We start from the raw sequence: 46,113 nt of genomic DNA, 5'->3' as shown, positions 1-46,113 counted from the left end.
AATCACCACCCCCCCCCCACGCCTCCCACTCACCCACTCATGCCGCCCCTTGTTCTTTTTCGATAACCCCAACCCCCATTACTCAACCCCCCCTCCGCCCCCCCCCCCCCCCCCCCCCCCCCCCCCCCGGACTGGTCGGTCATCGCACCGGTCCGAAAGTCGTGGTCGATTTTCGGCAAGCCCGGTGCGAAGATTTGGCGCCGGAGCGTGGCAATGCGTCCGCATGGACGTATGTCGCTCTGGCCGAAGCGGGGCGCCGATGCTGCGATACATCTTACGGCGGCTTCTGACCGCCATTCCGACGCTGTTCGTCATCGTGACCATGGCGTTCTTCCTGATACGCGTCGCACCGGGCGGCCCCTTCAATCAGGAGCGGGGCCTCAGTCCCGAGATCAGGGCCAATCTGGAAGCACAGTTCGGCCTCGACGATCCGCTCTGGCTGCAATATGCCCACTATCTCGGCAATCTCCTGCGCGGCAATTTCGGGCCGAGCTACAATTTGCCTGACTTCACCGTCACCGAACTGTTTGCCAAGGGGCTGCCGATATCGGTCCAGCTCGGCACCTCGGCGCTGATCCTGGCGCTGCTGCTTGGTTCGGTGCTCGGCACCATCGCCGCGCTCAACCAGAACAAGCTTGGCGACTATACGGTGATTGCGCTGGCGACCGCCGGCAGCACTATCCCCACCTTCGTCATCGCTCCTGTGATTCAGCTGGTGTTCGGATTGACCTGGAAGCTGTTGCCGATCGGCGGCTGGGGTGATGGCGCATTGATCAACAAGATCGGCCCGGTGCTGACGCTGGCCTTGCCGCAGATCGCCATCGTTGCCCGCCTGATGCGCGGGTCGATGATCGAGAGCTTGCGTTCGCATCATATCCGAACGGCGCGTGCGCTCGGCCTCTCCGACTGGTCGGTGGTGGTCAAGCACGCGCTGCGCGGCGCCATCCTGCCGATCGTTTCCTTCACCGGTCCGGCAGCCGCGGCGCTGCTCACCGGTTCGGTCATCGTCGAGACCATCTTCTCCATTCCCGGTGTCGGCCGCTATTTCGTCGATGCCGCGCTCAACCGCGACTACACGCTGGTGATGGGGACCGTGGTGGTGATCGCGCTCTTCACCATCGTCTTCAACCTGATCGTCGACGTCATGTACGCGGTCGTCGACCCGAGGGTACGCTATGACTGAGGGTACGCTATGACTGACATCACAGCCGCCGCCGCTCCGCCGGCCGTCGTCGGCCGCTCGCTCTGGGGCGACGCATGGGCGCGCCTCAAAGCCAACCGCGCCGCCATGTTCAGCCTCTATTACCTGGCCTTTATTGGCGTCATCAGCATCTTCGGCCCCTGGTTCGTGCCGCATCAGTACACCACCATCTATGCCGACTATGTGCGCACGCCGCCAAGCTTTTCAGCCTATCCGAAGCCCGACATGATCGAGACGGCGCTCAAGGATGCCATCAAGCGCATGCGCGTCGACATCAAGGAGTGGAAACTGGACGGCAGTCGCGTCACCGTCACCGTCACCTCGACCAAACCGATCGACGACCGCAACATCCGCTATCTCGACCGCTCCGATGCCTTCGACGATACCAAGATAGAGAGCAAATCGGCCGACGGGCTCGAATTGACTATGACTGCGTCGGTCAAACAGCAGTACTTCCTGTTCGGCACCGACAACACCGGTCGCGATCTTCTCTCGCGAACGCTGATGGCAGGGCGCATCTCGCTGGCCATCGGCCTGCTTGCCGGCATTGTCGCCGTGGTCATCGGCGTCCTCTACGGGGCGGCGGCAGGCTTTTCCGGCGGCAAGATCGACGAGGTGATGATGCGCATCGTCGACGTGCTCTATTCCTTGCCCTTCATTTTCTTCGTCATCATGCTGGTGGTGTTCTTCGGCCGCAACTTCGTGCTGATGTTCCTGGCGGTGGGAGCGGTGCTGTGGCTCGACATGGCGCGCATCGTGCGCGGCCAGGCGCTGTCGATCCGGCGGCAGGAGTATGTCCAGGCGGCCGAAGCCATGGGCGTCGGCCAGCGCGGCATACTGCTGCGCCATGTCATCCCCAATCTGCTCGGACCAGTGGTGATCTACATGACGCTGCTGGTGCCGCAGGTCATCATCCTGGAAAGCTTCCTGTCCTTCCTCGGCCTTGGCGTGCAGGAGCCGATGACCAGCTGGGGCGTGCTCATCTCGGTCGGCGCCAAGAACATCGGCACCGCCAACTGGCTGCTTTTGTTCCCCGCCTTCTTCCTCGTGTCGACGCTGTTTGCGCTGAACTTCGTCGGCGACGGCCTGCGCGACGCGCTCGATCCAAGAGACCGATGAAGATGGGACGGATAAAGATGGGGACCGATAAGATGGGGACCGTTGCGATGGAAGCGCCCGAAACGATCCTCAGCGTCAAGGACCTTCGCGTCCGCTTCCGCACGCTCGACGGCGCGGTCGAAGCGGTCAAGGGCATCAACATCCACGTCAAGGCAGGTGAAACCGTTGCCGTGGTCGGCGAATCCGGATCCGGCAAGAGCCAGACCATGATGGCGGCGATGAGCCTGCTGGCGTCCAATGGCGAGGCGACGGGTCACGTCGACTATCGCGGCCGCAATCTTCTGACCATGACCAAGAGCGACCTCAACAAGGTGCGCGGCGCCAAGATCAGCATGATCTTCCAGGAGCCGATGACCTCGCTCGATCCGCTCTATTCGATCGGCAACCAGCTGATCGAACCGATCCGCAAGCACCGCGGGCTGAACGCAGCCGAGGCACGGAACGAGGCGCTCAAGCTGCTCAGGCTGGTGCATATCCCCGATCCCGAGCGGCGGATGAAATCCTATCCGCACGAAATGTCGGGCGGCCAGCGCCAGCGCGTCATGATCGCCATGGCATTGGCCAACGACCCCGACATCCTGATCGCCGACGAGCCGACGACGGCGCTCGACGTCACCATCCAGGCGCAGATCCTGGTGCTGCTCGCCGAATTGCAGCGCAAGCTCGGCATGGCCATCGTCTTTATCACCCACGATCTCGGCATCGTCCGGCGCTTTGCCGACCGCGTCTATGTCATGCGCTATGGCGAGGTGGTCGAGGAAGGCGAGGCGGAAGCACTTTTCGCCAACCCGCAGCATGCCTATACCAAAATGCTGCTGGCGGCCGAACCGACCGGCACCAAGGCGGCGCCGCCGCCCAGCGCTCCGGTGCTGCTGGAGGGCCGCAATGTCGAAGTGACCTTCAAGATCGGCGGCGGCTTCCTTGCCGGCGAACCGCTGCTGCTACGCGCCGTCGATCACATTTCGATCCGGCTGAAGCGCAACCAGACCATCGGTATCGTCGGCGAGTCCGGTTCGGGAAAATCGACGCTCGGCCGCGCACTTCTGCGCCTGTTGCCCAGCGACGGTGTCATCCGCTTCGGCGACCGCGACATCTCCACCGCCGACCGCCAGGCGATGCGGCCGCTGCGACGTGAGATGCAACTCGTCTTCCAGGATCCGTTCGGCTCGCTGTCGCCGCGCATGACCGTCGGCCAGATCATCACCGAAGGGCTTCTGGTGCATGAGCCGAACCTGTCAGGCAAGCAACGCGATCAGCGCGCCGTCGAGGCCTTGCTCGAGGTCGGACTCGATCCCAACGCACGCAACCGCTACCCGCACGAATTCTCCGGCGGCCAGCGCCAGCGCATCGCCATCGCGCGTGCCGTGATCCTGAAGCCCAAACTGGTGGTGCTGGACGAGCCGACTTCGGCGCTCGACCGCTCGGTGCAGAGGCAGATCGTCGAATTGCTGCGCAAGCTGCAGGCCGACCACGAACTGTCCTACCTCTTCATCAGCCACGATCTCTCCGTGGTGCGCGCCATGGCCGACTACATCATCGTCATGAGGCAGGGCAAGATCGTCGAGGAAGGGCCGACGGAAGAGATCTTCAGCAACCCGAAGGCGGCCTACACGCAGACGCTGATGGCTGCGGCGATCGATGTGACCCGGTTCCGGTTGAGTGCTTGAGATAGTAGCGTGAGGTTAATCAACAGGGCAGGGCCGAATCGCTCAGCCCGCTGACCTGGGGCATCGGCTGGTCCTCGTGGCGACAATGGCTGCCTCGCGCTCTTTCAGCCGTTCGATCCTGGCCGTCTCGCGGTTGGCGACGGCGCTCTTGACGCGTGCCCCGCCGAGCAGCCAGTTCGGCACGCTGGTGTTGGTGACCTTGCCGCGGGTGATGGCGGTCTGCGAGATTTCGCGCGCGGTATCGCCCACCGCATTATTGAGCTCGGCGCATGTCATGCGGTCGTATTTCGCCGGGTTGACCGCGCTGCCCAGCGATGAGCAGCCTGCCATCAGGAAAAGAACAAGCATCGCTGACAGCCGGCCTGCGCTTGAAATCAACAAATTCATCTTCCGCAAACCTCGTTCCGGCCGCTGTCTCGGCGGCATTCCTATTATCGAGGTAGCGCGGAAGGTTGTCGCGTCAAAACACCATGCTGACAGCGACGCCGACGCGGCCGGTTTGCATCAAGCTATCTTGTGGGTCGGGAGAAACAAATACCTAAGTATCTGTTTTTTCTGGTCGGAGTGGCAGGATTTGAACCTGCGACCCCCTCGTCCCGAACGAGGTGCGCTACCAGGCTGCGCTACACTCCGTGACCAGACCGCGGGCTTATAGCCGCCGCATACCGTTCCTGCAAGCGGCAATGGCAGCGCTTCTGTCGCATTTCGTTGGCTTTCGTTGGGCATTGCCGCAAAGCTTGGCTTTCCCTCCCGGGATAAACCCGGCTTAAAGCCTTGTGTGCTAAGTCGCAGCCTCGATAGATCGTGTTTTCGCCATCTGGAGCTTTGCTGCCTTGCCCCTGAAAATCGTAGGCGACGCCCGGCCCAACAGCTTCGAACTCGAAACCGAAGCGCTGATCAAGGCGTCCGGCTTTCGCGAATACGACGCGCGCTGGTGGTTCGGCCACGCCGGCTCCGCGCAGCCGCCGGAGCTGAACCTGATCGGCGTGCAGGCGCTCGGCATGGGGCTTGGCACCTTGATTCGCCGCCTTGGCGCTGGGCCCGACATCGTCACCGGCCATGATTTCCGTTCCTATTCGCTTGGCATCAAGCTGGCGCTGGTGTCCGGCCTGATGGCCGCCGGCGCCAGGGTTAGGGATATCGGCCTGGCGCTCTCGCCAATGGCCTATTTCGCCCAGTTCGCACTCGACGCGGCGTCCGTCGCCATGGTCACGGCGTCACACAACGAGAATGGCTGGACCGGGGTCAAGATGGGCGCGGCGCGGCCGCTGACCTTCGGGCCGGAGGAAATGAGCGCGCTGAAACGGATCGTGCTTTCAGGCGATTTCGACCTTGCCGGCGGCGGCTCCTACGATTTCGTCTCCGGGTTCCGCGAGACCTATCTCGACGACCTGACCAGGGACAAGCGCATCGCGCGCAAGTTGAGGGTTGTGGCCGCCTGCGGCAACGGCACCGCCGGCGCCTTTGCGCCGCAGGCGCTGGAGCGCATCGGCTGCGAGGTGATCCCCCTCGATGTCGAGCTCGACCACACTTTTCCGCGCTATAACCCCAACCCTGAGGACATGCAGATGCTGCATGCCATCAGGGACAAGGTGCTGGAAACCGGCGCCGATGTCGGGCTGGGCTTCGACGGCGACGGCGACCGTTGCGGCGTGGTCGACAATGAGGGCAACGAGATCTTCGCCGACAAGGTCGGCGTCATGCTCGCGCGGGACATATCAACCCAATATCCCGGCTCGACCTTCGTCGTCGACGTCAAGTCGACCGGCCTGTTCAACACCGACAGAGTCCTGCGCGCCAATGGCGCGGTCACCGATTACTGGAAGACCGGCCATTCCTACATCAAGCGCCGCGTCGCCGAGCTTGGCGCCGTCGCCGGCTTCGAGAAGTCGGGCCATTTCTTCTTCAATCCGCCGATCGGCCGCGGCTATGATGACGGTCTCATCACGGCAATAGCCATTTGTGAGATGCTCGTCCGCAACCCCACAAGTTCGATGGCCGATCTCTATCGCGCGCTGCCGCTGACCTTCGGCACGCCGACCATGTCGCCGCATTGCGCCGATGACGTGAAATACGGCGTGGTCGATCGGGTGGTGGCGGACTTCCAGGCGATGCAGCGCGCCGGCAAGGCTTTTGCCGGCCAGAAGATCGCCGAGCTGATCACCGTCAACGGCGTGCGCATCGTGGCCGAAGATGGCACCTGGGGCCTGGTACGGGCGTCGTCGAACAAGCCGGAGCTTGTCGTGGTTGTCGAAAGCCCGGTATCGTCCGACCGCCGCCGGCAGATGTTCGAGGCGGTCGACGCCGTGCTGCGCCGCAGCCCCGAAGTCGGCGCTTACAACCAGACGTTCTGATTGGACCTTTCATGACCGAGCGCATCGTCAGTTTTGTCATGAGCGGCGGTGTCGGTTCGCGGCTGTGGCCGCTGTCGCGCGAGGACAACCCGAAACAGTTCCACGATCTTTCCGGCGACGGCTCGATGCTGGCCAAGACACTGCGCCGGCTGACGGCGCGGCCGGAGGGCGAAACGCCGATCTTCCTGATCGCCGCCGAGCGCCATGCCGAGCGCGTGCATGCCGACCTTGCCGGCCTCGACCTCGCCGGCGGTGGCCCGCTGTTCGAGCCGACCGGGCGCAACACGGCTGCCGCCGTGGCGCTGGCCGCGTTGCGCACATTGTCGGAGTTCGGCGACAGCCTGGTTCTGGTGGTTCCGTCCGACCACGAAATCGCCACCCCCAGGCAGTTCTGGCAGAGCGTCCAGGCTGGCAGCCAGGCAGCCCTTTCCGGCCGTCTGGTGGTGTTCGGCATCAAGCCGACGCAGCCCGAGACCGGCTATGGGTATATCGAAGTCGCAGCCGAAAGCGGCGGCGTCTTCGACGTGTCGCGCTTCGTCGAAAAGCCCGACCTCGCTACTGCGCAGAGCTATCTCAGTGCGGGCACCTTCTACTGGAACACCGGCATTTTCCTGTTTCGCGCCGGCGCCATGCGCGACGCATTTGCGGCCTTCCAGCCCGACATCTGGCAGGCCACCGAAGCGGCCTACAAGGCAGCGACTTCGGATCTGTCCGGCCTCTATATGCCGCTCGACCTCTACGCCGCCATCCCTTCGAACTCGATCGACTACGCGATCATGGAACGGGCCAAGGACATCGCCATGGTGCCGGCCGGCTTCCGCTGGAACGACCTCGGCTCCTGGCAGTCGCTGCTCGATGTCGGCCCTGCTGATGCCAATGGCAATGTCGTCGTCGGCGATGTCGTCGCCATCGATTGCGAGAACTCCTACATCAGAAGCGACGGCCGGCTTTTGTCGGCGATCGGCATGAAGGACGTCGCGATCGTCTCGACGGCGGATGCCACCTTCGTCGCGCCGGTCAGCCACAGCCAGCACGTCAAGAAGATCGTCGAGCAGCTGGAGAAATCGGGACGGCTGGAAACCAGGTTTACGCCGGCACACGACCGCGTCATCGAGAGCGGCGCCTGGCGTCGGCGCGTGCATCACTGGCTGTTCGAGGAGACCTTGCCGCTGTGGTCGACTTCAGGCGTCGATGAGCGTCATGGCGGCTTCCACGAGGCGCTCGGCTTCGACGGCGAGGCGCTGCTGAAGCCCAAGCGCATGCGCACGACGGCGAGGCAAGTCTACGCCTTCGCCGTTGCCAAGGCCCGCGGCTGGGACGGTCCAGCCGATCGCCTGATCTCCCATGGCATCGCCTTCATGGCCGGGAAGGGCCGCACGGACCGGGGCGGCTGGGTGCGCACGCTCAATGTCGACGGCTCCGTCGCCGACCCAACCGAGGATGCCTACGACCATTCCTGCGTGCTGCTGGCGCTGGCGCATGCGCATATGTGCGGCGATCCGGATGCGCTGCGGCTGGGCCAGGAGACCTTCGTGTTCCTCGACGCGCATCTCGAGGACAGCCGCATGACCGGCTTTCTCGAGACATCCGATGGCGAGGGCGAGCGGCGCTCCAACCCGCATATGCATCTGCTCGAGGCCTTCCTCGCCTGGTATGAGGCGACCGGCGACCGCACCTATCTGCGCCGCGCCGCGCGCATCATCGACCTTTTCCGCAGTCATTTCTTCGATGCCGAGAGCTGGACGCTGGGCGAATATTTCGACGCCGGGTGGAAGCCGGCCGCCGGCGAGAAGGGCACATGGACCGAGCCCGGCCATCATTTCGAATGGGCCTCGCTGCTCACCGATTTTGTCGCCCGCAGCGGCCAGGGCGAGTTGAGCAATTTTGCCCGCAAGCTCTACGCCTCGGCCATCGCCAACGGCCTCAACCGCGCCACCGGCCTTGCCTACGGCGCGGTCTCCAGACAGGGCCTGCCGCTCGACCTTGTGTCGCGGAGCTGGCCACAGGCCGAAGCGATCAAGGCGGCGATTGCGCTGGATGGCTCGGGTGGTCCCGACCTCAAGCCGGAAATCGAGGCGCGCGTCGGCCGCCTGTTCCGCTGGCACATCGATCCGGCCCCGCTCGGCCTGTGGATTGACCGCATCGACGAACGCGGCCGCTCCTTGGCATCGGACGTGCCGGCCAGCATCTTCTATCATCTGGTCTGCGCGCTGACGCAGTATCTGGACGGCACGGCGCAGAAGGGGTGAGGTTGTTGAGAGGCCGGTGCGAGGCACCCCCCTCTGCCCTACCGGGCCAGGGGGGTGCCTCGCGCCAACCCCTCAATACGGGCTCGCTACATCCCCGGTCTCGACATACACCGCCTTCAGCTGCGAATAGAGCGCTAAAGCCGCCAGCGAGTTCTCGCGCCCGATGCCGGATTGCTTCACCCCGCCAAACGGAATTTCCACCGGCGTCAGATTGTAGGCGTTTATCCAGCAGGTGCCGGCCTGCAGTTCGGCGATCACCCTATGAGCGCGCTGCAGGTCGCGGGTGAAGACGCCGGCGGCGAGGCCGAATTCGGTGTCGTTGGCGCGGTCGATCACCTCGTCCTCGCCGTCGAACTTCAGCACGCTCATCACCGGCCCGAAAATCTCCTCGCGCGCAATGCGCATCTTATCGGTGACACCGGTGAACACGGTTGGTTCTACAAAGAAGCCGCCATCGAACCCTTGCAGCGACGGCACGTTGCCACCGCAGGCGAGCGTTGCTCCATCCTGCCTGCCGGCCGCGATGTAGGAAACGACCTTCTCCTGCTGCGCCTTGTTGACCAGCGGCCCCATCTGCGTCTCAGGATCGAGCGGATCGCCGATGCGGATCTTTTTCGTCCGCTCGACCAGCCGGTCGACGAAGCGGTCATGGATGCCGCTTTGTACGAAAACACGCGTGCCGTTGGAGCAGATCTGCCCGCTCGAATAGAAATTGCCGAGCATGGCGCCGCCGATGGCGTTTTCGAGATCGGCATCGTCGAACACGATCAGCGGCGACTTGCCGCCGAGTTCCATCGTCGCATGCTTCATCTTCGAACCGGCGAGCGACAGCACCTTGCGGCCGGTCGGCACCGAGCCGGTCACCGAAACCTTGGCAACGACATCATGGCCGACGAGGCCGGCGCCGACTTCGCCATAGCCTTGCACGACGTTGAACAGCCCGTCGGGCAGGCCCGCCTCTGAGTAGATCTCGGCCAGCGCCAGCGCCGACAGCGGCGTGTTCTCCGAAGGCTTGAATACCATGGCGTTGCCCATGGCGAGCGCCGGGGCGGATTTCCAGCCGGCGATCTGGATCGGATAGTTCCAGGCGCCGATGCCGACGCACACACCGAGCGCCTCGCGGCGCGTATAGGCAAAAGGTCCACCAAGATCGATCGCCTCGCCGTTGAAGGCGGCAACCGCGCCGCCGAAATATTCGAGGCAGTCGGCGGCCGATAGTGCATCCGCCACCAGCGTCTCCTGGATCGCTTTGCCCGTGTCGAGCGTCTCGATCCGCGCCAGATCGGCGTTGCGCGCGCGCAAAATGTCGGCGGCGCGGCGCAGGATGCGGCCACGCTCGACCGGCTTCATCCGCGCCCAGGCCGGTTGTGCGGCCCGCGCGGCTTCGATGGCGAGCTCCAGCACGTTCGGAGTCGCCGAATGCAAAGTGGCGATGACCTCACCGGTCGCCGGATAGATCACCGGCAGCGGCGCGCCGCCTTCGTCCTCGATGTAGCGGCCGTTGACATAGTGCGATGCCGTTGGCTGGGCGCGCATGCTGTTCTCCAGATGTATTCGCTATTGCGGAGCAGTCCGCCGGACAATGCCCTATCGATCCGCCACCTGCCAGCGCGGATTGATCCAGGGTTCCTGGTTGGATGGCGCCAGCGGCGTGCGGCCGAGAATGTGGTCGGAGGCCTTTTCGCCGGTCATGATCGAGGGCGCGTTGAGATTGCCATTGGTGACGCGCGGAAAGATCGAGGAGTCGGCGACCCGCAACCCGTCGATGCCGATGACGCGGCACTCCGGATCGACGACGCTCGTGATGTCATCGGCCCGACCCATCTTGCAGGTGCCGCACGGGTGATAGGCGCTCTCGGCATGATCCCGGATGAAGGCGTCGAGATCCTCGTCCGACTGGACATGCGAACCCGGCGAGATTTCCTTGCCGCGGAAGCCGTCAAAAGCCTTCTGGCCGAAGATCTCGCGGGTCAGCCGGATGCAGTGGCGGAACTCGGTCCAGTCGTCTGGATGCGACATGTAGTTGAAGCGGATGACCGGCGTCGCTTTCGGGTCGGGCGAGCGCAGCGTCACCGAACCGCGCGACTTCGACCGCATCGGCCCGACATGCGCCTGGAAGCCATGCGCCTTCGCCGCCGCCTTGCCGTCATAGCGCACCGCCGCCGGGATGAAGTGGTACTGGATATCGGGGTAGTCGACACCGGCCTGCGAGCGCACGAAGGCCGCGGCCTCGAAATGGTTGGTGGCGCCGAGGCCGGTCTTGAAGAACAGCCACTGCGCCCCGATCAGCGTCTTGGAGAATGGGTTGAGAACCGAATTCAGCGTGATCGGCTGGGTCGATTCCTGCTGGATGTAGAGCTCCATATGATCCTGCAGATTGCGGCCGACACCGGGCCGGTCGGCCACGACCTGGATGCCGTTCCCCGTGAGATGCGCGGCCGGGCCGATACCGGATAGCATCAGGATCTTGGGCGAATTGATCGACGATGCGGCGACGATCACCTCACGTCGTGCCTTAACGACCTGAATCTGTTTGTGAGCTTCGATCTCGACTCCGACGGCACGCTGATTCTCGATGATCACCCGGCGGGCGAAGCCTCTGATCACGCTGACATTTTGCCGCTTGAGCGCCGGCTTCAGATAGGCCGACGCAGCCGACCAGCGGCGGCCGCCGCGAATGGTTTGCTCCATCGGTCCGAAGCCTTCCTGCTTCCAGCCATTGTAGTCGTCGGTCAGTTCGAACCCGGCTTGGCGGCCGGCCTCGACAAAGGCGCCGTAGAGCGGATTCTTGCGCGGGCCACGCTGGACGTGCAGCGGGCCGCCGTGGCCGCGCCAGCCGTCCTCGCCGCCGTCACTGTCCTCCATGCGCTTGAAATAGGGCAGCACGTCGGCGAAGCCCCAGCCGGCCGCCCCCTGTTCGGCCCAGTGGTCGAAGTCGCGTGCGTGGCCCCTGACATAGACCATGCCGTTGATCGAGGACGAGCCGCCGATCACCTTGCCGCGTGGCGTCGCCAGCACGCGGCCGCCGAGATGCGGCTCCGGTTCGCTGGCAAAGCCCCAGTCGTAAAGGCTCATGTTGAGCGGGATCGACAGCGCCGACGGCATCTGGATCAGCGGCCCGATATCGGTACCGCCGAACTCGATGACGATCACCGAATGCTTGCCGTCTTCCGACAGTCGGTAGGCCATGGCCGAGCCGGCCGAGCCGGAGCCGATGATGACGAAGTCTGCTTCAAGCATGGTTCACATGCGCCCATCGTTCATATGCGAAATAAAATCGGCGAGCGAGACATTGCCGCCGGTAGCCATGACCAGGACCGTTTTACCCGTCACATCCACCTTGCCGCCGAGAAGCGCCGCCAGAGAGGCGGCGCCCGATGGCTCGAGCACCAGCTTCATCCGTTCGAAGGCGATCTTCATTGCCCGCCGCACGGAGCCATCATCGACGGTGATGCCGCGCACGCCGGCGGTCTTGACCGCCGCAAACGGCGCGTCGCCCGGCCGCCGCGACATCAGCCCGTCGCAGATCGACTTCGGCGCGATCGGCATGGTCTCGATGGCGCCATGCGCTAGCGATGCACCCATGCCGTTGAAGCCTTCCGGCTCGACGCCAATGATCTCGGTTGCCGGCGACAGATAGTGGAAGGCGAGCGACATGCCGCCGATCAGTCCGCCGCCGCCGACCGAGCAGAACAGAAGGTCGGCACTGGCGTCCTTTGCCTCGAGTTGTTCGAGCGCTTCGAGCCCGGCGCCGGCCTGGCCGGCAACGATCTCCGGATCGTCGAATGGATGCAGCAACGCCAGCCCTTCGGTCTCGGCAATCTCGCGGGCCTTGGCGGCTGCGACCTCTTCACGGGCGCGCTCGCCATGATCGGTCAGCACGACGCGCGCGCCATAGCCTGCGGTCGCATCGCGCTTGGCGGCCGGCGCGTCGATCGGCATGACGATGGTGACGGGAATGCCGAGCGCCTGGCCGGCAGCCGCCAACCCTTGCGCGAAATTGCCGGAGGAGTAGGCGACGACGCCTTTTCTGGCCTCATCCGGCGACAGCCGCTTCAACCGCCAATAGGCCCCGCGCACCTTGAACGATCCCGCCCATTGCAGCGATTCCGGCTTGATAAAGACGCGGGCCGCACCCGTCTCGTTGGCCAAGGCTGTCGATTCCAGCAAAGGCGTGATCTGCGTCGCCTTCGACGTCACGGCATAGGCCTGTCTGAGGTGCTCGAGGGAGGGGACAATTGTCATCATTCGCCTCGCGGAAAGCGTTTCTGTTCCTCGAGATTGTCGAGGTTCATGTGGTTGCGCATGTAGCGTTCCGACGCCTTCTGCAGTGGCTGGAATTCCCAGGGGTAATGCGTGCCGTTGCGCAGCGCGGGATAAACCACCCAGCGCCGCGCCTGGCTGACGCGCACCGCGGCATCGAATGCCGTCATGTCCCAGCGCGCTCGCACGGCTCCCGTGAAGGCCGCCACCAGATCGGCATGCGCCGGATCGGTGGCAAGATTGGTGCGTTCTTGCGGATCGGCTTCGAGATCGAACAGAAGCGGCGGGTCGATCTCGCAATGGATGAATTTGTAGCGGCCGTCGCGGATCGCCACCAACGGCGCGTTGGAGCCCTCGGCGGCATATTCCATCAGCACCGGCGCGGTGCGCTGTCCGCCATCAAGCAACGGCAGCAGCGACTGGCCATCGGTCCACGGCGCGATGGCAGAGATGTCGATGCCGGCGAGATCGCACAGTGTCGGCGTCACGTCGAGGTTGGAGACCGGCGCCTCGACCAGCCCGGCAGGAATACCCTTGCCGGCGATCATCAGCGGCACCCGCGCCGAACCTTCGAAGAAGTTCATTTTGAACCACAGGCCGCGCTCGCCAAGCATGTCGCCATGGTCGGAGCAGAACAGGACGACCGTGTCGTCCAGCATGCGCGTGCGTTCCAGCACCGACACCATCTCGCCGACCTTGTCGTCGAGATAGGAGATGTTGGCGTAGTAGCCGCGCCGCGAGCGGCGGATCTGCTCGGGTGTGATGTTGAAACTGTCGTAGTCGCTGGCCCGGTAGAGCCGCTGCGAATGCGGGTCCTGATTGGCATAGGGGATGAATCCCACCTCCGGCTCAAGCGCCGGACAGTCTTCATAGAGATCCCAATATTGCCGCCGTGCGACATAGGGGTCGTGCGGGTGGGTGAAGGAAACCGTCAGGCACCAGGGCCGGCTGGCCTCGTCCTCGGAGGTGCGGGCAAGATCGTAAAGTTTTTGCACCGCGTGGAAGGCGACCTCGTCGTCATACTCCATCTGGTTGGTGATCTCGGCAACGCCGGCGCCGGTGACAGAGCCCAAATTGTGATACCACCAGTCGATACGCTCGCCGGGCTTGCGGTAATCCGGCGTCCAGCCGAAATCGGCGGGATAGATGTCGGTGGTCAGCCGCTCCTCGAAACCGTGCAACTGGTCAGGGCCGACGAAATGCATCTTGCCCGATAGGCAAGTGTAGTAGCCGGCGCCGCGCAGATGATGCGCATAGGTCGGGATCGAGGAAGCGAATTCGGCGGCGTTGTCATAGACCTGGATGCGCGACGGCAATTGCCCGCTCATGAAGGCGGCGCGGCCCGGCGCGCAAAGCGGCGAGGCCGTGTAGTTGTTGCCGAAGCGCGCCGAGCGTGCGGCCAGCGCCTTGAGGTGCGGCGCATACAGGAAGTCCGCCGGCCCGTCCGCAAACAGCGTGCCGTTGAGCTGATCGACCATGACGATCAGGATGTTGGGTCGCCTTGATATCACTGAGGGTGTCACTGTGTCTGTCGCCCGCCGAGTTTGATTTCGAGATAATCTTCGACCAGCGCGATCGCGGTTTGAGCATCCGGCACGCCGTCCTTCAGCGCGCGCCTGATGTACAGCCCGTCGATCATCGCCGCGACCGCTTCCGCCGCGCGGTCGGCCTCGTTGCGCGGCAGTATGCCGGTCAGTCCGCTCATCAGGTTGGAATGCAGCCGCCGCGCATAGACCCTGAGCAGCCGGCGCAGGGCCGATGATTTCTGTGCATCGACATAAAAGGCGAGCCAGGCCGCGATGGTTTCCGGCCGGAACTGGATGTCGGAGAAGTTGACGGCGACCACCGCCGAAACGCGTTCGCGCGGCGAGCCGGCGGATTGCAGCGCGCGCCGCATGTCGATCGTCAGCTCGGCCAGAATATGCCTCATCGTCGCCAGCAGCAGCTCATCCTTGGCGCCGAAATAGTGGTGAGCCAATGCTGACGACACACCGGCGCGCCCCGCTATCTCCGACATGGTCACGTCAAGCGAGCCGCGCTCGCCGATCGCCGTGATCGTCGCGTCGATGAGCGCCTTGCGGCGCAACGGTTCCATTCCGACTTTAGGCATGATGTTCCCGGCTTTTGCGGCGGAGATTATTTTTTATTGACGCGTCAATCAACAAAAAACGATCCGATTGGAACCTGCACCAAGCGATTGTCGGCTTGCGGCCCTTTTCGATGCGGGCGGGATTGTTTATATTTGAACAATAAAGGCGAAGTGCGCCATTTGCCCACATGTTAGGCTGGCGCCAAGGATGGAGACCGCCATGACCGCATGCATCGTTGGCTGGGCGCATTCGCGCTTCGGCAAGCTGGAAGGCGAGACGCTGGAAGGCCTGATCACCAAGGTCGCGGTCGACGCGCTCGACCATGCCGGCATCGGCCCGGATGAGGTCGACGAGATCGTGCTCGGCCACTTCAATGCCGGCTTTTCCCCACAGGATTTTACCGCCAGCCTCGTGTTGCAGGCCGACGACCGACTGCGCTTCAAGCCGGCGACGCGGGTCGAGAATGCTTGCGCCACCGGTTCGGCAGCGGTCCGCCAAGGCATCCGCGCCATCGACGCAAACGCTGCCCGCATCGTGCTGGTGGTCGGCGCCGAGCAGATGACGACGACGCCCGGGCCTGAGATCGGGAAGAACCTGCTGAAAGCTTCCTATCTGCCGGAGGAGGGCGACACGCCGGCCGGCTTTGCCGGCGTCTTCGGCAAGATCGCACAGGCCTATTTCCAGCGTTATGGCGACCAGTCGGATGCGCTGGCGATGATCGCCGCCAAGAACCACAAGAACGGCGTCGACAATCCGTACGCGCAGATGCGCAAGGATTTCGGCTACGAATTCTGCCGCCAGGAAAGCGAGAAGAACCCCTTCGTCGCCGGTCCGCTGAAGCGCACCGACTGCTCCCTGGTTTCCGATGGCGCCGCCGCCCTTGTGCTGACCGACACCTCGACGGCGTTGAAGATGCGCCGCGCCGTCGCCTTCCGCGCCAACGAGCATGTCCAGGATTTCCTGCCGATGTCGAAGCGTGACATCCTGTCCTTCGAAGGCTGCGAGCAGGCCTGGAACCAGGCTTTGAAGAAGGCCGGCGTGACGCTCGACGACCTCTCCTTCGTCGAGACGCATGACTGCTTCACCATTGCCGAACTCATCGAATATGAGGCGATGGGCCTGGCCAAGCCGGGCGAGGGCGCCAGGCTGGCGCTGGACGGCACGACGGCAAAAGACGGCAGGCTCCCGGTCAATCCTTCGGGCGGGCTGAAGGCCAAGGGCCATCCGATCGGCGCCACCGGTGTGTCGATGCATGTGCTGACCGCCATGCAGTTGACCGGCGAAGCAGGCGGCATCCAGGTGCCGGACGCAAAGCTTGGCGGCATCTTCAACATGGGTGGCGCTGCCGTCGCCAACTACGTTTCCATCCTCGACCGGATCAGGTAGAAGCGGCCCGTATATTTCGGGGTGGTGATGACAAATCCGGTTCTGGTCGAAGTCTTGCGCGGCGCGATCGTCGAGAGCGCCCATCGCGGCGCTGTCGCAATCTTCGACGGTGACGGCAAGCCTGTCCTGGAGATCGGCGATACGGCGCGGCCGGTGTTTCCGCGCTCGGCGGTCAAGGCGATCCAGGCGCTGCCGCTGGTTGAAACGGGTGCTGCCGATGCGTACGGCTTGGGCGACCGCGAACTGGCGCTGGCCTGCGCTTCGCATTCGGGCGAACCCGCGCATGTCGAACTGGCGCAGGCGATGCTGGCCAAGGCCGGGCTCGACAAGTCGGCGCTGGAATGCGGCGCGCATTGGCCGTCGAGCCACGACGCGACGATCGCACTGGCCCGCACAGGCGTCTCGCCGAACGCACTGCACAACAATTGCTCGGGCAAGCATTCCGGATTTCTCTGCACCTGCGTGCACTCAGGGATTGCCCACCAAGGCTACGTCAAGGCAGGCCATGGTTTGCAGGAGATGGTGCGCGACGCCATGCAGGCGGTGACCGGCGCTGCCCACGATGCGGATCACCGGGCAACCGATGGCTGCTCGATCCCCACCTATGCCGTGCCGCTGAAAAGTTTTGCCCTTGGCTTTGCCCGCATGGCGACGGGCAGGAGCTTTGGCCCTGAGCGCGCCAAGGCGGCCAAACGCCTGCTGTCTGCCTGTATGGCCGAGCCTTTCCTGGTCGCCGGCACCGGCAAAGTGGATGTGGCGCTGATGCAGGCCGCGCCCGGCCGCATATTCGTCAAGACGGGCGCCGAGGGTGTCTATTGCGCTGCCGTTCCGGAGCTTGGCCTCGGCATCGCGCTAAAATGTGATGACGGCGCCGGCCGCGCCGCCGAGGTGATGATTGCCACTGTGCTGGCAAAACTTCTCAGCGCCGACGGCGCACTGGCGGCGAACCTTCTGGAGCGGGCCAATCCGCCGATCGAAAGCCGCATCGGCGCCAAGGTCGGCTCGCTGCGGCCGACGACGGCGCTCAGCTGACCCTGTTTCGCTCGACCGTCAGATGCGCATAGCCACTTATGCTTGACCGCGCGAGGTCGCCGGTCGCCGGTTCGGCCCAGCGCTGGCCGATGATGGCGCCGTTCTTGGCGCCGTCGATGACGTTGTCGGAAATGATGGCGTTTCCAGCGCCTTCTACCACAGTGACGGCGATGCCGGTTCCGGCCTGACGGATGATGTTTCCCGTCGCCACAACATTGCGCATATAAGCGCCCCAGCCGATCTGCATGCCGTAGAGCGGCGCGTTCTCGATGACATTGCCCGAGACGGTGGTGTCGGCCTCGACGCTGATACCGACGCCGAAGCCCGGCGCGTCGGCGGGGTAGGGGCCGGTGGTCGAGAGGTTGCGCACGATGTTGTTTGAGCAGACACCCATACGGCCGCCGTCGTTGAAATTGACGATCGAGATGCCGTTAGCGGCACCATCGACGATGTTGTTGCCGATGATGGCGCCTTCGAAGGAGAATTCGGAATAGAGCGCGGTTTCGCCCGACCGCGAGCAGGTGTTGCCGGTCATCTGCAGATTGCTGGAACTGTTGGCGCGGATCGCCGAGAAGGCGCAGTCCGAGACGATGTTGCCGGTGACCGAGACATTGCCGGCACGGAAGGCGTTGATGCCATTGCCGTTCTGCCCGGTGCCGCCGCCGCGCGCGCCGATCCGCTGCACGCGGTTGCCGCTGACGATCGTGCCGTCCTCGGCCTGCTGCCAGCGATGCACAAGAATGCCGCCATTGCCACAGTCGGATACGGTGTTGTCGGATATCGCCAGGCCAGCGGCCTCGACGGAGTAGATGCCGGCGTCCGCAGCCCCCGAAATCTCGGACCGCTCGATGCGGCCCGACGCATGCTCCAGCGCCAGCCCATGCTTGCCGCTGCCGGTGATCGTGCAATTGTCGATGACGAGATGGGCGACGCGGCGCAGGTCGAGCAGGCCTTGCGCATCGTCGGCCAACCCGCCGTTGGCGCCGTCGAAGACCAATGCGGTGAACTCTATATGCTCGGCCTGTTCGGCCGTCAGCAAATGGCCATTGCCGCCATAGAGGATGCGCGAGGCGCCCGGCACGCCCGAAAGCCTGACGCGGGCGGGCAGGGTCAGGTTGGACACGACATAGGTGCCCGGCGGCAGGAACACCGGCGCATTGCGCTGGCTTGCCTCGGCTAGCATCGTGGCGAAGGCCTTGCTCTGGTCGTCCGGTGCGTCCGGCTCCACGCCAAGCTCGGCGGCGTTGATCGAGCCGCGCACCGCCGTTTTCGCCAAGGCGTTGCCCACCGAAAGGCCGAGCACGGCAAAGCCGGCCGTCCCCTTCAGAAGCGTTCGTCTGTTCAACATCGGCACAGATCCCTGCGATGAAACGTCTTCGCAGGAATTGGGCCAGCCGCATAGGCTCCGCTCCGCCGTAGCCCGGTCAATGATTGGTCAGGCAACTGGCTTGTACAGTCGCCGAAGCGGGCCTAAGTTTATCCGATGAGCAGGGCTTTTACCCGCGAGGAAGACAGCGAAAACGCCATTGCCGGCATCGGCGAGCGGCCGATCAGCCAACACCGCAATCTGGTGACGGAGCGCGGCCTGGCGATGATCGAGGACAATCTGGCCGATCTGCGCGACATTTTGGCGAAAGCCGAGCGAAAAGCCGATCGCGAGCGCATTGCCGTCGTCTCGCGCGACCTGCGCTACTGGACAGCGCGCCGCGAAAGCGCCGAGCTTTCCGTGCCGGAACCGGGCAGCGACCAGGTGCGCTTCGGCATGGGTGTCACGCTGGAAAGCGATGACGGCAAGAAAGTGCACTGGAAGATCGTCGGCGAGGACGAGGCCGACCCCTCAAAGGGCAGCATCTCACACGTCTCGCCAATGGCCGTGGCGCTGTTCGGCAAGAAAGTCGGCGACGTCGCAAGCGTCAACGGCAAGGAATGGGAAATCGTCAAGCTGTCGGACGCCTGACGCCAGCTCACCCTATTTGCACAGCCAGCTTTCGCAACGCGGGCTCATACTTGTCCATGACATCGCGAGCAGCACGTATTTGCCGTTCGACGTCGTCACACGGCACCGGCCTTAGGATGATGCCGTCGTCGGTTTCGATGATCTGGAGTTCATCGCCCACCTGCAGGCCCAAGCTGTCGAGCGTTTCCCGCGGCAGGATTACAACGCCCGATCCGTCCTCAAGTCCGTGAATGATGGTGTTCATAGCTATACCATAGGTTGCGCCCGATATTGTAACGCAACTTTGATAAGCAGTGCAACTGTTTCAATCAGCCCGCCAGCAGCCGGTCCAGCAACCGATCCGCAGCCTCCGGGATAACCGTCCCTGGCGGGAAGATTTCCGCGGCACCCGCTTCCAGCACTGCGCCGTAATCCTGCGGCGGGATGACGCCGCCGGCGACGATCAGCATGTCGCTGCGGCCGAGCTTCTTCAGCGCGTCGCGTAGTTCGGGGATCAGCGTCAGGTGCCCCGCCGCCAGCGATGAGGCGCCGATGACATGGACGTCCTGCGCCACCGCCAGTCTCGCGATCTCGTCGGGTGTCTGGAACATCGCGCCGACCGTGACGTCGAAGCCGAGATCGGCGAAGGCCGTGGCGATCACCTTCTGGCCACGGTCGTGGCCGTCCTGTCCCATCTTTGCGACCAGGATGCGCGGCTTGCCGCCGGACTTCTTCTCGAAAGCTTCGAGCTTCTCCAGCAATCGGTCGACCGTCAGATTGTCGCCAAGCGCATTGCGATAAACGCCGGAGATCGTTTGCACCGAGGCGACGTGACGGCCAAAGACCTTTTCGAGCGCCAGCGAGATCTCGCCGACCGTGGCATAGGCGCGCGCGGCGCGGATGGCAAATTCCAGCAGGTTTCCGTTACCCTGCGCAGCGCGGGTCAGCGCATCGAGCGCGCTCTCGACCGCGCCGACATTGCGCGTGCCTTTCAGGTTCTGCAGCTTCGACAACTGTCGGGCCTTGACCTCGGCATTGTCGATCTTCAGCACGTCGACCTCGATGTTGTTCTCGGGGCGATGCGCGTTTACGCCAACCAGTATCTGCTCGCCGGAATCGATACGCGCCTGCGTGCGCGCCGCCGCTTCCTCGATGCGCAGTTTTGGAATGCCCTGTTCGGTTGCCGCCGCCATGCCGCCAAGCGCCTCGACCTCTTCGATGTGGGCGAGCGCACGCGCCGCCAGATCGTGCGTCAGCCGTTCGATATAGGCCGAGCCGCCCCACGGATCGATGATGCGGGTGGTGCCGGATTCCTTTTGCAGGATCAGCTGCGTGTTGCGGGCGATGCGGGCCGAGTGGTCGGTCGGCAGCGCCATCGCCTCGTCGAACGAGTTGGTGTGCAGCGACTGGGTATGTCCCTGCGTCGCCGCCATCGCCTCGATCATGGTGCGGGTGATGTTGTTGTAGGGGTCCTGCGCCGTCAGCGACCAGCCGGAGGTCTGGCAATGGGTGCGCAGCGACAGCGAGCGTTCATCCTTCGGTGCAAAATTCTTCTGCATCAGGGTCGCCCACAGCAGGCGCGCCGCGCGGAGCTTGGCGATCTCCATGAAGAAGTTCATGCCGACCGCCCAGAAGAAGGAAAGCCGCGGGGCGAAACGGTCGATATCGAGCCCGGCGGCGACGCCGGCGCGGGCATATTCGATGCCGTCGGCGATGGTGTAGGCGAGCTCCAGGTCCGCGGTCGCGCCGGCCTCCTGCATGTGATAGCCGGAGATCGAGATCGAATTGAACTTCGGCATGTGCTGGGAGGTATAGGAGAAGATGTCAGACACGATCCGCATCGAGGGCTTCGGCGGATAGATGTAGGTGTTGCGGACCATGAACTCCTTCAGAATGTCGTTCTGAATGGTGCCGGCGAGATCCTTCTGCGCAACTCCTTGTTCTTCGGCCGCAACGATATAGAGCGCCATGATCGGCAGCACCGCGCCGTTCATGGTCATCGACACCGTCATCTCGCCCAGCGGGATGCCGTCGAACAATTGCCGCATGTCGAGGATGGAATCGATGGCCACGCCCGCCATGCCGACATCGCCTGATACACGCGGATGGTCGCTGTCATAGCCGCGATGGGTGGGCAGATCGAAAGCGACCGAAAGGCCCTTTTGGCCGGCGGCGAGATTGCGCCGGTAGAAGGCGTTGGATTCCTCGGCCGTCGAGAAGCCGGCATATTGCCGGATCGTCCACGGCTGCTGGACATACATGGTCGGGTAGGGACCGCGCACGAAGGGCGGCATTCCCGGATAGGTGTCGAGATGCGGCAGCCCCTTGAGATCGCCCTGGCTGTAGAGATGCTTGACGGCGATGCCTTCCGGCGTCAGCCGCTGGCCCTTGACCTCGACCGGCGCTCGCCGTGGCGCCGACCAGCCAACATGGCTGAAATCCGGGATCACTGTGCGGCTCCGATTGCCTGGTCGATGCGGACGGGAAACAGCGCCTCGCACACCGCCACGCCCTCTGTGAAAGGCGGCCGCCGCTCAGCCGCCAGCGTCTCGACCGGGGCATCGTTTTTCAGCGGGTAAAGCGTGGTGCCGATGATTACCCGTTCACCCGACCGGTAGGCCTCGGCGCGGCGCTCGGATGCTGCCGTGACGCGCTTCTGGATATGCCCTTGCTGCAGGCTTGCCAGAACGCCGCCTTCCGCTTCGATCCGCTGGAACTCTTCCCACGCCGCTTCGCACAGGCCCAGGGTCAGCGCCTCGACTGCGCCCGACCCCAAGGCTGGGTCGGCGACATGGTCGATATGGCTTTCATTGGCCATGATCAACTGTGCATTGCGTGCGACGCGGCGGGCAAAGCCGGCCGGCAGCCCGTGGGCGATGGTGTGTGGCAGGATTGAGATCGAATCCGCGCCGCCTGCTGCCGCCGCAAAGCTGGCAATGGTGGTGCGCAGGATGTTGGTTTCGGGATCCGCCGCCGTCATCATGCGGAACGACGTCTCGGCATGGATGTTGGCTGCCGATGCCGGGATGGAACAGGTTTCCTGGATGCGCGCCCACAGCCTGCGCAAGGCCCGGACCTTGGCCATGGACAGGAACTGGTCCTGGTCGACGCTCAGCGCAAAGCCGATATGGGGAGCGGCATAGACAAGCGGCTGGCGCGCATCCTCGAACATCCTGAGGTAGGAGACGGCGGAAGCGAGCATGGTGCCGAGTTCCTGCGCCTCCGTGGCGCCGGCATTGTGGAACACTCGCCCATCCGCCTCCAGCAGCACACCCGGCACGCCCAGCGAGAAGAAATGCGCCAGTGATTGCGGCATCGATGCCTGCAACGCCTCGATCGACATGCGCAGCCGGCCGGTTCCGGCAAAGATTGCCGCCGGGTCGATGCCGAAGGAGAGGTTCAGCTTTGCCGGGTCGGAGCGGCGCTTGCTCAGGAACGCCACCAGCCAGTCAGCGACGGCACGGCTCCAGGGATGGGCGTCGATGCGGATCTGCGTGCGGTTTAGCGGTACGCCGTCCAGCACCGTCTCCAGCGCCTGCGCCGTCCTCGGCAGGCCATAGCCGAACGCATTCGGAGCACCTTCGAAGACAAGCGACAATCCCGTCGCGCCTTGTGCCACATCGTCCAGGGCCTGCGCCTTGGCGCGGCCGATATCGGGATCGTCAATGCGCTGGCTGACGATCCAGGGCAATTTGGGGTTGGCGCGCACAAGCGGCTCGGCGCCGGCGGCGCGATCGTAGAGCGGTTCGATGCGAATCTGATCGTCGGTATGCGAGACCAGTTTTTCCTCGAAGGAGGCGCCGGCGAGCGCCTTTTCGGCCAAGGCCAGCCAACGCTGGCGCTCGACGTCAGCGGGTTCGACACTCCTGGTCAAGGCTCCGGCGCCCATCCATGCTCCTCGTTTTTATGCGGCCGCACCAGCGTCAGCCGTCCAGTCTACGGTTCCCTGCCAGATATCGCAATGCAATGCGCTTGCGCGGTTGGGATTCGCTTCCCTGACATAGGGCAGCCTGCGTGGACGAACCATGAACGATTGCCAAACAGCGGCAAAATCCGCAAGTTCCAAAAAGCCGATTTGGAGGATTGGTTCAATTTAGACGATTGGCCCAATCTGGATGAATAGCCAACTGGATGGATAGCCCAATTGGAGAATAGCATTGTCGCTGCGCAATGGCCTGACTATACCCTGCGGCACGGCCACAGGCTTTTAACACATCAGTTTGCGGAGACATGGTCATATGGCTGACGACACCAGCATTTTCCTCGGCGCCAGCCGCAAGCCCGACGACAGCTATCAGCGCGCCGAACAGCTCTTGCTGCAATATGGGAACCGCCATGGCCTGATCACCGGCGCCACCGGCACCGGCAAGACGGTTAGCCTGCAGATCCTGGCCGAGGGGTTTTCCAATGCCGGCGTGCCTGTGTTCTGCGCCGATATCAAGGGCGACCTGTCTGGCATCGCCATGATGGGCAAGGCGCAGGATTTCCTGGTCAAGCGGGCCGAGCAGGTCAAGCTCGATCCCTATGACTTCCAGGAATTCCCGGTCATCTTCTGGGACCTGTTCGGCGAGCAGGGCCATCCGATCCGCGCCACCGTCTCGGAAATGGGGCCGCTGCTTCTGTCGCGGCTGATGAACCTCTCCGAAGCGCAGGAAGGCATCATGAACATCGCCTTCCGCATCGCCGATGAGGATGGCCTGCTGCTGCTCGACATGAAGGATCTGCAGGCGCTGCTGGCCAACATCGCCGAGCGCGCCGACGAGATCAGCTCGCGCTACGGCAATGTCACCAAGCCGTCGGTCGGCGCAATCCAGCGCACGCTTCTGGTGCTGGAACAGCAGGGTGCGGCGCATTTCTTCGGCGAACCGGCCTTGCGCATCGCCGACATCATGCGCACCACCCGCGACGGCCGTGGCGCCATCAGCGTGCTTGCCGCCGACAGACTGATGATGAACCCCAGGCTCTACGCCACCTTCCTGCTCTGGCTGATGTCGGAGCTGTTTGAGGAATTGCCCGAGGTTGGCGATCCCGACAGGCCGAAGCTGGTGTTCTTCTTCGACGAGGCGCATCTGCTTTTCGACGAAGCGCCGAAGGTGCTGATCGACCGCGTCGAGCAGGTGGTTCGCTTGATCCGCTCGAAAGGCGTCGGCGTCTATTTCGTCACGCAGAACCCCTTGGATATCCCTGAAAAGGTTCTCGCCCAGCTCGGTAATCGTGTCCAGCACGCGCTGCGCGCCTATACGCCGCGTGAGCAGCAGGCGGTCAAGACCGCCGCCGACACCTTCCGGCCCAATCCCGATTTCGACTGCGCCACCGCCATCACCCAGCTCGGCACCGGCGAGGCGCTGGTCTCGACGCTGGAGGTCAAGGGCGTGCCGTCCATGGTGCAGCGGACATTGATCCGGCCGCCGTCGTCCAGGCTTGGCCCGATCACGGCGGACGAGCGCCGCAAGCTGATCGACCAGAGCCCGGTCGCGGGCCAGTACGACCAGACCATCGACCGCGAATCGGCCTTCGAGATGCTGCAGAAGAAAGCCATGGGCGCGCAGGAGGCGGAAGAACAGGCACAGCCGGCCGACAGCGGCCGCTCACGCTGGACCATCCCCGGCTTCGGCAATGACGGTTCGCCGCCACCGCAATCCGGTGGCCGGCGCGTGCCGGCGCCGCGCCCGTCCAACCGCCAGACGGTGGCCGAAGCCGCGATCAAAGCTGTCGTGCGCTCGGTCGGCTCGTCGGTCGGCCGCGCGATCGTGCGCGGGATTCTGGGCAGCCTGTCCAGGGGGCGGTGAAAAGTGTCAGCCAGCCCGCCTCGGACATGATCAGCGGCCAGAACATCGCCATCGACGGCGGTTGGTAAGGGATGGCCGGCCTCCTGGAACTGCGCGACGACCGCGCCCGTCTGGTCCTGGCGCCGCAAAAGGGCGCGGCGATCGCCCGCTTCGACGCACTGGTCGGCGGCGCAACGGTGCCGCTGCTCCGCCCCGACGATGGCACCGGCGCCTCCGGCTGCCAGCTTCTGGTTCCCTGGTCGAACCGCATCTCAGGCGGCGGTTTCGCCTTCGACGGCCGCTTCCATGCGATCGAGCCGAACGTGCCGGGGGAGGCCTTTCCAATCCATGGCGACGGCTTCCAGAGGGAGTGGCGGATTGCCAGCCACAGCGCCACCGAGGCAGAACTGGTCCTCGACGCCGGTGAAATCGGCCCCTACCGATATACGGCGCGGGTCGCCTATGCGCTGCATGACGGGGCCTTGGATGCCACGCTCACGGTGGAGAATCGCACCGGCATTCGCCTGCCTTACGGGCTCGGCTTTCATCCGTGGTTCCCGCGCAGCGCCGGAACGACGCTCGAGGCGAAGGCGGCGCGGGTCTGGCTGGAGGACAAGCATCATCTGCCGGTCGGCGTGGCGCCGGTGGCCGATTACCCCGCGTGGAATTTCTCGAACGCCTCCCTGTTGCCGCGAAGCTGGGTCAACAACGCCTTCGACGGCTGGGACCGCCGCGCCAGGATCACCCGGCCCGAGGACAGGATCGCCATCTCGCTCACCGCCTCGCCATTGCTCGACGTCTTCATCCTCTATTCGCCGTCGCAGGATGCCGATTTCTTCTGCTTCGAGCCGGTGTCGCATACCGTCGATGCGCATCACGGCAAAGGGCTGACCCCGCTTGAGCACGGCGCTACGCTGAGTGCAAACATGCGCCTCGATTGGCGTTCCGCTGCTTCGCTCTGATGCGTCATGTGCACACCCACTCGCGGATCTTGCATTTTTGTCCGTTCCGCTCGCACGCCTGCAGTGTCAGGTCTTCGGCATCCCGGCGTGTTTGCGCCGTCTCGGCGCCCCAACTGGTCAGCCGCCCTTCCGGCTTCTCGCCTACGGCGAGGGCGCCGCAATGCTTGTAGGGAAAGCCGGTATTGTCGTCATCGTCCCAATGGCGATGATTGCGGAATACGCTGACCACGGCGCAGCTGCCGCCGCCGGCGTTCTGGCAATGCTTCAGCGCGATGTCCATCGCCTCCTGCCGCTTGTCGGCGCCCCAAAAGAAGCCGTGCTTCTCGTCGGGGCTCGAATAGGCGATCGCCGCCCAGATGCCTCTCTCCTCCTGGGCCGGCGGCTCGGGCACGTCCGCCGCCGGGGCTAGGTCCGCCGCGCCCAGCCGCCCGGCGCAAAGCAACAGCATGCCGATCGCCGCAATGGCGGAATTCACCCTCATTGTACGCCTCCTTGTTTACCTGCTGCCGAGGCCACGGAAATGACGACGCAGCTGTTGCCGGTTGGCAGCAGCATCGCGTTGCCCCCTCCATTGGCCAGTTCATAGACGCTGATTTGTCCAAGATTGTTGGCGAGCTTGCTGTCTTTCGGAAGCAGGGCCGGAACATCGGCGCAATTGGCCGCGAATGGCGCCACCCTGACCATCGTACCTTCGCAAACGGATGCGGTGGGTGCCGCGAACACCAGACCTGCCGCCGGGCCGCTGTAGCCCTGTGTAGCGTAGTTCATGCCGACCAAGGCTTCCACGAGGTGTTTGTCGGGGGCCTCGTTGTTCCAGATCGACTGGACGCTGTACGTCGTGCCGGTCGTCAGCATCTGCCCAAGGGCTGGGAAAATGTTGGAACAAGACTGCAAGCCTGCCTCTTTGGCGTGTTGCAGAAATGGCGTCTCGGCCAGGGCCGGATTGGGCTGGTTGGTCTCCGCGACCGCCGGCTGCGGCAGTAAATTGTGGAGCAGGTCGTAGCGCATGGCCGCGAAGCCGGCCGTGGCGACGACGGCAATGGCGAGCAACGAGAAGACAGCGGTCCTCGCGCGGTTTCGTTGCGGTCTGCTCCGGTCTTCGATGCCGACCCGGACAGCATCCTTTCCCTGGTTGCGGGACATTATCCGGTCATGGATCGATTGCTGGTTCATCGCGATTGCCTCGTCAATTGATCGCCGCAACGGCCGCGGCCAAGCCCTTGAGGGTCGCGGTTACGTTGATCGTCCTGCCATCCGTGGTCGGGAAGGAGATGACGGATGCCGCGGCCTTCGAAATCTGTTCGCGCATGATCGGACCAACCGGCAGCATGCCGACGCAGACGGCCTGATTGCATCCGTCGAGTTGAATTTTTATCGGCTCCTTGCGCCCCTCGAATGTCAGCGAGACAGGAGCGTCGCTCTTGGCGATCGGCGGGGCGCGCAAGATCATGTAGGGGTTGCCTTCCTTGGTGGCGGCAAGCGACCAGCTGAACGCAACCTGTCCTGCCTGGTCCTCGATGATCTGGGTGACATTGCAGACCTTTTGGCGCGCCTTCAGGTTCTCGTCGCAGATCAGCGTCCAGTTCTCGAACGGACGGGTGGTCCGTTGATATTCGCCAAGCTTCGCATCCGCAGGGATCGCTACGTCGGAAGGTTTTACCCTGTAGCCGGAAGGGATTGCTTCCTGCCCGGCCGCTAACGGGCCGGACAGGAGCATTGACGTCATGGATATCGCGACAGCAAGGACTGCCTGCCTGATCATGGCCGGGCTCTAGTTCAGCGTAAGGCTGACGCCCGCGCCGACACCCCAGTGTCCGCCTGCCGTCGTACCGGACAGGTTCGCTCGAACACGTCCTTCCTCGCTGGTGTAGCCGGCGCCGAAGGCCAGGGCGCCTTCACCGCGCCAATAGCCTCCGCCGGCGGCCACGCTCAGCTTGCCGGGACGATCGTCGTAGCGCAGCGAGCCGGCCGCCAAGCCGATTGCCGCAGCCTGGCGCGCCTCGCCCCTGACCTCTCCCATGTCCATGTTGAGCTGGCTGAGTTTGGAGTCCGCATACGCATTGGCTTGCTGCAGCGTGGTGGCCGCCACCTGGTTGGTGTAGTTCTTCGAATTGTCTAGGTTGAGTGCTAACCCGCTGTTGAACTGCTGAACATTGACCGCATCGGTGTTGGCAACGCCCGGCCCGACATTGTGGATGACCACCGGCGTGTTCGGGTCGCCGCCGGCAAGGGTAATCGAGTTGGACTTGTTGCCGTTCCCGTCCTTGTCGTACTGGACGGCGAACTGATTCAGGTCGCCGACGCTACCCTGCATGGCTTCGACCGCCTGGTTGGTGGCGAAGAGCTGGCTGCCGTTGATGGCGTCGGTGGAGGTGCCGCTGATCCGGCCCGCCGCGACATTGGTGACGGTGCGCTCGTTGCCGACGGTGCCGACGCTGACCGTGCTGGTCGGAGCTGTTCCGGCGAAGGTATAGGCAACGCCGTTGATCGTGGTGCCGGTGGTGGCGACCGCCGCCGCCGTCGTCGAGCCCGCGCCGAGCGCGACGCTGCCCGGCTCGTTGGCCTTTGCGCCGGCGCCGAGCGCCACCGCCTGCGCTCCGTTGGTGGTCGCGTTGGTGCCGAGGGCGATGCTGTCGGCCTGGTTGACCGTCGAATTCTGGCCGATCGCGATGCCTCCCGGCGCCGTCTGCTGCACGATGGCGCCGTTGCCGATGCCGATGCCATTGTCGCCATTGACGGTGGTGCGCGGACCGACCGCAACCGAATCGACGCCGACCGCGAGCGAATCCGCTGCCGTCGAATTGGCATGGAAGTACAGGCTCCCCGTCACCGCGAACGAGCTCAGCGCGCCCTTCAACTGGCGAAGCGTGACCGCGTCCTGGTCCTGCGTGCCGTCGGCCACGTTGATGATCTGGCGATAGGAGGTGGAGGTGCCGACCGAGACGGCGCCGAGCAGGCTCATGTCCGCGGTGTTGTAGGGAATGAGGCCGGTGCCGGAGAGGATCGACCCCGATACGGGCGCGACCGCCCGATCCGAAACCGAGCCGGCGCCAAGCGCCACGCCGCCGATGACGCTGGCCTGGGTGTCGCGGCCGAGCGCCAGCGCATTGTCGGCGCTCGCGGTCGCCTGGTAGCCCAGGGCGGAAGAGCCGATCCCTTGCGCGAAGGAGTCCGCGACGGCAAGCGTCCTGTCGTTGGTGCGCACATAGCGGATGCCGTCGCCATTGGCGTCGGTGTAGGCCAGCGAGGTGTCGCCGGCAATATTGCTGATCGAATTGCCGAGATTGGTGATGTCAGCAGTATTGGCGGCGATATCGGTGGTGTTCTGCGTCACCTGCTGGTTGGTCGCAAACAGCTGCGAACCATTGACCGCATCGGTCGAGGAGCCGCTCAACTGCCCGGCCGCGACGTTCTGGATTTGGCGTTCGGCGCCCACCGAGCCGACCGAGAATGCACCCGCGGGCGTTGCGCCGGCGAAGGTGTAGGCAACGCCGCCGATCGTGGTGCCGCCGACAGCCGTCGTCACGGTCGACACCGCATTCGCGCCGATCGCCACGTCGCCGGCATTGTTGGCAACAGCATTCGGGCCGATGGCAACGGAATCCGTCCCCAGCGCCTGCGAATCCGCCAGCGTCGAATTGGCGTGGAAATACTTGATGCCGCCGCCCGTGCTGATGCTGTTGATCGTGTTGCCGAGATTGGTGATGTCGGCGGTGTTGGCGGCGATGTCGGTCGTATTCTGCGTCACCTGCTGGTTGGTGGCGAAGAGCTGCGAGCCGTTGATCGCGTCGGTCGACGAATTGCTGAGCCGGCCCGCCGCGACATTGGTGATGGTGCGTTCCGCGCCGACCGCGCCGACGCTGACGGTGCTTGCCGGCGTCGTGCCGGCGAAGTTGTAGGCGACGCCGCCGATCGTCGTGCCGGCGGTGCCGACCGCCGCGGCGGTTACCGAGCCCGAGCCGAGCGCCACGTCGCCGGCGTTGCTGGCGTTGGCGAGGGCGCCCAGCGCGATTGCATTCTGGGCGCCGGCATTCGCTCCTACCCCGAGAGCGGTCGCTTGAAAGGCGGTTGCAAACGCGTTCTGGCCGATCGCGGTGCTGGACGTGGCTGTGGCATTGGCGTTGGCGCCGACGGCGGTGCTGTATTGGCCCGTGGCCTTGGAGATGTATCCCATCGCCGTTGCGTCAAGCGCCGATGCGACGGCGCCGCTGCCGAAGGCCGAGGCGTTGGCGTCGGAGGCGCTCGAATTGGTGCCGGCCGCGATGGCGTTTGTCCCCGTCGCGGTCGCGACTGGTCCGATAGCAACGGAGTCCGTGCCCGTTGCGGACGAGTCCGCCGCCGTCGAATTGGCATGGAAATACTTGATGCCGCCGCCGGTGCTGATGCTGTTGATCGTGTTGCCGAGATTGGTGATGTCGGCGGTGTTGGCGGCGATCGCCGCCGTGTTCTGCGTCACCTGCTGGTTGGTCGCAAACAGCTGCGAGCCGTTGATCGCGTCGGTCGACGAGTTGCTGAGCCGGCCCGCCGCGACATTGGTGATGGTCCGCTCCGCGCCGAGCGCGCCGACGCTGACAGTGCTCGTCGGCGTCGTGCCGGCGAAGCTGTAGGCCGTGCCGCCGATCGTCGCGCCGCTGGTGCCGACCGCCGTCGCGGTCACCGAGCCCGAACCGAGCGCTACGTCGCCGGAGCTTGCCGTCGCCGTCGCGCCGTTGCCCAGCGCGACATTGCCGGCAAGGCCGGCTGCACCCGCCGTCGAGCCATTGCCCAGCGCCACGGAGCCTTGCCCGACGGCCTTGTTGTTGTTGCCGATGGCAACCGCGCCTGCGGCCTGGTTTGCGGCTGTGGCGGTTGCCGTGCCGTCGCTGTTGGCGATGTTGTTGGCGCCGCCGGTGAAGGCGCCGGTGCCGCTGGCATAGCTCGGATCGCCGATGGAGACCGCGCCGTTGCCGTAAGCCGTGTTGCCGGCGCCAATGGCGACAGCCTTGCCGCCCGTGGCCGTCGCGGCCGTGCCGATGGCAACCGCGTCGGCGGAATTGGCGACCGCAGCATTACCGATCGCCACGGCGTTGGTGGCACTGGCCTTGGAGCCGATGCCGAGCGCGGTGCTGGCAATCCCGCTAGCGGCGGCGCTGACACCGGCGGCAAGAGAATTGTCTCCCGTCGCATTCGCGCCGGACCCGAATGAGGAGGCGTTCGCGCCGCTGGCGACAGCCGTGTTGCCGATCGCTGTGCTGGCGGAGCCACTCGCAACCGAGGTAGCACCCATCGCCGTGGCGAAAGCGCCCGAAGAGAGCGAATTGGTACCGATCGCGATGCTGTTGGGCACAGCCGTGTTGGCCTGAACGCCCGCCTGCGCGCCCGTGCCGAATGCGATGGACTGGTTGCCCCATGCACTGGCTCCTCTACCCACCGCTGCGGCGTTCGTTCCCGTTGCTTTGGTCAGGACGCCAATGGCAAGGGCGTTTTGCTGATTTGCTGTGACATCCGTGCCAAGGGCGATGGCGCCTTGGGCCAAGGCCCCTGACCCCGCAACGGTGCGCGCGCCGATATTGATAGAGTTGATATCGGACGCGACCGACTGGAAGCCTATCGCGATGGCGTTTTGACTGCCTGCATTGGCGTTGGTACCTTGGGCAAGGGAATCGATTCCGCTCTGGGTTGCTTGATATCCAAGCGCCATACCGCGCAGGCCACTAGCACTGGACTGATAGCCCATGGCGTATGCGTATTGGGCGCTGGCTACCGACCCGTAGCCAGTGGCGAACGCATAATTGTTGCTGGCCGTGGCGCCGACACCGACCGCGGTGGAGTTCGATCCCGAAGCGTGGGAGTTTGTGCCCAGTGCGCTGGCCCCGGCCGCAGTGGCGTCGGACTGAACGCCAATGGCTACCGTATTGATGTTGTTTGAAATCGCGCCGCCGCCGATCGCCACCGCGCCGCCGGTGCCTGTGGCCTGCGCATCCTGGCCGATTGCCACTGCGTATTGCGTTGACCCGACAGACCGGGTCCCGATCGCAACAGCATTGAGCTGAGAGGCCGTCGCGGCCGGGCCGATAGCGACTGAGCCACTGGCCGTCGCGGTGCCGCCGCCGGCGGCATACTGCGCGGACGCCGGGGTGGCGATGCTCCCGAATGCGATTGCACCCAGCGCCGCTGCCGCAATTCTGCCGCTGCCCAGCGTGCCAAGCCCCAGACATTTGCGTCGCATGCCGAGCACGCGGCACGCGTTGCGCAGCACCGCCATCAGGCGGCGCCGCACCGAGCGGCTGTCGGCCGCGCCCGCGATCCAGTTTCCGACAAAGCTTGAAGAAAGTTCGATCCTTCTCCGCCCCTCGACGCGTTTGGTCATGCTAGTTTTTCCTCGCAATTGCCGAGGCGCTCTGATGTGCCGCACCATTCGCCTCGGTGGCCAAAAAATCTTCGAAATTGCGCGTCTTCTCCCGCAACGAGAGAGCGACCTTCGCGCCTTGTTTTTCAATCAGCTGATAGGCGCTCGCGACCCATGGCTGCGTCGGTTCTGGAACCGCATGCAGTGCAGCCTCCGTCCGTTCCGGCGGCAGGTTTACCGCCACCAGCGCGCGGCAGAGATCGAAATGAAATCCCGGATCGCCTTCACCACAAGCCGGAGAGGTCAGTCCAAGCACGAAACAGGCCAGGAGATGGTCGAGTTCCGCAGCGCTGATCCGGCTGGCGTATTGGCGTTGCAGTGCAGCCCAGGCCGCTTCGGCCTTAGGCGCGAAGACCTCGATTTCCGCGAATTGAATGTCCATGGGACAATCCGACATGCTGTATCATCTGGTTGCTCCCCCGCCCCAAATGACTTCAATCGCGACCATGAGCACATTCGCGGTGCAGGTATTTTGGAATAATCCGGAATCTTTGTAGGAAAATCCGGTATTTGGTCCCTGCGCGACAACTGTGACTGCTCTGCCACACAACCTTCGACTATACTGAAGATCAATCGAGGTATCGCCACGGACAATCATGCGCGCCGCAACAAGCGTTAACGTTGCAGCTTCACCTGCCTGGGGGTTCTGTTCCGGTATCTGGACATGGTGACTGTCAAGTGGCTCTGGTCCGAGAATCCACTGAGATGAGCGACTTCCGCAATCGACAGGTCGCTCTCGATGAGAAGTTTTTCGGCGAAATCGAGACGCAGCCGCAGCAGGTATTTGTGCGGCGGCTCGCCAAAAGTCTTGGTGAATGCCAGGATGAAATGGCTCGGCGACAGGCCACAGAGTGCGGCCAGCTCGGCCACCGCGATCTTGCTGGAAAAATTTACCTCCAGGAATTCCCGCACCCGCCGGGCGCTGCGGTTCGACAGACCGCCCTTTGGGGCTTGTGGCAACTTTCGCGCTCCTGCGTAGTTCCGAAGCAAATGGACGCCGAACATGGTGACCAACGAATCGACATAGAAGTCGTTTGGAGTTTCCCGATCCGTCAGTTCCGCCTTTAGCAACTGCGCGAGTTGCAGCGCCTGGAAGTCGACGGTCCCGTACGGCGGCGGTTGAAGCTCGGCATGGCCGGTGTCGAATTCACGCGTTGCCAGCTCGAAGAGACTCTCGGGGGTGAGCGCCACGATTGCGCTTTCCGTGGTGGATGACCGGGTCACCTTGCCGCCGAGATCGGCTGGGACGACCATGATCATACCGACGTCGCCGTCGTATTCGTGGACTTTGTCGCTGCCCAGCGATGCCGCTATCCCTGGTGAGGGGGCAAGCAGAACCGAAGCGAAATGTTCCGCCGCTTTGAATGTGTGTGATCCCGGCCGATGAACGACATGAGCCGCGCCGCCTCGAAACGTGACCAGGTAGCGCCCCGCGCTTTCCGGAATTCCGTCGAAGATGCGACGATCCGCGCGCCGCCGCTCTGTCCCGGCGCTTTCCTGGACGTTGCCTCTATGTTGCATCTTCGTCTCTGCCACTGCTGCGCCGATCAATCCAATCCTGTGCTATATCGAGGCGCCCAGAATTCACGTTTGCTCCTGGGCGTTCCTTCGAATCCTACAGATGCTGCTTTATATTGCAAAGAAGAATTTGAGCTCAAATGAAAATTTTACCAGGATTTTGACTATAAATTTACAGGTTTGAATTTTTAGCCAAGGCTACCTGACTATTTTCCGATCTTATCTTACCATTTTGCCTAGTTATTGTGCATAGTGTGCCGTCACAATCCAGCATTGTATTCCGAATATAGATCGCGCGGCCATTGCCAGAGCTGGTCGACTATCTGTCATTGTCACGGGATCCAGCAGCAGTTATCGCCCGAATCATGGCTTCTTTCCCTTGTGCTTCTTCATGGCGGTGGCCAAATGGCCTTGATCCGAAAATCCCGCGAGGTAGGCGACTTCGGCGATGGCGACCCTCCGGGAGCGATCCAGGGCTGCGGACAGAGCATGTCCCGCTCCCCCGCATGGTTGCTCTTCTGGGATTGGCATTTTCGGGGATTGTGTCGAGGGCGTGCCGATCGACCCGATCGGCGCCTGCGCTGCGTTCCTGAACCTCGCCCGCATTTTTCATTCAGCCTTGCCTCAGCCGCTTTGCCAGCCCATCGAAATTCCGTGCCGTTCAAACAGCCAACCCGGAAATCCGGACGGTAATTTGTATCCCCCATAGTCCTGCCCAAAGGCAGCGTAGCGCATCCCGCGGATAGAAAAAACATTGTAGGTGAAGAAAAAAGTTTGCGCGAGAAAAACATGGCCTGGCTTGGCCGGCGCTACGGAATTATCCGGCTCACGCAGGCCTGCTAAAGATTGCCTCGGCGTTTCTCGTACAGATCCCAGCACAGCTCGACCATGGCCAGAAGAACGTCTTCCTGGCTCCACCCGGCGGCAACCGCCGCCTCGACAATTCCGCGGACGAGCGGCAGCAATTGGCGCTCGCATTCGGCCGACAGGTTGGCCTCGGCGCCGTCGGCAGGCGGACTATCGAAATCAAATCCCACCATCGGCGTTCCCCCGCCATCAATGATCTAATGAAATGTATGTCTCTGCAATCATACTCCCGTCTAATATACATCAATCGGTAACGAAACACAGCAGCGTCGAGATTGACAGGGCATGGCCGCCCCGATTGCAGCGGCTCCATGGTTCGTCTGGACGTCTTTTTTGGCCTCCTGTTGCCGGCATTGCATATCTTGGATGCGAACCCCAGGCATTCGCGTAAAGCTATCGGGATCCTGGCGGGGGTTTGCCGCATGGAGCGGAACCTGCCGCTTCATGGCATCGATGAAGTCGATCAGGTCACCGGGCCGAGCAGGACCGAGCCATCCGGCACCCCGCCATCGATCGGGATGGCTCTGCGGTTTGCGCTCGCCGCCATCGGCTGGCCGATGTCGGACGTCACGATAACCGGGCTCTTCGACGGCACGCGGTCGTAGAGGTCGATGATGTCCTGATTTATCAGGCGCACGCAGCCTGACGAGACGGATTTGCCGATCGAGTTCCATTCCGGCGAGCCATGCAGGCGGTAGAGCGTGTCGACGTTGTCGTGGAACAGGTAGAGCGCGCGGGCGCCGAGCGGGTTCTTGAGGCCGCCGGGCATGCCGCCGTTCTTGGCGCTGTATTCTTCCAGTTCAGGCTGGCGGGCAACCATCTCATCGGGCGGCGTCCATTTCGGCCATTTCTGCTTCCACTGGACGACGGCGTCTCCCGACCATTCGAAGCCGGCGCGGCCGAGGCCGACGCCGTAACGGATCGCCTGGCCGCCTTCGCGCACCAGATAGAGGAAATGGTTGGTCGTATCGACGATGATGGTACCTGGCCGCTGGCCGGTCGGATCGGGAACGATCTGGCGCAGGAACTGCGGGTCCATCTTCTTGATCGGGATCGCTGGGAGCTCGAACCCGCTGTCGGAAATCGGGCCGTACATCGTCGCATAGTCGCCGAGCGGCGGCTCATCATAGGTCGGCGGTGGCGGTTCGACCGGCGCCGGTGCCGGTCCGGTGGTGGTGCAGGCGGAGACCGCAATCGAGGCGGCGCCAAGGGCTGCGGCATTCAGAAAGCCGCGACGGCTCAGGCGATAGTGGTCAATTTCGGTCTTCAACATGGTTGCCTTTTTTAAGTCTCAAATCGCAAGAAAGCGTGAATGCCTTCAGGCGGCGCAGTGGTCGGCCTCCCCCAATGCCTGACGCGATAGGCGGTTCCGATTCTGGCCTGAGGGTGGACAAACAAAGGCGAAGCTGTGACCGCCCTGCCACTGTTGCTCGAAGGCAACAGAGTGATCAGCCGCCGGTCAGCAGGCCTTCAAGCGACGGCAGGATCAGCGCCGGCGGGAAATCCCGGTATTCCTCGGGCTGGTTGGCGCGGTTGATCCAGACGGTGCGAAAGCCGAATTTGGTGGCGCCGGCGATGTCCCAGCGGTTGGACGACTGGAACGAGACGGCGCCCGGATAGAGTCGCCAGCCCGTCGCCACCATGTCGTAGGTCGACGGGTCGGTCTTGAAGCGCCTGACGGCGTCGACCGAAAAGATATCGTCCAGCACCTGGTCGAGGGCGGCCGACTTGACCGCCGCTTCCAGCATCTCGGGCGAGCCGTTGGACAGGATTGCGAGCTTGGCGCCGGATGCTTTCAGTGCCTTCAGCACGGCCGGCACTTCCGGATAGCAGTCGAGCCGCCAATAGGCTTCGAGCAGCTTGGCCTTCAGTCCCTTGTCGGCGGAGGGAACCTTGCGCAGGGCGAAATCGAGCGCCTGTTCGGTGAGCTGCCAGAAATCGGCATAGCCGCCCATCAGCGTGCGCACCCAGGAATATTCCAGCTGCTTGGCGCGCCAGATTTCCGAAAGCAGCGGGCCGTCAGGGCCGATCTCGCCGTCGTGACGGCGCACGGCGGCGTGCACGTCGAACAACGTGCCATAGGCGTCGAAAACGTAAGCCGCGTAATGCATGGCGACAGTTTTGAGGGCAGGCGGCGCAAGGTGCAAGCATCGATTGTAGTCTTGATCGCTTTCTTGGGGCGCTCTGGCCTCAACAAAAACCGCTCCATGCCGGTTGACGGCGCCGGTCAAAGCATCTTCCAATGCTTGGCACAGGCAGCTTTGAAGCGGAACCGAACAATGACACTGGCGACTGCGGCGCTATCGGCGACATGGACCTTCGTCGACGGCGACTGGTACGAAGGCAACGTCGCCATTCTGGGTCCGCGCAGCCACGCCATGTGGCTCGGCACCAGCGTCTTCGACGGCGCCCGCTGGTTCGAAGGCGTCGCCCCCGATCTCGAGCTGCATGCCGCTAGGGTGAACGCATCGGCGACCGCGCTCGGCCTCGCGCCGTCGATGAGCGCCGATGAGATTGTTGGACTGACCTGGGACGGGCTGAAGAAGTTCGACGGCAAGACAGCGGTCTACATCAGGCCGATGTACTGGGCCGAGCATGGCGGCTATATGGGCGTGCCGGCCGATCCGGCCTCGACCCGTTTCTGCCTCTGCCTCTACGAATCGCCGATGATCTCGCCGACCGGCTTTTCGATCACCGTGTCGCCGTTCCGGCGGCCGACCATCGAGACCATGCCGACCAATGCCAAGGCCGGCTGCCTCTATCCCAACAATGGCCGCGCCATCCTCGAAGCGAAGGGACGCGGCTTCGACAATGCGCTGGTGCTGGACATGCTGGGCAATGTCGCCGAGACCGGAACCTCGAACATCTTCCTGGTCAAGGACAGCCACGTGTTGACGCCGGCGCCCAACGGCACCTTCCTGTCCGGCATCACCCGCTCGCGCACCATGACGCTGCTTGGCGATTACGGCTTCAAGACCACGGAGAAGATGCTGTCGGTGCGCGACTTTCTCGAAGCCGATGAGATCTTTTCGACCGGAAATCATTCCAAGGTCGTGCCGATCACCCGCATCGAGGACCGCGATCTGCAGCCCGGGCCGGTGGCCAAGAAAGCGCGCGACCTTTATTGGGAATGGGCGCATTCGACTTCCGCCGGTTGAGCCGCTAAAAGGCAATTGGCGCTTCATTCCGGAGTTGTTCCAGATCAATGCAGCCCTATCTTAATCCGGTATCCGCACCGGATTTTTCCATGAGGAGTATGACCGATGGCTTTTGAATTGCCCGCCTTGCCCTACGACTACGAGGCCTTGCAGCCTTACATGTCGAAGGAGACGCTGGAGTATCACCACGACAAGCACCACAAGGCTTATGTCGACAACGGCAACAAGCTGGCCGCCGAAGCGGGCCTTGGCGATCTGTCGGTCGAAGAGGTGGTCAAGCAGTCGTTCGGCAAGAATGCCGGCCTCTTCAACAACGCAGCCCAGCACTACAACCACATCCATTTCTGGAAGTGGATGAAGAAGGGCGGCGGCGGCAACAAGCTTCCGGGCGCCCTGCAGAAGGCTTTCGACGCCGACCTCGGCGGCTACGACAAGTTCAAGGCCGACTTCATCGCCGCCGGCACCACGCAGTTCGGTTCGGGCTGGGCCTGGGTCTCGGTCAAGGACGGCAAGCTGGCGATATCCAAGACGCCGAACGGCGAGAACCCGCTCGTCCATGGCGCATCGCCGATCCTCGGCGTCGATGTCTGGGAACATTCCTATTACATCGACTACCGCAACGCGCGGCCGAAATATCTCGAGGCCTTCGTCGACAGCCTCATCAACTGGGACCATGTCCTTGAAATGTACGAAGACGCGAAAGCCTGATCGACCCAGAGAAGCCCCGGTACTCCGGGGCTTTTCTTTCTCAGCTGAAGCAGCAGGCACACAAAATTCGGCAGAATCCGGCCGGCGGACAGGGAATAATCCCGGCCCGCCCTCCGTTAACGTTAGGTCGCGACCCCTCATCATCCTGGAGCCAATTGAATGAGAAAGCTTGTTATCGCCATCTCTATGCTCAGCCTCGCCGCCTCGGCGGCTTTTGCCGACCCGATCCTCGACCGACAGGGACTGATGAAGGAACGAGGCAAGATCGTCGGGGGCCTGTCAAAAATCGCCAAGGGCGAGGCAGACTTCGATGCCGCCGCCGTGCTGACGGCGCTGCAGGCGCTGCAAGTCAATGCCGAGAAGTTCGATGTCGACACGCTGTTCCCGGCCGGCAGCGACAGCGGTGATACCACCGCCTCGCCCAAAATCTGGAAAGACATGGCGGGCTTCAAATCGACCGAAGACAAGTACCTCGCCGACGTCAAGGCCGCAGTCGCCGCCGCACCCGCCGATGTCGATGCGCTGAAGGCGCAGATCGATACGCTCGGCAGTGATTGCGGCACCTGCCACAAGACCTATCGGGTGAAGAAGAGCTGATCCCGGTCAATGCCCTTGTGGAAAAAATTTGTCGGCGCCGCCCTTGTCCTGGGTGTCGTCGGTGCCGGCGCCGGCTGGCTGTTGTCGGCGCCGGTCAAGCTCGACACTGACACCCTGGCGCAGCTCGGCCCCGGCGACGCCGCCAGGGGCAAGCGCATTTTCAATGCCGGCGGCTGCACCTCCTGTCACGCCAAGCCAGGCTCGCAGGGTGACGCCCGTTTGCAACTGGTCGGCGGCCTCGAGCTCAAGACGCCGTTCGGCACCTTCGTGCCGCCCAACATCTCGCAGGAACCCAAGGACGGCATCGGCGCCTGGACGGTCGAGGACCTTGCCAACGCCATGCTGAAGGGCGTGTCGCCGTCGGGCGAGCATTTCTATCCGGCCTTTCCCTACGCGTCCTACGCCCGCATGAAGCCGGCTGATATTGCCGATCTCTATGCCTTCCTGAAGACGCTGCCGGCGGTCGCCGGCAAGGCGCCCGACAATTCCCTGACTTTCCCCTTCAACATCCGTCGCGGCCTCGGCCTGTGGAAGCGGCTCTATCTCAGCAAGGAGCCGGTGATTGCCTTTGCCGATGGCACGCCTGATCCGGTACTGGCCGGCCGCTATCTGGTCGAGGGACCCGGCCATTGCGGCGAATGCCACACGCCGCGCGACGTCACCGGCGGCATCAGGAAGAGCCAGTGGCTGGCTGGCGCGGCGGCCGCCGAAGGCAGCGGCATCGTGCCGAACATCACATCGGGCGAAGGCGGGCTCGGTGACTGGTCGGAAGCCGACATCGCCAACTATCTCGAAACCGGTTTTACCCCTGATTTCGATTCGGTCGGCGGCGCCATGGTCGACGTGCAGCGCAACATGGCCGAACTGCCGCCGGAAGATCGCGCGGCGATAGCCGCCTATCTCAAGGCGGTGCCGCCGCATCCCAACGGCTACCCGGTGCGCAGCAAGCCGGCCAAGTGATCCCGGCTACAGGTGGCGATCGCCGAGGAAGTCGAAGCCCGTCTCGAAGAAATGGCTGTAATTGCAGGTCAGTTCCTCGCCGGGTGCGATGTCGCGCAAGGCATAGGTTTCCTCGGGCGAGGAGACATCGCAATTCGGTTCGTCGTCATGGTTCATGTAGCGGGCGTCGTCGGCTTCGAAGACGATGTAGTTCGGATCCCGGCGGTCTGGATAGGAATAACGGTCGAGATAGTTCTTCACCGGGCCGCTCTCGCCTTCATAGGTCTCGACGTCGATGATCCGGTCGAATCTGGGGTCGAGCTTCCAGACCAGCGTGCCCTTGGCAATGTGGTTCCTGGCGAAAACCCCGATGCCCTGGATCGGTGATTTCTCGAGATAGGTGTCGACGAGCAACATAGTGGCCCCTTTGCGTATGTCATGGTCTGCAAGGTGGCGCGCATGGGTAGCGCGCAGCCATTGCAAATGCGAGTGAAAATGAGCAGCCCGGAATTCAAAAAGTGACGACCGGCGCGCCTCGACGGGCGCGCCTGTCGCTTCGACATCAGCGCTGCTGCAAGGCCAGACGGACGCCTAACGCGCAGTAGATGCCGCCAACCACCTTGCCTTGCCATTTCACCACCGACGGATTGCGGCGCAGGAACGTGCCGAGCCGGCCCGCACTCACGGCAAAGACGACTGTGCTGAAAAGGCCGAGCAGAACAAAGATTATGCCCAGCGTCATCAGCTGGAGCATCACCGATCCGTTTTCAGGCCGCACGAACTGGGGCAGGAAGGCGAGGAAGAAAAGCGCCGTCTTTGGGTTAAGCACTTCGGTCAGGACAGCTTGACGAAACGCCTTGCTGGCGGAGATCGCGAGTGCGCCGGCAGTAGGGTCGGCCGGTATTCTCTCGATGATTGCGCGGATGCCGAGGTAAACGAGATACGCCGCGCCGATATATTTTACGACGCTGAACAGCGTTGCCGAAGTGGCGATGATCGCCGAAATGCCGACCATCGCCATGATGGTATGGAACACATCGCCAGCCGCGACGCCCGCGCCCGTCGCGACGCCGACCCTGGTTCCGGAACTCGTCGCTCGCGTGACCGTCAAAAGCGTGGCTGGGCCTGGAATAAACACAAAGCCAAGCACAACCGCTATGTAAGCCGTCAAGGTGGATAGATCGATCATTGCGACGCCTCCGTTGCATTCTCAGCCTTGCCCGTAACCTCGGGTTCGGGCTTGGCCGTAACCTTGAGCGCGAAGGAGTAGGTATAGGCGATCTCCTCCAGCCTTGAAAAGCGGCCGGAGGCGCCGGCATGGCCGGAATCCATGTTGATCTTGAACAGCACCGGATTGTCGCCGCTCTTGCGCTCGCGCAGCCGCGCCACCCATTTGGCCGGCTCCCAATAGGTGACGCGCGGATCGGTGAGGCCGGCCAGCGCCAGTATCGGCGGGTAGTCGTGATCGGCGACATTGTCATAGGGTGAGTAGGCGGCGATCGTTTGGTAATCTTCCGCCGACGCGATCGGGTTGCCCCATTCCGGCCACTCCGGCGGCGTCAGCGGCAAGCTTGCGTCGAGCATCGTGGTCAGCACGTCGACAAAGGGGACCTCGGCAACGATGGCGCCGAAATTTTGCGGCGCCATGTTGGCGATCGCACCCATCAGCATGCCGCCGGCCGAGCCGCCTTGCGCGACGATGCGGTCGTGTTGGGTGTAACGCTCGGCGACGAGATGCTGCGCGACGGCGATGAAATCGGTGAACGTGTTCATCTTGTGCGCCCGTTTGCCGTCGTCATACCAGCCATAGCCCTTGTCCTTGCCGCCGCGGACATGGGCGATGGCAAAGACAAAGCCACGGTCGACCAGCGAGAACCAGTTGGTGTTGAACGCCGCCGGAATGGCAATGCCGTAAGAGCCGTAGCCGTAAAGCAGGCACGGTGCGGAGCCATCGAGCGGCGTGTCGCGGTGGTGCAGCAGCGAGACCGGCACCAGTTCGCCATCGGCGGCCGGCGCCATCAACCGGCGCGTGACATAATGATCCGGATTGTGACCGGACGGCACTTCCTGGGTCTTCAGCAGCACACGCTCGCGGCTGCGCATATTGTAGTCGAAGACCTGCGCCGGGGTCGTCATCGACGAATAGGTGAAGCGCATGATCTCGGTGTCGTATTCATAGGACCCCGACAGGCCGAGCGAGAACGCCTCTTCGTCGAACGAGATCAGATGCTCCTCGCCGCTGCGGCGATCGCGCACGACGATGCGCGGCAGCCCTTCCTTGCGTTCGAGCCTGACCATATGATCCCTGAAGCCGACCACCGACAGGATCAGCCGGCCTGGCTCGTGCGCCACCAGCTCTTCCCAGTTGGCGCGAACCGGGTCATCAGCCGGCGCCGTCATGATCTTGAAGTCCTTGGCGCCGTCGGCATTGGTGAGGATGAAGAAGATGTCGCCGCCTTCTTCCAGATCATATTGCAGGCCGGTCTCGCGCTTTGCCACCAGCTTTGGCTCGGCGAAAGGCTCATCGGCGCGCATCAGGTGATATTCCGAGGTTTCGTGATCGTTGATCCCGATCATGATCCATTCGTTGGAGCGCGTGCCGCCGACATCCATGAAGAAGCCGGGATCGGTTTCCTCATAGGTCAGCCGGTCATTAAGTGGGCTGCCGCCGAGCGCGTGGAACAGCACCTTGGACGGACGATGATTGTCGTCGAGCCTTGTGTAGAAGAAACCGTCATCGGCGGCATTCCAGACGCCGCCACCACTGGTGGCCTCGATCTGGTCGCTCAGTTCCTTGCCGCTGGTGAGATCGCGCACGCGAAGTGTGAAGAATTCAGAGCCCTTGTCGTCGAACGCCCACAACAGCTTGCGGTGATCGGCCGAATGGTCGACGCCGCCGAGGCGGAAATAGGGCTTGCCCTCGGCTTCCGCGTCGCCATCGAGCAGGATCTGCTCATCGCCGCCATCGCGCGGCATGCGGAAATAGCGGGGCTGTTCGCCGCCAAGCTTGAAGGATGCGCCGTAAGCATAGGGGCCATCCTTCATCGGCACCGTCGAATCATCTTCCTTGATGCGCCCCTTCATCTCGCCGAACAGCTGCTTCCGAAGCTCTAGCGTATCGGCCATAAGCACTGCTTGATAGGCGTTTTCGGCTTCGAGATGGGCGCGGATGCGGCCCTCAAGCAGGGAAGGGTCCCTGAACATCGCCTGCCAGTTCTCGGCCCTCAGCCAGGCATAGTCATCTGTGCGGGTAATGCCGTGATGCGTGTCGAAGACGGGGTGTTTCTCGGGGCTCGGCGGGCTGGCGGTCGGAAAAGCTGAGGTCTTGGTCATTGCGTCTCACTGAAGAAATTACTTGAATGGCAAATGAACACGCCGATCAGCGCGGGTTCAAGGGCCGGGATGTATTGGTTGCGGCGGGCTCGGGAGATGAGCCAAAAGGAGAGGATGATGAATTTCCATATCAACACCGCTGCGGCTCTCGCCGTCGTCGCTTCGACCGTTCTGGCTTTCACCGGCCAGTCTCATGCAACCGCGTTCGCCGCTTGGCAAGTGGCTGGCGTGCCGTTCGGCGACACGCTCAACGTTCGCAAATATCCGTCCGGCACCTCGCAGAAGCAGGCCGCCTATCCCAACGGGACGATCCTGCAGATGACCGGCAAGTGCACCGGCGGCTTGAATCTTCTGGAGATCGCCGGCCAGCCGCCCTGGAAACAGAAACAGGCAATTCGCTATCAATGGTGTCAAGTTTGGCACGACCCGGCGCAAAATGGTGCTTTTGTTAGTGGCTGGGTCTATGGAAAATACCTCACGCCGTATTGAATCCGGTCAGACCGAAGATCTTCTTCGGCGGGTTTCGCCAACGCTTTGCAACTTGCGGTTTGGTACGAATCCGACAATCAGCTGCCCAAATCTTGAAGCATAGACCAAGCATCGCTGCCCACTTTATGAGTCCTTGCTGATTTAGCGATGGCGTGACCTTACGTCATGCTAGTCCTGGTCCGACCAGAAAATATCGCGAAGTTACAGAGTGCACGAAAGATTGAAGCTGAAGAGCGACTATTCGATGAATATCGTTGAATATAGCACAAGATGCGAATTGACTTACTTTGTCTGTGGGCTCATTAAGATGCCCGGACGCGAATCCATGAAGCTCTTCCCGCGTGAAATTCGCGCCATGCCCGATCTTCCAAAAAGGGCGCAAACAGAAACATCCTTCGTTGGGGCCTAAACCATGGATATCGTCGAAACACCTTCCAGAAATAGCGATGCGCTGATCGAGCTGACCGCCGATGTGGTGGCAGCCTATGTCAGCAACAATCCCGTGCCGGTCGGCGAATTGCCGAACCTTATCGCTGATGTCCATGCCGCTCTCGGGCGCGTGGGCGGAGCAAGCGAACAGCCTCCAGCCGACAAGCAGAAGCCTGCGGTAAACCCGAAGCGCTCTGTTCATGACGATTACATCGTCTGCCTTGAAGATGGCAAGAAGTTCAAGTCGCTGAAGCGCCACCTGATGACCCATTACGGTCTGACGCCCGATGAATACCGCGAGAAGTGGAATCTCGACGCCAGCTATCCGATGGTTGCCCCCAACTATGCCGCTGCCCGTTCGCAGCTGGCCAAGAAGATGGGCCTCGGCCGCAAGCGCAAGGGGCGGTAACACCGGCTCCAATGGACAAGATCAACGGCGCCCCTTACGGCGCCGTTTTTGTTTCTAGAACAATTCCAGGAAAACTGCCGAGCGCTTTCCCTTGGAATTGCGTCGAAAGAAGAGAAGATAGAGCAATCAAGCAGTCTGCTTGAGAGCCATCTCGGCGTCGCGCTTGATGCGCTTGACCATCGAGCGCAGGCCATTGGCCCGCTGCGGCGACAGATGTTCGTCGAGGCCAAGCGACCTCAGCGTCGCCTCGGCGTCCGTTTCAAGGATCTGGCTGGCAGTCCGTCCCGAAAACAGCGCCAGCATGATGGCGACCAGACCGCGTACGATATGAGCGTCTGAATCGCCTGTGAAGGTGATGACCGGATCGGCGCCCGGCGCTCGGCTCGTGGTCAGCCAGACCTGGCTGACGCAGCCCGGCACCTTGTTGGCGGCGTTGCGTTCGGCGTCGGGAAATGGCGGCAGCGCTTCGCCGAGCTCGATCACATAGCGATAGCGGTCTTCCCACTCGTCGAGCAGGGAGAAGTCGTCGCGGATCGTCTGGATCGTCGTGGCCATTGCTCGGGATATAGTCATCCGCGGCTGCGGCGTCACGGAAAAAGAAGAAAAGCACCGCAGGCATCGAGAGGTCCGACCGGCCTGCGGTGTCGCTGTAGATACCAGCTGAAACGGTGTTTAGTTCTTCGCCACCAGCTTGGCAGGTATGTTGACTGTCGCCGGCAGCACGATGTCCTCGGCGACGCTGCCGGTGGCCAGCGATGTATCGGGCGAGGTCTCGGCGCTCTTGTCGTCCAGCATGGCGGCGGCGATCTTGGCGGTTTCCTTGGCCCGGGCGCTGATCGTATGCATCGCCGACTTGCCGGTTTCGCAGACGTCCGGCTTACGCTCGCAAATGCCGGCGATGTCGCCGACCGCTTCGCGCGCCGCAAAGAGCGCCTGGAACGGCCCGACGCTCTCGCGGCCATCCTCGTCGGGGCCGACGGTCAGCGGCAGCGCCAGCAACACCAGCGAAAACCAGAACGCCATTCTTATCAAAAAGCCCATCGATCTGCCCTCTCGTCCAATGACCGGATCATGCGTCCATGCGCAATGACCTCTTTATATCAGCGACAATGGCACATGAGGCGCAAAGGACGGCTTTCTTGCTCAGTGAAAATTTTCCTCAAATTTTAGGCAAATTCGAAGCGAGGCGTTTTGCAGTGCATTAGCCTCAAATGCCGACAATTTTCTTAACCTTGCAGTAACCATCTAAGC

At 63.2% G+C, this 46,113-nt stretch carries 40 protein-coding genes and 1 tRNA gene; 16 read left to right on the top strand and 25 right to left on the bottom strand.

Going from position 1 to position 46,113, the window contains the following annotated elements; translation table 11 throughout:
* The first annotated feature begins 259 nt into the window (after positions 1-259).
* From NKJ77_RS10815 to NKJ77_RS10805, 3 genes are read left to right on the top strand one after another with little or no spacing between them, the layout of a single operon-like run.
* Complete coding sequence (locus tag NKJ77_RS10815; protein WP_023684574.1) at positions 260-1,183, top strand: ABC transporter permease subunit; 924 nt, start codon at positions 260-262, stop codon at positions 1,181-1,183.
* A gap of 9 nt (positions 1,184-1,192) precedes the next feature.
* Positions 1,193-2,320, top strand: coding sequence for an ABC transporter permease (locus tag NKJ77_RS10810; protein ID WP_023670736.1), 1,128 nt, complete (start codon positions 1,193-1,195; stop codon positions 2,318-2,320).
* A 47-nt stretch (positions 2,321-2,367) separates the two neighbouring features.
* Complete coding sequence (locus NKJ77_RS10805) at positions 2,368-3,987, top strand: ABC transporter ATP-binding protein (protein WP_352535171.1); 1,620 nt, start codon at positions 2,368-2,370, stop codon at positions 3,985-3,987.
* Between the two features lie 42 nt (positions 3,988-4,029).
* On the opposite strand, the gene NKJ77_RS10800 is transcribed toward NKJ77_RS10805, so the two are convergent.
* Positions 4,030-4,335: a hypothetical protein gene (locus tag NKJ77_RS10800; protein ID WP_245262528.1), complete on the bottom strand. Its 306-nt coding sequence runs from the start codon at positions 4,333-4,335 to the stop codon at positions 4,030-4,032.
* A gap of 208 nt (positions 4,336-4,543) precedes the next feature.
* Positions 4,544-4,620, bottom strand: a tRNA-Pro gene (locus NKJ77_RS10795).
* A 200-nt stretch (positions 4,621-4,820) separates the two neighbouring features.
* On the opposite strand from NKJ77_RS10795, the gene NKJ77_RS10790 reads away from it, so the two are divergent.
* Together NKJ77_RS10790 and NKJ77_RS10785 are read left to right on the top strand one after the other, a co-directional pair.
* On the top strand, positions 4,821-6,341 hold the full coding sequence (locus NKJ77_RS10790; protein WP_023709832.1) for a phosphomannomutase/phosphoglucomutase: 1,521 nt from the start codon (positions 4,821-4,823) through the stop codon (positions 6,339-6,341).
* Between the two features lie 11 nt (positions 6,342-6,352).
* Positions 6,353-8,590, top strand: coding sequence for a mannose-1-phosphate guanylyltransferase/mannose-6-phosphate isomerase (locus tag NKJ77_RS10785; protein WP_023709831.1), 2,238 nt, complete (start codon positions 6,353-6,355; stop codon positions 8,588-8,590).
* Between the two features lie 72 nt (positions 8,591-8,662).
* Here the strand turns inward: NKJ77_RS10785 and betB are convergent, their stop codons facing one another.
* From betB to betI, 5 genes are read right to left on the bottom strand one after another with little or no spacing between them, the layout of a single operon-like run.
* Entirely contained in the window at positions 8,663-10,126 is a 1,464-nt protein-coding gene (gene betB / locus NKJ77_RS10780; protein ID WP_023709830.1) for a betaine-aldehyde dehydrogenase, read from the bottom strand.
* 51 nt (positions 10,127-10,177) lie between these two features.
* Positions 10,178-11,830, bottom strand: a complete 1,653-nt coding sequence (gene betA, locus NKJ77_RS10775; RefSeq protein ID WP_023709829.1) for a choline dehydrogenase — start codon at positions 11,828-11,830, stop codon at positions 10,178-10,180.
* A 3-nt stretch (positions 11,831-11,833) separates the two neighbouring features.
* Positions 11,834-12,838 carry a threonine/serine dehydratase family protein gene (locus NKJ77_RS10770; protein WP_023709828.1) on the bottom strand — a complete coding sequence of 335 codons (1,005 nt, stop codon included), beginning with the start codon at positions 12,836-12,838 and terminating at the stop codon, positions 11,834-11,836.
* A complete protein-coding gene (gene betC, locus NKJ77_RS10765) occupies positions 12,835-14,364 on the bottom strand; it encodes a choline-sulfatase (protein WP_352535168.1) in 1,530 nt (509 codons plus the stop codon). Before betC ends, NKJ77_RS10770 begins: the two co-directional genes overlap by 4 nt.
* An 8-nt stretch (positions 14,365-14,372) precedes the next feature.
* A complete protein-coding gene (gene betI / locus NKJ77_RS10760) occupies positions 14,373-14,963 on the bottom strand; it encodes a choline-binding transcriptional repressor BetI (RefSeq protein WP_352535166.1) in 591 nt (196 codons plus the stop codon).
* A gap of 199 nt (positions 14,964-15,162) precedes the next feature.
* Between betI and NKJ77_RS10755 the strand changes: the two genes are divergently transcribed.
* Positions 15,163-16,329 (top strand): acetyl-CoA acetyltransferase, encoded by a 1,167-nt coding sequence (locus tag NKJ77_RS10755; RefSeq protein WP_352535164.1) that lies wholly within the window; start codon positions 15,163-15,165, stop codon positions 16,327-16,329.
* A 27-nt stretch (positions 16,330-16,356) separates the two neighbouring features.
* Complete coding sequence (locus NKJ77_RS10750; RefSeq protein ID WP_352535162.1) at positions 16,357-17,361, top strand: asparaginase; 1,005 nt, start codon at positions 16,357-16,359, stop codon at positions 17,359-17,361.
* Here NKJ77_RS10750 and NKJ77_RS10745 read toward each other — a convergent pair.
* Positions 17,354-18,709 (bottom strand): TIGR03808 family TAT-translocated repetitive protein, encoded by a 1,356-nt coding sequence (locus NKJ77_RS10745; protein ID WP_352535160.1) that lies wholly within the window; start codon positions 18,707-18,709, stop codon positions 17,354-17,356. The two genes, NKJ77_RS10750 and NKJ77_RS10745, sit on opposite strands and share 8 nt — an antisense overlap.
* A 135-nt stretch (positions 18,710-18,844) precedes the next feature.
* Between NKJ77_RS10745 and greA the strand changes: the two genes are divergently transcribed.
* On the top strand, positions 18,845-19,318 hold the full coding sequence (gene greA / locus NKJ77_RS10740) for a transcription elongation factor GreA (RefSeq protein WP_023670749.1): 474 nt from the start codon (positions 18,845-18,847) through the stop codon (positions 19,316-19,318).
* A 7-nt stretch (positions 19,319-19,325) separates the two neighbouring features.
* Here greA and NKJ77_RS10735 read toward each other — a convergent pair whose 3' ends face one another.
* From NKJ77_RS10735 to NKJ77_RS10725, 3 genes are all read right to left on the bottom strand, one after another.
* Positions 19,326-19,562 (bottom strand): AbrB/MazE/SpoVT family DNA-binding domain-containing protein, encoded by a 237-nt coding sequence (locus tag NKJ77_RS10735; RefSeq protein ID WP_023705457.1) that lies wholly within the window; start codon positions 19,560-19,562, stop codon positions 19,326-19,328.
* A gap of 64 nt (positions 19,563-19,626) precedes the next feature.
* Entirely contained in the window at positions 19,627-21,747 is a 2,121-nt protein-coding gene (gene scpA / locus NKJ77_RS10730) for a methylmalonyl-CoA mutase (RefSeq protein ID WP_352535158.1), read from the bottom strand.
* On the bottom strand, positions 21,744-23,186 hold the full coding sequence (locus NKJ77_RS10725) for a methylmalonyl-CoA mutase subunit beta (protein WP_352535156.1): 1,443 nt from the start codon (positions 23,184-23,186) through the stop codon (positions 21,744-21,746). The genes scpA and NKJ77_RS10725 overlap by 4 nt, the downstream gene beginning before the upstream one ends.
* A gap of 349 nt (positions 23,187-23,535) precedes the next feature.
* Here NKJ77_RS10725 and NKJ77_RS10720 point away from each other — a divergent pair, with 349 nt between their 5' ends.
* Together NKJ77_RS10720 and NKJ77_RS10715 are read left to right on the top strand one after the other, a co-directional pair.
* Positions 23,536-25,086, top strand: coding sequence for a helicase HerA-like C-terminal domain-containing protein (locus NKJ77_RS10720; protein ID WP_023832441.1), 1,551 nt, complete (start codon positions 23,536-23,538; stop codon positions 25,084-25,086).
* Between the two features lie 71 nt (positions 25,087-25,157).
* Positions 25,158-26,027, top strand: coding sequence for an aldose 1-epimerase (locus NKJ77_RS10715; RefSeq protein WP_023702211.1), 870 nt, complete (start codon positions 25,158-25,160; stop codon positions 26,025-26,027).
* 4 nt (positions 26,028-26,031) lie between these two features.
* Here NKJ77_RS10715 and NKJ77_RS10710 read toward each other — a convergent pair whose 3' ends face one another.
* From NKJ77_RS10710 to NKJ77_RS10670, 9 genes are all read right to left on the bottom strand, one after another.
* Positions 26,032-26,508 (bottom strand): DUF4189 domain-containing protein, encoded by a 477-nt coding sequence (locus tag NKJ77_RS10710; RefSeq protein ID WP_023687219.1) that lies wholly within the window; start codon positions 26,506-26,508, stop codon positions 26,032-26,034.
* Entirely contained in the window at positions 26,505-27,200 is a 696-nt protein-coding gene (locus NKJ77_RS10705) for a hypothetical protein (RefSeq protein ID WP_023727661.1), read from the bottom strand. The genes NKJ77_RS10710 and NKJ77_RS10705 overlap by 4 nt, the downstream gene beginning before the upstream one ends.
* A gap of 13 nt (positions 27,201-27,213) precedes the next feature.
* Positions 27,214-27,789, bottom strand: coding sequence for an invasion associated locus B family protein (locus NKJ77_RS10700; RefSeq protein ID WP_023670757.1), 576 nt, complete (start codon positions 27,787-27,789; stop codon positions 27,214-27,216).
* 9 nt (positions 27,790-27,798) lie between these two features.
* A complete protein-coding gene (locus NKJ77_RS10695; protein ID WP_352535153.1) occupies positions 27,799-32,376 on the bottom strand; it encodes a YadA-like family protein in 4,578 nt (1,525 codons plus the stop codon).
* Between the two features lies 1 nt (position 32,377).
* The gene (locus NKJ77_RS10690; protein WP_023805726.1) at positions 32,378-32,797 is read right to left on the bottom strand and encodes a hypothetical protein; all 420 of its coding nucleotides are present in this window, start codon (positions 32,795-32,797) and stop codon (positions 32,378-32,380) included.
* Positions 32,798-33,030: 233 nt separating this feature from the next.
* Positions 33,031-33,966 carry a helix-turn-helix domain-containing protein gene (locus tag NKJ77_RS10685; protein WP_023752755.1) on the bottom strand — a complete coding sequence of 312 codons (936 nt, stop codon included), beginning with the start codon at positions 33,964-33,966 and terminating at the stop codon, positions 33,031-33,033.
* A gap of 806 nt (positions 33,967-34,772) precedes the next feature.
* Positions 34,773-34,973 carry a hypothetical protein gene (locus NKJ77_RS10680; RefSeq protein ID WP_023702206.1) on the bottom strand — a complete coding sequence of 67 codons (201 nt, stop codon included), beginning with the start codon at positions 34,971-34,973 and terminating at the stop codon, positions 34,773-34,775.
* Positions 34,974-35,263: 290 nt separating this feature from the next.
* Entirely contained in the window at positions 35,264-36,073 is an 810-nt protein-coding gene (locus NKJ77_RS10675; RefSeq protein WP_352521879.1) for a L,D-transpeptidase, read from the bottom strand.
* 175 nt (positions 36,074-36,248) lie between these two features.
* Entirely contained in the window at positions 36,249-36,911 is a 663-nt protein-coding gene (locus NKJ77_RS10670; protein WP_023743721.1) for a haloacid dehalogenase type II, read from the bottom strand.
* Positions 36,912-37,079: 168 nt separating this feature from the next.
* On the opposite strand from NKJ77_RS10670, the gene NKJ77_RS10665 reads away from it, so the two are divergent.
* The 4 genes from NKJ77_RS10665 (at position 37,080) to NKJ77_RS10650 (ending at position 40,223) form a co-directional block, all read left to right on the top strand.
* Positions 37,080-37,958: a branched-chain amino acid aminotransferase gene (locus NKJ77_RS10665; protein WP_023673688.1), complete on the top strand. Its 879-nt coding sequence runs from the start codon at positions 37,080-37,082 to the stop codon at positions 37,956-37,958.
* Between the two features lie 105 nt (positions 37,959-38,063).
* The gene (locus tag NKJ77_RS10660) at positions 38,064-38,666 is read left to right on the top strand and encodes a superoxide dismutase (protein WP_352535151.1); all 603 of its coding nucleotides are present in this window, start codon (positions 38,064-38,066) and stop codon (positions 38,664-38,666) included.
* Positions 38,667-38,825: 159 nt separating this feature from the next.
* Positions 38,826-39,263: a c-type cytochrome gene (locus NKJ77_RS10655; protein ID WP_023684552.1), complete on the top strand. Its 438-nt coding sequence runs from the start codon at positions 38,826-38,828 to the stop codon at positions 39,261-39,263.
* A gap of 9 nt (positions 39,264-39,272) precedes the next feature.
* Complete coding sequence (locus tag NKJ77_RS10650) at positions 39,273-40,223, top strand: cytochrome c (RefSeq protein ID WP_352535149.1); 951 nt, start codon at positions 39,273-39,275, stop codon at positions 40,221-40,223.
* A 6-nt stretch (positions 40,224-40,229) separates the two neighbouring features.
* Here NKJ77_RS10650 and NKJ77_RS10645 read toward each other — a convergent pair whose 3' ends face one another.
* The 3 genes from NKJ77_RS10645 to NKJ77_RS10635 form a co-directional block, all read right to left on the bottom strand.
* Complete coding sequence (locus tag NKJ77_RS10645; protein WP_023673684.1) at positions 40,230-40,619, bottom strand: SET domain-containing protein; 390 nt, start codon at positions 40,617-40,619, stop codon at positions 40,230-40,232.
* A gap of 145 nt (positions 40,620-40,764) precedes the next feature.
* The gene (locus tag NKJ77_RS10640; protein ID WP_023702202.1) at positions 40,765-41,391 is read right to left on the bottom strand and encodes a LysE family translocator; all 627 of its coding nucleotides are present in this window, start codon (positions 41,389-41,391) and stop codon (positions 40,765-40,767) included.
* On the bottom strand, positions 41,388-43,535 hold the full coding sequence (locus NKJ77_RS10635; protein ID WP_352535147.1) for a S9 family peptidase: 2,148 nt from the start codon (positions 43,533-43,535) through the stop codon (positions 41,388-41,390). Before NKJ77_RS10635 ends, NKJ77_RS10640 begins: the two co-directional genes overlap by 4 nt.
* Positions 43,536-43,649: 114 nt before the next feature.
* On the opposite strand from NKJ77_RS10635, the gene NKJ77_RS10630 reads away from it, so the two are divergent.
* On the top strand, positions 43,650-44,024 hold the full coding sequence (locus NKJ77_RS10630; protein WP_352535178.1) for an SH3 domain-containing protein: 375 nt from the start codon (positions 43,650-43,652) through the stop codon (positions 44,022-44,024).
* A 412-nt stretch (positions 44,025-44,436) separates the two neighbouring features.
* Positions 44,437-44,862: a Ros/MucR family transcriptional regulator gene (locus NKJ77_RS10625; RefSeq protein ID WP_023673680.1), complete on the top strand. Its 426-nt coding sequence runs from the start codon at positions 44,437-44,439 to the stop codon at positions 44,860-44,862.
* Positions 44,863-44,988: 126 nt separating this feature from the next.
* On the opposite strand, the gene NKJ77_RS10620 is transcribed toward NKJ77_RS10625, so the two are convergent.
* Positions 44,989-45,417, bottom strand: a complete 429-nt coding sequence (locus tag NKJ77_RS10620; protein WP_023684547.1) for a SufE family protein — start codon at positions 45,415-45,417, stop codon at positions 44,989-44,991.
* A gap of 117 nt (positions 45,418-45,534) precedes the next feature.
* Positions 45,535-45,903, bottom strand: a complete 369-nt coding sequence (locus tag NKJ77_RS10615; RefSeq protein WP_023732038.1) for a DUF5330 domain-containing protein — start codon at positions 45,901-45,903, stop codon at positions 45,535-45,537.
* Positions 45,904-46,113 lie beyond the last annotated feature (210 nt).

Origin of the sequence: Mesorhizobium sp. M0052, assembly GCF_040323255.1 — a bacterium.
Lineage (GTDB): Bacteria > Pseudomonadota > Alphaproteobacteria > Rhizobiales > Rhizobiaceae > Mesorhizobium.
The sequence above is the reverse complement of the archived record's forward strand: the minus strand, read 5'-3'. Positions and strand labels throughout refer to the sequence as shown.

What these genes read in the sequence shown, in the direction of transcription:
- NKJ77_RS10815 (WP_023684574.1), top strand. Translation starts at nt 260, where the DNA reads ATGCTGCGATACATCTTACGGCGGCTTCTGACCGCCATTCCGACGCTG.
- NKJ77_RS10810 (WP_023670736.1), top strand. Translation starts at nt 1,193, where the DNA reads ATGACTGACATCACAGCCGCCGCCGCTCCGCCGGCCGTCGTCGGCCGC.
- NKJ77_RS10805 (WP_352535171.1), top strand. Translation starts at nt 2,368, where the DNA reads ATGGAAGCGCCCGAAACGATCCTCAGCGTCAAGGACCTTCGCGTCCGC.
- NKJ77_RS10800 (WP_245262528.1), bottom strand. Translation starts at nt 4,335, where the DNA reads ATGCTTGTTCTTTTCCTGATGGCAGGCTGCTCATCGCTGGGCAGCGCG.
- NKJ77_RS10785 (WP_023709831.1), top strand. Translation starts at nt 6,353, where the DNA reads ATGACCGAGCGCATCGTCAGTTTTGTCATGAGCGGCGGTGTCGGTTCG.
- betB (WP_023709830.1), bottom strand. Translation starts at nt 10,126, where the DNA reads ATGCGCGCCCAGCCAACGGCATCGCACTATGTCAACGGCCGCTACATC.
- betA (WP_023709829.1), bottom strand. Translation starts at nt 11,830, where the DNA reads ATGCTTGAAGCAGACTTCGTCATCATCGGCTCCGGCTCGGCCGGCTCG.
- NKJ77_RS10770 (WP_023709828.1), bottom strand. Translation starts at nt 12,838, where the DNA reads ATGATGACAATTGTCCCCTCCCTCGAGCACCTCAGACAGGCCTATGCC.
- betI (WP_352535166.1), bottom strand. Translation starts at nt 14,963, where the DNA reads ATGCCTAAAGTCGGAATGGAACCGTTGCGCCGCAAGGCGCTCATCGAC.
- NKJ77_RS10755 (WP_352535164.1), top strand. Translation starts at nt 15,163, where the DNA reads ATGACCGCATGCATCGTTGGCTGGGCGCATTCGCGCTTCGGCAAGCTG.
- NKJ77_RS10750 (WP_352535162.1), top strand. Translation starts at nt 16,357, where the DNA reads ATGACAAATCCGGTTCTGGTCGAAGTCTTGCGCGGCGCGATCGTCGAG.
- NKJ77_RS10745 (WP_352535160.1), bottom strand. Translation starts at nt 18,709, where the DNA reads ATGTTGAACAGACGAACGCTTCTGAAGGGGACGGCCGGCTTTGCCGTG.
- greA (WP_023670749.1), top strand. Translation starts at nt 18,845, where the DNA reads ATGAGCAGGGCTTTTACCCGCGAGGAAGACAGCGAAAACGCCATTGCC.
- NKJ77_RS10735 (WP_023705457.1), bottom strand. Translation starts at nt 19,562, where the DNA reads ATGAACACCATCATTCACGGACTTGAGGACGGATCGGGCGTTGTAATC.
- NKJ77_RS10725 (WP_352535156.1), bottom strand. Translation starts at nt 23,186, where the DNA reads ATGGGCGCCGGAGCCTTGACCAGGAGTGTCGAACCCGCTGACGTCGAG.
- NKJ77_RS10720 (WP_023832441.1), top strand. Translation starts at nt 23,536, where the DNA reads ATGGCTGACGACACCAGCATTTTCCTCGGCGCCAGCCGCAAGCCCGAC.
- NKJ77_RS10715 (WP_023702211.1), top strand. Translation starts at nt 25,158, where the DNA reads ATGGCCGGCCTCCTGGAACTGCGCGACGACCGCGCCCGTCTGGTCCTG.
- NKJ77_RS10710 (WP_023687219.1), bottom strand. Translation starts at nt 26,508, where the DNA reads ATGAGGGTGAATTCCGCCATTGCGGCGATCGGCATGCTGTTGCTTTGC.
- NKJ77_RS10705 (WP_023727661.1), bottom strand. Translation starts at nt 27,200, where the DNA reads ATGAACCAGCAATCGATCCATGACCGGATAATGTCCCGCAACCAGGGA.
- NKJ77_RS10700 (WP_023670757.1), bottom strand. Translation starts at nt 27,789, where the DNA reads ATGATCAGGCAGGCAGTCCTTGCTGTCGCGATATCCATGACGTCAATG.
- NKJ77_RS10695 (WP_352535153.1), bottom strand. Translation starts at nt 32,376, where the DNA reads ATGACCAAACGCGTCGAGGGGCGGAGAAGGATCGAACTTTCTTCAAGC.
- NKJ77_RS10690 (WP_023805726.1), bottom strand. Translation starts at nt 32,797, where the DNA reads ATGGACATTCAATTCGCGGAAATCGAGGTCTTCGCGCCTAAGGCCGAA.
- NKJ77_RS10680 (WP_023702206.1), bottom strand. Translation starts at nt 34,973, where the DNA reads ATGGTGGGATTTGATTTCGATAGTCCGCCTGCCGACGGCGCCGAGGCC.
- NKJ77_RS10675 (WP_352521879.1), bottom strand. Translation starts at nt 36,073, where the DNA reads ATGTTGAAGACCGAAATTGACCACTATCGCCTGAGCCGTCGCGGCTTT.
- NKJ77_RS10670 (WP_023743721.1), bottom strand. Translation starts at nt 36,911, where the DNA reads ATGCATTACGCGGCTTACGTTTTCGACGCCTATGGCACGTTGTTCGAC.
- NKJ77_RS10665 (WP_023673688.1), top strand. Translation starts at nt 37,080, where the DNA reads ATGACACTGGCGACTGCGGCGCTATCGGCGACATGGACCTTCGTCGAC.
- NKJ77_RS10660 (WP_352535151.1), top strand. Translation starts at nt 38,064, where the DNA reads ATGGCTTTTGAATTGCCCGCCTTGCCCTACGACTACGAGGCCTTGCAG.
- NKJ77_RS10655 (WP_023684552.1), top strand. Translation starts at nt 38,826, where the DNA reads ATGAGAAAGCTTGTTATCGCCATCTCTATGCTCAGCCTCGCCGCCTCG.
- NKJ77_RS10650 (WP_352535149.1), top strand. Translation starts at nt 39,273, where the DNA reads ATGCCCTTGTGGAAAAAATTTGTCGGCGCCGCCCTTGTCCTGGGTGTC.
- NKJ77_RS10645 (WP_023673684.1), bottom strand. Translation starts at nt 40,619, where the DNA reads ATGTTGCTCGTCGACACCTATCTCGAGAAATCACCGATCCAGGGCATC.
- NKJ77_RS10640 (WP_023702202.1), bottom strand. Translation starts at nt 41,391, where the DNA reads ATGATCGATCTATCCACCTTGACGGCTTACATAGCGGTTGTGCTTGGC.
- NKJ77_RS10635 (WP_352535147.1), bottom strand. Translation starts at nt 43,535, where the DNA reads ATGACCAAGACCTCAGCTTTTCCGACCGCCAGCCCGCCGAGCCCCGAG.
- NKJ77_RS10630 (WP_352535178.1), top strand. Translation starts at nt 43,650, where the DNA reads ATGATGAATTTCCATATCAACACCGCTGCGGCTCTCGCCGTCGTCGCT.
- NKJ77_RS10625 (WP_023673680.1), top strand. Translation starts at nt 44,437, where the DNA reads ATGGATATCGTCGAAACACCTTCCAGAAATAGCGATGCGCTGATCGAG.
- NKJ77_RS10620 (WP_023684547.1), bottom strand. Translation starts at nt 45,417, where the DNA reads ATGGCCACGACGATCCAGACGATCCGCGACGACTTCTCCCTGCTCGAC.
- NKJ77_RS10615 (WP_023732038.1), bottom strand. Translation starts at nt 45,903, where the DNA reads ATGGGCTTTTTGATAAGAATGGCGTTCTGGTTTTCGCTGGTGTTGCTG.